The sequence below is a fragment of the Paracoccus sp. S1E-3 genome (genome assembly GCF_013868135.1).
Classification (GTDB): Bacteria; Pseudomonadota; Alphaproteobacteria; order Rhodobacterales; family Rhodobacteraceae; genus Paracoccus.
The window spans coordinates 501,134-553,132 of record NZ_JACEMU010000016.1 but is presented as its reverse complement, the minus strand read 5'-3'; the positions used below and the strand labels follow the sequence as shown (position 1 = coordinate 553,132).

General features: G+C 59.4%; 49 protein-coding genes, 3 tRNA genes, 3 rRNA genes and 5 pseudogenes (1 of these 60 running past the window's edge). 36 read left to right on the top strand and 24 right to left on the bottom strand.

The genetic code is table 11. From position 1 onward, the window contains the following. Nucleotides 1-466: 466 nt before the first annotated feature. From H1S04_RS17300 to H1S04_RS17275, 6 genes are all read left to right on the top strand, one after another. Nucleotides 467-1,927, top strand: a 16S ribosomal RNA gene (locus H1S04_RS17300). 136 nt (nt 1,928-2,063) lie between these two features. Continuing rightward, nucleotides 2,064-2,140 (top strand) — tRNA-Ile (locus H1S04_RS17295). A gap of 107 nt (nt 2,141-2,247) precedes the next feature. Next, nucleotides 2,248-2,323, top strand: a tRNA-Ala gene (locus H1S04_RS17290). A gap of 313 nt (nt 2,324-2,636) precedes the next feature. Beyond that, nucleotides 2,637-5,472: ribosomal RNA gene (locus tag H1S04_RS17285) — 23S ribosomal RNA — on the top strand. A 101-nt stretch (nt 5,473-5,573) separates the two neighbouring features. Then, nucleotides 5,574-5,688: ribosomal RNA gene (gene rrf / locus H1S04_RS17280) — 5S ribosomal RNA — on the top strand. Together the 16S, 23S and 5S rRNA genes with 3 tRNA genes alongside form the textbook arrangement of a ribosomal RNA operon. Before the next feature lie 87 nt (nt 5,689-5,775). Then, nucleotides 5,776-5,852: transfer RNA gene (locus H1S04_RS17275), tRNA-Met, on the top strand. Between the two features lie 137 nt (nt 5,853-5,989). Here the strand turns inward: H1S04_RS17275 and H1S04_RS17270 are convergent. Further along, on the bottom strand, nt 5,990-6,301 hold the full coding sequence (locus H1S04_RS17270) for a type II toxin-antitoxin system RelE/ParE family toxin (protein ID WP_068767783.1): 312 nt from the start codon (nt 6,299-6,301) through the stop codon (nt 5,990-5,992). Nucleotides 6,302-6,305: 4 nt separating this feature from the next. After that, the gene (locus H1S04_RS17265; RefSeq protein WP_068767782.1) at nt 6,306-6,560 is read right to left on the bottom strand and encodes an addiction module antitoxin; all 255 of its coding nucleotides are present in this window, start codon (nt 6,558-6,560) and stop codon (nt 6,306-6,308) included. A 336-nt stretch (nt 6,561-6,896) separates the two neighbouring features. On the opposite strand from H1S04_RS17265, the gene H1S04_RS17260 reads away from it, so the two are divergent. Beyond that, a complete protein-coding gene (locus tag H1S04_RS17260; protein WP_068767781.1) occupies nt 6,897-7,826 on the top strand; it encodes a hypothetical protein in 930 nt (309 codons plus the stop codon). Nucleotides 7,827-7,849: 23 nt separating this feature from the next. Beyond that, nucleotides 7,850-8,332 (top strand): hypothetical protein, encoded by a 483-nt coding sequence (locus H1S04_RS17255; protein ID WP_068767780.1) that lies wholly within the window; start codon nt 7,850-7,852, stop codon nt 8,330-8,332. 29 nt (nt 8,333-8,361) lie between these two features. On the opposite strand, the gene H1S04_RS17250 is transcribed toward H1S04_RS17255, so the two are convergent. Next, nucleotides 8,362-9,177, bottom strand: a complete 816-nt coding sequence (locus tag H1S04_RS17250; RefSeq protein WP_082873066.1) for a hypothetical protein — start codon at nt 9,175-9,177, stop codon at nt 8,362-8,364. A gap of 359 nt (nt 9,178-9,536) precedes the next feature. On the opposite strand from H1S04_RS17250, the gene H1S04_RS19010 reads away from it, so the two are divergent. Continuing rightward, on the top strand, nt 9,537-9,704 hold the full coding sequence (locus H1S04_RS19010) for a hypothetical protein (protein ID WP_156506947.1): 168 nt from the start codon (nt 9,537-9,539) through the stop codon (nt 9,702-9,704). A 77-nt stretch (nt 9,705-9,781) separates the two neighbouring features. On the opposite strand, the pseudogene H1S04_RS17240 reads toward H1S04_RS19010, so the two are convergent. The 10 genes and pseudogenes from H1S04_RS17240 to H1S04_RS17195 all read right to left on the bottom strand — a co-directional run. Beyond that, nucleotides 9,782-10,063 (bottom strand): annotated as a pseudogene (locus H1S04_RS17240) (peptidase M15); the annotation flags it as partial. Between the two features lie 92 nt (nt 10,064-10,155). Beyond that, nucleotides 10,156-10,509 (bottom strand): IS66 family insertion sequence element accessory protein TnpB, encoded by a 354-nt coding sequence (gene tnpB, locus H1S04_RS17235; protein ID WP_068767777.1) that lies wholly within the window; start codon nt 10,507-10,509, stop codon nt 10,156-10,158. Further along, nucleotides 10,506-10,955: a transposase gene (locus H1S04_RS17230; RefSeq protein WP_068767776.1), complete on the bottom strand. Its 450-nt coding sequence runs from the start codon at nt 10,953-10,955 to the stop codon at nt 10,506-10,508. The genes tnpB and H1S04_RS17230 overlap by 4 nt, the downstream gene beginning before the upstream one ends. A gap of 252 nt (nt 10,956-11,207) precedes the next feature. Beyond that, the gene (locus tag H1S04_RS17225; RefSeq protein ID WP_224767369.1) at nt 11,208-11,747 is read right to left on the bottom strand and encodes a hypothetical protein; all 540 of its coding nucleotides are present in this window, start codon (nt 11,745-11,747) and stop codon (nt 11,208-11,210) included. Beyond that, a complete protein-coding gene (locus H1S04_RS17220) occupies nt 11,744-12,316 on the bottom strand; it encodes a hypothetical protein (RefSeq protein ID WP_068767775.1) in 573 nt (190 codons plus the stop codon). Before H1S04_RS17220 ends, H1S04_RS17225 begins: the two co-directional genes overlap by 4 nt. Before the next feature lie 91 nt (nt 12,317-12,407). Further along, the gene (locus H1S04_RS17215; RefSeq protein WP_049246565.1) at nt 12,408-13,376 is read right to left on the bottom strand and encodes a magnesium and cobalt transport protein CorA; all 969 of its coding nucleotides are present in this window, start codon (nt 13,374-13,376) and stop codon (nt 12,408-12,410) included. Further along, nucleotides 13,373-14,077, bottom strand: coding sequence for a glutathione S-transferase N-terminal domain-containing protein (locus tag H1S04_RS17210; protein WP_049246564.1), 705 nt, complete (start codon nt 14,075-14,077; stop codon nt 13,373-13,375). The genes H1S04_RS17215 and H1S04_RS17210 overlap by 4 nt, the downstream gene beginning before the upstream one ends. Before the next feature lie 136 nt (nt 14,078-14,213). Then, a complete protein-coding gene (gene msrA, locus H1S04_RS17205) occupies nt 14,214-14,753 on the bottom strand; it encodes a peptide-methionine (S)-S-oxide reductase MsrA (RefSeq protein ID WP_049246563.1) in 540 nt (179 codons plus the stop codon). A gap of 1 nt (nt 14,754) precedes the next feature. Then, entirely contained in the window at nt 14,755-15,198 is a 444-nt protein-coding gene (msrB, locus tag H1S04_RS17200; protein WP_037520575.1) for a peptide-methionine (R)-S-oxide reductase MsrB, read from the bottom strand. 150 nt (nt 15,199-15,348) lie between these two features. Further along, the gene (locus H1S04_RS17195; RefSeq protein ID WP_049246562.1) at nt 15,349-16,224 is read right to left on the bottom strand and encodes a LysR family transcriptional regulator; all 876 of its coding nucleotides are present in this window, start codon (nt 16,222-16,224) and stop codon (nt 15,349-15,351) included. 194 nt (nt 16,225-16,418) lie between these two features. Between H1S04_RS17195 and H1S04_RS17190 the strand changes: the two genes are divergently transcribed. The 17 genes from H1S04_RS17190 (at nt 16,419) to H1S04_RS17110 (ending at nt 30,246) form a co-directional block, all read left to right on the top strand. Then, complete coding sequence (locus H1S04_RS17190; protein ID WP_068767773.1) at nt 16,419-17,645, top strand: bifunctional alpha/beta hydrolase/OsmC family protein; 1,227 nt, start codon at nt 16,419-16,421, stop codon at nt 17,643-17,645. Between the two features lie 30 nt (nt 17,646-17,675). Further along, nucleotides 17,676-18,209 (top strand): peptide-methionine (S)-S-oxide reductase MsrA, encoded by a 534-nt coding sequence (gene msrA / locus H1S04_RS17185; protein WP_068767785.1) that lies wholly within the window; start codon nt 17,676-17,678, stop codon nt 18,207-18,209. 349 nt (nt 18,210-18,558) lie between these two features. Continuing rightward, nucleotides 18,559-19,326 (top strand): TIM barrel protein, encoded by a 768-nt coding sequence (locus H1S04_RS17180; RefSeq protein ID WP_366521914.1) that lies wholly within the window; start codon nt 18,559-18,561, stop codon nt 19,324-19,326. 9 nt (nt 19,327-19,335) lie between these two features. After that, on the top strand, nt 19,336-20,208 hold the full coding sequence (locus H1S04_RS17175) for a LysR family transcriptional regulator (protein WP_028720600.1): 873 nt from the start codon (nt 19,336-19,338) through the stop codon (nt 20,206-20,208). 101 nt (nt 20,209-20,309) lie between these two features. Next, entirely contained in the window at nt 20,310-20,750 is a 441-nt protein-coding gene (gene msrB / locus H1S04_RS17170) for a peptide-methionine (R)-S-oxide reductase MsrB (RefSeq protein WP_028720601.1), read from the top strand. Next, nucleotides 20,747-21,259: a peptide-methionine (S)-S-oxide reductase MsrA gene (msrA, locus tag H1S04_RS17165; RefSeq protein WP_028720602.1), complete on the top strand. Its 513-nt coding sequence runs from the start codon at nt 20,747-20,749 to the stop codon at nt 21,257-21,259. The genes msrB (H1S04_RS17170) and msrA (H1S04_RS17165) overlap by 4 nt, the downstream gene beginning before the upstream one ends. A 3-nt stretch (nt 21,260-21,262) precedes the next feature. Beyond that, entirely contained in the window at nt 21,263-22,702 is a 1,440-nt protein-coding gene (locus tag H1S04_RS17160) for an FAD/NAD(P)-binding protein (protein ID WP_081791464.1), read from the top strand. Further along, complete coding sequence (locus H1S04_RS17155; protein ID WP_028720604.1) at nt 22,699-23,199, top strand: peroxiredoxin; 501 nt, start codon at nt 22,699-22,701, stop codon at nt 23,197-23,199. Before H1S04_RS17160 ends, H1S04_RS17155 begins: the two co-directional genes overlap by 4 nt. Before the next feature lie 57 nt (nt 23,200-23,256). Continuing rightward, complete coding sequence (locus tag H1S04_RS17150; protein WP_051578301.1) at nt 23,257-23,709, top strand: DUF417 family protein; 453 nt, start codon at nt 23,257-23,259, stop codon at nt 23,707-23,709. 23 nt (nt 23,710-23,732) lie between these two features. Then, on the top strand, nt 23,733-25,211 hold the full coding sequence (locus tag H1S04_RS17145; RefSeq protein WP_199416804.1) for a YdiU family protein: 1,479 nt from the start codon (nt 23,733-23,735) through the stop codon (nt 25,209-25,211). 28 nt (nt 25,212-25,239) lie between these two features. Continuing rightward, complete coding sequence (locus tag H1S04_RS17140; RefSeq protein WP_028720606.1) at nt 25,240-25,809, top strand: hypothetical protein; 570 nt, start codon at nt 25,240-25,242, stop codon at nt 25,807-25,809. Between the two features lie 20 nt (nt 25,810-25,829). Then, a complete protein-coding gene (locus tag H1S04_RS17135; RefSeq protein WP_036763621.1) occupies nt 25,830-27,242 on the top strand; it encodes a mercuric reductase in 1,413 nt (470 codons plus the stop codon). Next, nucleotides 27,235-27,762: an N-acetyltransferase gene (locus tag H1S04_RS17130; protein ID WP_028720608.1), complete on the top strand. Its 528-nt coding sequence runs from the start codon at nt 27,235-27,237 to the stop codon at nt 27,760-27,762. Before H1S04_RS17135 ends, H1S04_RS17130 begins: the two co-directional genes overlap by 8 nt. Before the next feature lie 2 nt (nt 27,763-27,764). Then, nucleotides 27,765-28,223, top strand: coding sequence for a carboxymuconolactone decarboxylase family protein (locus H1S04_RS17125; RefSeq protein ID WP_028720609.1), 459 nt, complete (start codon nt 27,765-27,767; stop codon nt 28,221-28,223). Between the two features lie 4 nt (nt 28,224-28,227). Beyond that, nucleotides 28,228-28,725: a peptide-methionine (S)-S-oxide reductase gene (locus H1S04_RS17120; protein ID WP_028720610.1), complete on the top strand. Its 498-nt coding sequence runs from the start codon at nt 28,228-28,230 to the stop codon at nt 28,723-28,725. Beyond that, complete coding sequence (locus H1S04_RS17115) at nt 28,722-29,912, top strand: sodium:proton antiporter (RefSeq protein ID WP_028720611.1); 1,191 nt, start codon at nt 28,722-28,724, stop codon at nt 29,910-29,912. Before H1S04_RS17120 ends, H1S04_RS17115 begins: the two co-directional genes overlap by 4 nt. A gap of 19 nt (nt 29,913-29,931) precedes the next feature. Beyond that, nucleotides 29,932-30,246, top strand: coding sequence for an antibiotic biosynthesis monooxygenase (locus H1S04_RS17110; protein WP_051578302.1), 315 nt, complete (start codon nt 29,932-29,934; stop codon nt 30,244-30,246). 20 nt (nt 30,247-30,266) lie between these two features. Here the strand turns inward: H1S04_RS17110 and H1S04_RS17105 are convergent, their stop codons facing one another. Both H1S04_RS17105 and H1S04_RS17100 read right to left on the bottom strand, forming a co-directional pair. Continuing rightward, entirely contained in the window at nt 30,267-31,196 is a 930-nt protein-coding gene (locus tag H1S04_RS17105; RefSeq protein WP_028720613.1) for a CorA family divalent cation transporter, read from the bottom strand. A 3-nt stretch (nt 31,197-31,199) separates the two neighbouring features. Continuing rightward, nucleotides 31,200-31,880, bottom strand: coding sequence for a hypothetical protein (locus H1S04_RS17100; protein ID WP_052432431.1), 681 nt, complete (start codon nt 31,878-31,880; stop codon nt 31,200-31,202). Nucleotides 31,881-31,962: 82 nt separating this feature from the next. On the opposite strand from H1S04_RS17100, the gene H1S04_RS17095 reads away from it, so the two are divergent. From H1S04_RS17095 to gnd, 5 genes are read left to right on the top strand one after another with little or no spacing between them, the layout of a single operon-like run. Next, nucleotides 31,963-32,409: a hypothetical protein gene (locus H1S04_RS17095; RefSeq protein WP_036763518.1), complete on the top strand. Its 447-nt coding sequence runs from the start codon at nt 31,963-31,965 to the stop codon at nt 32,407-32,409. Nucleotides 32,410-32,425: 16 nt separating this feature from the next. After that, nucleotides 32,426-33,007 carry a molybdopterin-dependent oxidoreductase gene (locus tag H1S04_RS17090; protein ID WP_081791465.1) on the top strand — a complete coding sequence of 194 codons (582 nt, stop codon included), beginning with the start codon at nt 32,426-32,428 and terminating at the stop codon, nt 33,005-33,007. Beyond that, a complete protein-coding gene (locus H1S04_RS17085) occupies nt 33,004-33,618 on the top strand; it encodes a uracil-DNA glycosylase family protein (protein ID WP_081791466.1) in 615 nt (204 codons plus the stop codon). The genes H1S04_RS17090 and H1S04_RS17085 overlap by 4 nt, the downstream gene beginning before the upstream one ends. A gap of 16 nt (nt 33,619-33,634) precedes the next feature. Next, nucleotides 33,635-33,916, top strand: a complete 282-nt coding sequence (locus tag H1S04_RS17080) for a DUF427 domain-containing protein (protein WP_081791467.1) — start codon at nt 33,635-33,637, stop codon at nt 33,914-33,916. A 47-nt stretch (nt 33,917-33,963) separates the two neighbouring features. Beyond that, complete coding sequence (gene gnd, locus H1S04_RS17075) at nt 33,964-34,953, top strand: phosphogluconate dehydrogenase (NAD(+)-dependent, decarboxylating) (protein WP_028720615.1); 990 nt, start codon at nt 33,964-33,966, stop codon at nt 34,951-34,953. Nucleotides 34,954-35,026: 73 nt separating this feature from the next. On the opposite strand, the pseudogene H1S04_RS18840 reads toward gnd, so the two are convergent. The 4 genes and pseudogenes from H1S04_RS18840 to H1S04_RS17060 all read right to left on the bottom strand — a co-directional run. Then, nucleotides 35,027-35,332: pseudogene (locus tag H1S04_RS18840) on the bottom strand (hypothetical protein); the annotation flags it as partial. 203 nt (nt 35,333-35,535) lie between these two features. Further along, nucleotides 35,536-35,631 (bottom strand): annotated as a pseudogene (locus tag H1S04_RS19005) (hypothetical protein); the annotation flags it as partial. 233 nt (nt 35,632-35,864) lie between these two features. Then, nucleotides 35,865-36,293, bottom strand: coding sequence for a rhomboid family intramembrane serine protease (locus H1S04_RS17065; RefSeq protein WP_255435666.1), 429 nt, complete (start codon nt 36,291-36,293; stop codon nt 35,865-35,867). A gap of 143 nt (nt 36,294-36,436) precedes the next feature. Next, a pseudogene (locus tag H1S04_RS17060) lies at nt 36,437-36,796 on the bottom strand (ParB/Srx family N-terminal domain-containing protein); the annotation flags it as partial. 599 nt (nt 36,797-37,395) lie between these two features. On the opposite strand from H1S04_RS17060, the gene H1S04_RS17055 reads away from it, so the two are divergent. Genes H1S04_RS17055 through H1S04_RS17035 form a run of 5 tightly spaced genes read left to right on the top strand, consistent with a single transcriptional unit; the run spans nt 37,396 to nt 47,957 of the window. Continuing rightward, nucleotides 37,396-40,905, top strand: a complete 3,510-nt coding sequence (locus H1S04_RS17055) for a helicase-related protein (protein WP_181746705.1) — start codon at nt 37,396-37,398, stop codon at nt 40,903-40,905. Continuing rightward, entirely contained in the window at nt 40,902-41,498 is a 597-nt protein-coding gene (locus H1S04_RS17050) for a hypothetical protein (RefSeq protein WP_181746704.1), read from the top strand. The genes H1S04_RS17055 and H1S04_RS17050 overlap by 4 nt, the downstream gene beginning before the upstream one ends. A 10-nt stretch (nt 41,499-41,508) precedes the next feature. Next, nucleotides 41,509-44,250 (top strand): DUF1156 domain-containing protein, encoded by a 2,742-nt coding sequence (locus tag H1S04_RS17045; RefSeq protein ID WP_181746703.1) that lies wholly within the window; start codon nt 41,509-41,511, stop codon nt 44,248-44,250. A gap of 11 nt (nt 44,251-44,261) precedes the next feature. Beyond that, nucleotides 44,262-44,624, top strand: coding sequence for a hypothetical protein (locus H1S04_RS17040; protein ID WP_181746702.1), 363 nt, complete (start codon nt 44,262-44,264; stop codon nt 44,622-44,624). 33 nt (nt 44,625-44,657) lie between these two features. Next, on the top strand, nt 44,658-47,957 hold the full coding sequence (locus H1S04_RS17035) for a DUF499 domain-containing protein (protein WP_181746701.1): 3,300 nt from the start codon (nt 44,658-44,660) through the stop codon (nt 47,955-47,957). Nucleotides 47,958-47,972: 15 nt separating this feature from the next. On the opposite strand, the gene H1S04_RS17030 is transcribed toward H1S04_RS17035, so the two are convergent. The 5 genes and pseudogenes from H1S04_RS17030 to H1S04_RS17015 form a co-directional block, all read right to left on the bottom strand. Beyond that, nucleotides 47,973-48,647 (bottom strand): hypothetical protein, encoded by a 675-nt coding sequence (locus H1S04_RS17030; RefSeq protein ID WP_181746700.1) that lies wholly within the window; start codon nt 48,645-48,647, stop codon nt 47,973-47,975. Further along, complete coding sequence (locus H1S04_RS19000; protein WP_370521542.1) at nt 48,644-49,237, bottom strand: DNA methyltransferase; 594 nt, start codon at nt 49,235-49,237, stop codon at nt 48,644-48,646. The genes H1S04_RS17030 and H1S04_RS19000 overlap by 4 nt, the downstream gene beginning before the upstream one ends. Before the next feature lie 112 nt (nt 49,238-49,349). After that, a pseudogene (locus H1S04_RS17025) lies at nt 49,350-51,320 on the bottom strand (TrlF family AAA-like ATPase); the annotation flags it as partial. A gap of 434 nt (nt 51,321-51,754) precedes the next feature. Further along, entirely contained in the window at nt 51,755-51,964 is a 210-nt protein-coding gene (locus tag H1S04_RS17020; RefSeq protein ID WP_298947599.1) for a hypothetical protein, read from the bottom strand. Continuing rightward, nucleotides 51,918-51,999: the 3' end of a hypothetical protein gene (locus tag H1S04_RS17015; protein ID WP_181746745.1), read on the bottom strand. It continues 170 nt past the right edge of the window; 82 of the gene's 252 nt are visible here — the last part of the coding sequence; its start codon lies beyond the right edge, outside the window; it ends in the stop codon at nt 51,918-51,920. Before H1S04_RS17015 ends, H1S04_RS17020 begins: the two co-directional genes overlap by 47 nt.

Genomic DNA, 51,999 nt, shown 5'->3' with positions numbered 1-51,999 from the left:
CCTCTTGCGGCTTTGTTTTTGTCGTCCTAGATAGCCGCTCACCGAAACGGACTGGCGGGAACGCTGGGAGGGATCGGGGGGCCTTTGGGGGTCACGGAAGAAAAAGTTGAGATTGTGTCTTGACGGATTTGGATGTGGTTCTTAAGTAGGGCTTCTGCTTCGGGAACGGGGCGACAATCTTTGGAGCATCGGCTTTGACGGCGCCGGAAGTAAGGGCGCGGTTGGGGTTGTTTTGCTTCGCTGCTATTTGACATTGTGACGTATACTTGAAGAGATATGCGGGCGGTTTGGTCGATACGACCGGAAGACCTGTATATCGGCCTACTAGGGGCTTGCCCCGATGATGTAGGTGTCAGCTTCACTGTTTGGCGGTTCTACGGAAGTAGGAACGACAAGCAGAAGCATCCTTCCTTCAGGGGAAGGATGATGTGCAAGGTCTTTCTGTCAAGGACATCTTCGGATGTTTCAACTTGAGAGTTTGATCCTGGCTCAGAACGAACGCTGGCGGCAGGCCTAACACATGCAAGTCGAGCGGGACCTTCGGGTCCAGCGGCGGACGGGTGAGTAACGCGTGGGAATATGCCCTTTTCTACGGAATAGCCTCGGGAAACTGAGAGTAATACCGTATACGCCCTTCGGGGGAAAGATTTATCGGAGAAGGATTAGCCCGCGTTGGATTAGGTAGTTGGTGGGGTAATGGCCTACCAAGCCTACGATCCATAGCTGGTTTGAGAGGATGATCAGCCACACTGGGACTGAGACACGGCCCAGACTCCTACGGGAGGCAGCAGTGGGGAATCTTAGACAATGGGGGCAACCCTGATCTAGCCATGCCGCGTGAGTGATGAAGGCCTTAGGGTTGTAAAGCTCTTTCAGCTGGGAAGATAATGACGGTACCAGCAGAAGAAGCCCCGGCTAACTCCGTGCCAGCAGCCGCGGTAATACGGAGGGGGCTAGCGTTGTTCGGAATTACTGGGCGTAAAGCGCACGTAGGCGGACTGGAAAGTTGGAGGTGAAATCCCAGGGCTCAACCTTGGAACTGCCTTCAAAACTATCAGTCTGGAGTTCGAGAGAGGTGAGTGGAATTCCGAGTGTAGAGGTGAAATTCGTAGATATTCGGAGGAACACCAGTGGCGAAGGCGGCTCACTGGCTCGATACTGACGCTGAGGTGCGAAAGTGTGGGGAGCAAACAGGATTAGATACCCTGGTAGTCCACACCGTAAACGATGAATGCCAGTCGTCGGGCAGTATACTGTTCGGTGACACACCTAACGGATTAAGCATTCCGCCTGGGGAGTACGGTCGCAAGATTAAAACTCAAAGGAATTGACGGGGGCCCGCACAAGCGGTGGAGCATGTGGTTTAATTCGAAGCAACGCGCAGAACCTTACCAACCCTTGACATCCCAGGACCGCGCCAGAGATGGCGTTTTCTCGTAAGAGACCTGGAGACAGGTGCTGCATGGCTGTCGTCAGCTCGTGTCGTGAGATGTTCGGTTAAGTCCGGCAACGAGCGCAACCCACGTCCCCAGTTGCCAGCATTCAGTTGGGCACTCTGTGGAAACTGCCGATGATAAGTCGGAGGAAGGTGTGGATGACGTCAAGTCCTCATGGCCCTTACGGGTTGGGCTACACACGTGCTACAATGGTGGTGACAGTGGGTTAATCCCCAAAAGCCATCTCAGTTCGGATTGGGGTCTGCAACTCGACCCCATGAAGTTGGAATCGCTAGTAATCGCGGAACAGCATGCCGCGGTGAATACGTTCCCGGGCCTTGTACACACCGCCCGTCACACCATGGGAGTTGGTTCTACCCGACGGCCGTGCGCTAACCTTTTGGAGGCAGCGGACCACGGTAGGATCAGCGACTGGGGTGAAGTCGTAACAAGGTAGCCGTAGGGGAACCTGCGGCTGGATCACCTCCTTTCTAAGGAAGCTTCTGGCAGGGCTGCTTGCAGCGCTCGTGAAGCGACTTAGCAGATCGGCACTCAGCCGATCCCATACGGCCAGGCCGTCCTCATATCTCTTCAGGTTCATCAATGTCAGGCCTGCCGGTCTGGAATGGGTCGGTAGCTCAGGTGGTTAGAGCGCACGCCTGATAAGCGTGAGGTCGGAGGTTCAAGTCCTCCTCGACCCACCACTCGGCTCCGCCTCGTGGTGGATCTCGTCGGAGTTCTTGATTGTGCGCCCTCGGATCTGGGATCCTGCGGGCGAGACGAGGCTCGACCCACCATCGCCTGCATCAGCGGGGCCTTAGCTCAGTTGGTAGAGCGCCTGCTTTGCAAGCAGGATGTCAACGGTTCGAATCCGTTAGGCTCCACCATCATCTTCCGATTTGACCGGAAAGCGGTTTCTGCTTTCCCGTCCAATCGGACGTCAGCTTCCTTCGGGAAGCGTTTACATCGTTCAGAGAGATAATCAGCGTTGTCGGCTGTACCCGAGTGTGGGTGCGGTGATCTTCGGATCAAACGATGACGTTGTCCAAGTCAAGTACACTAACCAAGTGTTTCTTCATGTAAGGAACACAGCTTCTTCCGGATGGAAGGAGCGGGAAAGTACATGCTTTTGATCGGAAGCGACGCCGCGTTTTACAAAGGGGCGCGGTGACGGACTGCGGTCTGTCTTCTTCCGGATCAAATCAAGCGCGATAAGGGCGTTTGGTGGATGCCTAGGCAGCAAGAGGCGATGAAGGACGTGATACTCTGCGTTAAGCCATGGGGAGCTGAGAATAAGCTTTGATCCATGGATCTCCGAATGGGGCAACCCACCTGACAGTTTGTTATTGTTATCTTCGGGTAATCAATAACGGGCTGAACCAGGTATCTTCAACCTGAATACATAGGGTTTTAGAAGCGAACCCGGGGAACTGAAACATCTAAGTACCCGGAGGAAAGGAAATCAACAGATACTCCCCCAGTAGCGGCGAGCGAACGGGGACCAGCCGAGCCATGAGAATGACCGGAATGTGCTGGAAAGCACAGCCAGAGCGGGTGACAGCCCCGTATGGGAAGTTCGATTGGACGTATTAAGTAGGGCGGGACACGTGAAATCCTGTCTGAAGATCGGGGGACCACCCTCGAAGGCTAAGTACTCCTTGCTGACCGATAGCGAACCAGTACCGTGAGGGAAAGGTGAAAAGCACCCCGACGAGGGGAGTGAAACAGTTTCTGAAACCGGACGCCTACAAGCAGTCGGAGCCGCCTTGAGCGGTGACGGCGTACCTTTTGTATAATGGGTCAACGACTTGGTCTATCTGGCAAGCTTAAGCCGTTAGGTGTAGGCGCAGCGAAAGCGAGTGTTAAATGCGCGACTTCAGTCAGATGGATCAGACCCGAAACCGAGTGATCTAGCCATGTGCAGGATGAAGGTTGGGTAACACCAACTGGAGGTCCGAACCCACACCTGTTGAAAAAGGTCGGGATGACGTGTGGCTAGGGGTGAAAGGCCAATCAAACTCGGAGATAGCTGGTTCTCCGCGAAAGCTATTTAGGTAGCGCCTCGGACGTATCCTCCTGGGGGTAGAGCACTGCATGGATGATGGGGGCCCACAGCCTTACTGAGTCTAAGCAAACTCCGAATACCAGGAAGGACTATCCGGGAGACACACGGCGGGTGCTAACGTCCGTCGTGGAGAGGGAAACAACCCTGACCAACAGCTAAGGCCCCCAATTCGTGGCTAAGTGGGAAAGCATGTGAGACTTCCAAAACAACCAGGAGGTTGGCTTAGAAGCAGCCATCCTTTAAAGATAGCGTAACAGCTCACTGGTCTAATCAAGAGGTCTTGCGGCGAAGATGTAACGGGGCTCAAGCCACGAGCCGAAGCTTTGGGTGTGCACATCTGTGCACGCGGTAGCGGAGCGTTCTGTGATAGAGAACGCTGCCTCTTTTGTTCCTTCGGGATCAACGGAGGCATTGTTCTGACTGTGAAGCCGGGCCGTAAGGCATCCGGTGGAGTGATCAGAAGTGAGAATGTTGACATGAGTAGCGACAAACAGGGTGAGAGACCCTGTCGCCGAAAGTCCAAGGGTTCCTGCTTAAAGCTAATCTGAGCAGGGTAAGCCGGCCCCTAAGGCGAGGCCGAAAGGCGTAGTCGATGGGAACCAGGTTAATATTCCTGGGCCAGGAGATGGTGACGGATCGCAGGTGTAGTGAGGTCTTATCGGATTGACCTTGCTGCTGAGCGGTTCCTGGAAACAGCCCTCCATGAGACCGTACCCTAAACCGACACAGGTGGACTGGTAGAGAATACCAAGGCGCTTGAGAGAACCACATTTAAGGAACTCGGCAAAATACCTCCGTAAGTTCGCGAGAAGGAGGCCCCGTTGGCAGGCAACTGTTGGCGGGGGGCACAAACCAGGGGGTGGCGACTGTTTACTAAAAACACAGGGCTCTGCGAAGTCGCAAGACGACGTATAGGGTCTGACGCCTGCCCGGTGCCGGAAGGTTAAAAGGAGATGTGCAAGCATTGAATTGAAGCCCCGGTAAACGGCGGCCGTAACTATAACGGTCCTAAGGTAGCGAAATTCCTTGTCGGGTAAGTTCCGACCTGCACGAATGGCGTAACGACTTCCCCGCTGTCTCAAATGTGGACTCAGCGAAATTGAATTGTCTGTGAAGATGCAGACTTCCCGCGGTTAGACGGAAAGACCCCATGCACCTTTACTATAGCTTCGCACTGGCATCAGGATTGTGATGTGCAGGATAGGCGGTAGGCTTTGAAACGGGGACGCCAGTTCCCGTGGAGCCATCCTTGAGATACCGCCCTTCGCACTCTTGATGTCTAACCGCGGCCCGTTATCCGGGTCCGGGACCCTGCGTGGTGGGTAGTTTGACTGGGGCGGTCGCCTCCTAAAGAGTAACGGAGGCGCGCGAAGGTTGGCTCAGAGCGGTCGGAAATCGCTCGTTGAGTGCAATGGCAGAAGCCAGCCTGACTGCGAGACTGACAAGTCGAGCAGAGTCGAAAGACGGCCATAGTGATCCGGTGGTCCCGAGTGGAAGGGCCATCGCTCAACGGATAAAAGGTACGCTGGGGATAACAGGCTGATGATGCCCAAGAGTCCATATCGACGGCATCGTTTGGCACCTCGATGTCGGCTCATCTCATCCTGGGGCTGGAGCAGGTCCCAAGGGTACGGCTGTTCGCCGTTTAAAGAGGTACGTGAGCTGGGTTTAGAACGTCGTGAGACAGTTCGGTCCCTATCTGCCGTGGGTGTAGGATACTTGAGAGGAGTTGCCCCTAGTACGAGAGGACCGGGGTGAACGTTCCACTGGTGGACCAGTTGTCGTGCCAACGGCAGTGCTGGGTAGCTATGAACGGACAGGATAAACGCTGAAGGCATCTAAGCGTGAAGCCCCCCTCAAAACCAGGTATCCCTTGAGAGCCGTGGAAGACCACCACGTCGATAGGCCGGAGATGTAAGCGCAGCAATGCGTTCAGTTGACCGGTACTAATGGCTCGACAGGCTTGATTTGATCCGGAAGTGGCCAGATCTGACACAGATCCCCGCTTCCAAAAGCATCCTTGGACAACTTACGGACCGCAAGGTCCGCAACGCTGAGCGTTTCTTATCTGATCTGGTGGACATAGCACGAGCGAAACACCCGATCCCATCCCGAACTCGGCCGTTAAGCGCCGTTGCGCCAATGGTACTGCGTCTCAAGACGTGGGAGAGTAGGTCACCGCCAGATCTGATAAGAAACGCAGCTCTCGAACGATCCAGATCATCGCGCCAACCCAACAATCGGCGCAGCCGCGCAACAGATCGCGCAGAATGGCGCGGGGTAGAGCAGCCCGGTAGCTCGTCAGGCTCATAACCTGAAGGTCACAGGTTCAAATCCTGTCCCCGCAACCAAAAAATCCAACACTATCAAAGACTTCAAAGCCGAGCGCTTCGCTCGGCTTTCGTCGTTCCAAATTCTTGTCAACACCTGGTCAACGTTTTACGAGCCCCCCATCGACGGTGCGGATAATCGTCGCCCGAGCCACCCTTCACTTCGGAAGATCCTCCCGAAACCGGTCCATCTGGTGCATCCGCTCGTGCAGGATCGTCACGATGCCGACGTCCCCGTTCGACAGACGCCGCCAGTACACGAAATGATGGAGATGCCGGAAGTAGAAGCCTTCGACCCCGAACTCAGCCGGAATGGGCCGTGACGCGACGCCATGGCTTTCGATCTGGCCGAACGCCGCGAAGAGCTCGGTGATGTAACGTTCCGCTTGCTCAATGCCCCAGCGGTCGCGGGTGTAGCGGTAGATCTCGTCCAGCCGCAGCGATGCGGCCTCCTGGACGCGGATGGCCACGATGTCAGCCCCGGTTCCGGGCGATGACCTCGGCAGCGGTCAACGGTCGATAGCTTTCTTCTGGTGCTGCGAAGGCGCGCGTCAGTTCCGCCTTCAGACGATCAAACGCCTCCCGCTCCGCCCTCTCCTTGTCGCGCCGGATCAGGTCGCGGACGTATTCGCTGATGTTCTCGTAGGAACCGTTCTCGCCGACGTTCGACGCCACGAACTCGCTCAGCGCACCGCTGATGCGGACAGTCATCGTCGTGGTCTGGGACATAGTGGCCTCCGTCTGGTTGTATTCAAGATAAGCAATAATGAAGACGGGAGCAAGACGCAGTCCGAACCGAAGCAGGGAACCAGCCCGTCCGGGAAAGCCTGGCCGTCAAGATGCTATGACGGTGGAATATTTTCGCCACCCACGCAAAAGTAGTAAGCTCTGCGTGCGAAGTTGCTTCCGTAGAAGTTCCTGGAAGCGCTCGTTTGTGGCGCGATGCGAAAAAACCCGATATCTAGGGGCTATCAGGGCGGACGCAGCGAAGTGCCATCGAAAGTCCGTCCAGGTTGGCGGCAATGCCCTTGTCAGTTCGGCTTCTGCTTCAAAGGTAGGTAAAGCATGGTTCAGGAGCTGAAGCTCTTTTTCACAGATTACCCTCGGCAGATCCTCGAAATGCAGGGGATGAGTCCAGCCGAGTTGCCTGCGGGCCTGATGGATCAGTTATTGGACTATCGGGAGCGCTCTCTCGCCATCCTTGATGACGCCCAGGTCTTCCGGATCGATATCGATGCCTACTGGATGATGAGCGAGCTAGTGAACGAGATGAAGCGGGAAGGGCTGGACGAGCTATTCTCTCAGGTTCAGCTGCCATTTCCGACCATGATTATCATGCCACCTCTCCTGGGGACGGATGGGATCATGCGACAGAATGACGGCTCGGTCTTCGGGCTCGTCGCGCAGGTCGGGGAAGAGATCTACACTCAGCGTTTCGCCATTCGCCAAAACACCGTCGGCCCAAGCGCCTGCTGCATGATCACCAAAGGCATGGGCGCCTCGGCCGTACCGACGCCCACCCAAAAGCTGTTCCAAGCTGTGGGCATGCCGGTTTCGGATGGCATGATCGATGATGAACTCGCCATGAATCGAAGCTTCCTTGGCTCGGCCATAGCGATAGCCACCCTGCTGCGCCATGATGGCATGCTTGATGCGCAGCAGGTGTCGCTCCACCCACGGCATGAGAGACGCCAGGCTGAGCGGTCCGGCAAGGCGCTACCTGACACGCTCATCACGAAAATCAGCCTCGGCAAGGCGGGGCGCGGCCAAGTCGAGGCCATGAAGTACGAAACGTCTACTGTTGGCCGTAAAGGTATGCCTCGAAGGACCCATTGGGTCAGGGGTCACTATATGAAAAGCAGGTCTGGCAAGCTCGTCTGGCGCATGCCCCATCTTCGCGGAGCCGGACCGCTGGTCCCCCAGCTGCGGTATGTGACTAGCCCAGTCTTAGCCGGAAGCTTAACGACAACTCCCCAAGGCAATGATACTGAGTGAGATGTTTGAGAGGCTTCGCACCAATGACATATCTTGTGGAATGTGATCAGGGACTTAACGATTTGGCGACGGGGCTTTTCCGTGTCTTCGCCCAGTTTGAATATTGTCTGAAGGTAACAGGCTACTGCGTGGCTAGCAGTGGCGACGCCGCTAATCCCGACTGGACGCGCTTTGCCCGTGAACTGCCTCCCCTGACAGGATCGGCCGATCCGGGCGTTGCGGAAGCCATTTCCTACGTGCTTGGTAATCCTCCGAAAAAGCAGGTCTACGCGAACAATGTCCTTCAATGGCGCGTTGTTGCACCACAGGCGGAGAACGAAAACGACCTCATACTCCTGTACGTCAGACGCGTCCGAAACAACCTGTTTCACGGGGGCAAGTTCAACGGGCGCTTCTTCGATCCCGAGCGGAGCACCGAATTGCTGAAGCATTCCATCACGGTTCTGATGGCGGCGATTATAATGTCGCCCGTTATGTTGGAAGCCTACGAGAACAGAACCGACTAATGACCTGAGGGCGCTGCAGGCACCTTGCCTTACCAGCCGCCTATTTCGTTATTCAGCATCCGCACCTGTGCTTCGCGGAGTTCTTCCATCGTCTGGATCGTCGGATTGATCTGGAGCTCATACATTGGGAGCTGCCATCGCTCATGCAGGGTGCCCACGTCCCCATCCTCTGCGCTATCGGGGATCAGACCTGCAGCCTCCATCTGCTCCAGCGTTGCCTGAGTCAGTGCTTTGGCTATGCGCGGGGTTTGTTCGTCGGAGAACCGGGTCCCGCTCCATACGGATGCGATAACTCGCAGACCGACGAGGCTAAGCATCCCGAGCCGATGCATGGCATTGACAACGCGCAGCGCATCCGATTCTTCAGGCCCGAACAGCGACGGACGGGTTCGCGGTTCATGCCAAGCGAGTTCGCCATCGTCATGTAACTGAATATCCGCGTACAGTGCGCTTTCGCGTTCGTGCACCGGACCGCCCGGCAGAATATACACCCCGGCGAAGCCCTCCAGGGTGTGCTCCTCACATTCTGTTTGCACATAGCGCTGGAGTTGGCCAACGTTCATAGGCTTCCAACTCGTCGCCTTCGCGTAGACGAGCCGCGCTAGGTGATCATAGAACCATCGCATCAGCTTCCCGATGTGCTGATTTACTTGGGCAGGGGGGCAGCGGACAATGTCCAATAAGATCAGAATCTTTGCTGCTTCTTCATCCGCGAAGCTGACCATCACATCTTCTTCCCGAGGACGGTCGCGGAGGTGGGCGGCAGCATCCTGAAACCCCTGCGAACTGGCCAACAGGATAGGAAGGCCTGCAGCGATGAACGCTAGCCGGTCCTCGTGCCGCATCTGACACAATCTTCGCCCCTGTCTGAGGCCAATTTCGGGTCTTTTTGCCATCCTTCCTGCATAACAGAAAGCTGACTCAACCTGCGAGAAGGAATCGTGCCGAAATTACGCAGGGCTGTCAGACCTCCTCAATAGAGGCGCAGATAGATCTTCTTTCTGCGCATAGCTGTCTTTCATGTTCGCTGCAGCGAACGTCCGTGTCGTGCCCTTAGCTGCACGTTCGCGCCTGGTCGCGTAGCACAGCGTAGTCGCCGAGCATCCTGACGATTACGGCCCCTTCCGGCAGTGCATCGACCTCGTCTGCGGCCCGTGCCTGATCTTCAGCCGTGTAGCCGACTACCGGCGGGCAGGGCGCGCGGGTGTCAGAACCTGCCATCGCGCAACCGGTCAGCCAGAGCGTCACGATCAGCAGGGCGACGGGCGGCGGCTTCGAGCATCTGGCGGTGAACGGCATCGTTTCTCTCTCTTGCATCAAGGAGTTCGGCGGCGCGCCCGGCGCGCTCGCCTGCGCGGCGGAGGTTCAGTAGGAACAACAGGATCGCTGCTGCGGTGAGGATGAGACCCAGCGCTCTTCGCGCCGGGCCATGGGTCAGAAGCCAGCCGATCACCGCTGGCCCCGTTTCCAGTCGTCGAGCCGGGCGTAGATGGTGACGGCGATGCCGATCAGGGCGATGGCGATCAGCGCCCAGCGCAGCGTGTCGAGATAGGGCACCAGCGGCTGGATCGTGGACTGGGTTTCCGCAAGGACGTCCTGCAGCACTTCCACCCCGGCCGCGCCGACGGTGGCCGCCCCAGCCGCGCCGCCCCCGCGCAGGGTGCGGCTTTCCGAGAGGACTTCGCGCGCGGGCGGCAGTTCCGGGGCGAAGGGCACGGGTCGCGCCGGGAAACTGGCTGAGATCGAGGGGCTGCGACATGCCCCTTTCTACCCGATCCGAGACAGAAAGCCCAATAAAACAACGCCAAAACTGACCCGGTGAGTCATCCTGCCGCAGCTGGTGGCAACACCCGTTGCGCCACCACCCGCCGCCAATCCAGACCTTCGAACAGCGCTTCAAATTGCGCCCGCGACAGGCGCATCACCCCGTCTTGCACCTTCGGCCAGGCGAAGCTGCCCTGTTCCAGGACCTTGTAGGTCAGCACCATCCCGCTGCCATCCCACACAAGGATCTTCAGCCTGTCACCGCGCTTCGACCGAAACACCACCGTCACCCCGGAATGGGGATCGAGCTTCAGTTCTGTCTGCACGATCAGCGCCAGCGCCTGATGCCCGCAACGAAAGTCCACCGGCTTCGTAGCAATCAGGATCGGCAGCCTCTGACCCGCGATGATCATGCCGCCCCGCGCAGGGCACGCACCAGCGCAGCCGCCCGTTCCACCGCAACATCGCCAGGAATGCGCAAGCGCAGATCGGACCCGACCTCAATCGTCATCACGCCGATGCGATCCTGCGCGGCCTCAGCGGCAGCGAATACGGGCGGGTCCATGGGCTCAGGCAGAATGGACAGCGGCACAAAGGCAGGTTCTGGCGCATCGGATCTTCCGGCCTCCGGCAAGATTTGCGCAGGCAACCGAAGAAGCCCCTCTCGTGCCTGCCTGCGCCAATCTGAAAGCTGGTGCGGAACAAGATCATGGCGACGGGCGACATCCACAACCCGGGCCCCGGGCTGAAAGCTCTCCGCCACAATCCGCGCCTTCACGTGATCAGGCCACCGGCGGTTCCCGCGCCGGGGCTCAACCACGTCACACCGCCCAACAAAACCATCCCCACCATCCGCCATGAAAAACCTCCGTCCGCCAACGCAAACCTTCTCGCAGGCGCGTCAGGCATCAGGAATACGTCAAATCAATGGGACGGAAACGGCGCTTACGTGTTAGCGGGCCTACGCGGTCGAACTCGCTCCGCAATCGAGGTAAAGGCGACACGTTGTCCGAACACGCCGATGATCACCGCCTCTCTCGATGCGATGATACGAACCAAGGACGAGCCGCAGAGCGTTCGGAACTAGCGCTGCGGCCCCGGCGACCGTTTGCTATGAGACAGCTTCGACCTTCAGCTCTCGGCCGTTGAATTGAACGGTCTCGCCGGCCTGAGCCCCGTCGATTACCTCGAAGATCGGCGCCATCGTCGATATGCCCATAAGCTCGCGCCCATGGCAGACGAACTTGTCGGTTGACACCGCGACGACGAAGTAGCGGCCCGACAACTTGATGACCGCCCCTTCTGTAACCGCCGTCTTCGGTCCGAAGTCGATTGTTCTCAGCTTGTCGAGCTTGTCGGCGTAATCGTCCAGCGTATCGTCGAGCGCCTCGGCGAAGTCGCTCGCGATCTCGGCTTGTGCCTGTTCGTCGTTCTCGATCGGCTCGCTCCGATCCAAGCGAGCGGTGGAAACATAATCGAGATACTTGTCGCGAGCGCTCTGCAGAGCAGCGGTCTCCAACGACAGCATCGTTTCCCGGATGTGGTCCTTATTCCAATCCATCTGCACCTCGTCGCGTTGCAATTTGAAATGATAAGCCGATCGATCGCAGCAAGCCGTTGAAAGGCCGCGTTCCGCAGCCGGCGCCGTCATTCGTCGATGATGACGTGTTCGCCCTGGTAGGGGATCCTGATCAGCCGAGGATCCCGAATGATGCTGGTCACGAGCCAGACATACGTCTGTTCTGCAGTATCGAAGCCGAGAATGCTGAATGCGCCGCCGAACGGGCATGCCGGAAAGTCGGGGAAGCCTTCTCGAAGAACGTAACGCTCGGGTTCGCGATCGAATTCGGCCTTGTAGACCTTCCGCAGCCCATGCTTGCTCGGAACGTCTTCGTCGCCCGCAGGCGCTGTTTCACGATGTTCCAGGAGGCGCTCGGAAAGATCACGTTGGCAGATCTCGTCGAACACGTCGAAGGCATCAATCAGCAAACCTTTTCGCTCGGTCGCGGGATCGGTGATCGCGTAGATGTTCGAAGCATCTTCGGCACCGTCCCCGCTTTCGAGACGCAGCGCTGCGTCGACGCGAATGGAGCATGGATCGAGCATCGATCCCAGTTCGAGATCGACCAGGTTGCCGTCCTTGACGCGGTACTCGCGGTCATAGCCCTTCGCGACGAAGGACTGCACTGCTTCTAGAACGTCGGTCACTTGGGCTGTCATTGATGCACCTCGAGTTCACGTTGGGACGGAAGAGCGGCCGTGGACGGCGCGCGGCAGGCTGCTGGGTCTAGTCGCGGCTCGCGCGTAGCGATCACAGCCACTTGGCCTTCTTGAACCGCACGAACAGTAAGAGGCAGAACATCAGCATGACACCAAGCACGACGAAGTAGCCGTAAGGCGTGTCGAGTTCCGGCATGTTCTTGAAGTTCATGCCGTATATGCCTGCAATCGCTGTCGGCACTGCGAGGATCGCGGCCCATGCCGCAAGTTGGCGGGTGACGACCCCGATTCTCTGCGCTTCGAGAAGGCTGCTGAACTCGAATACAGTGGATAGCACCTGCAGGAGGCCATCGACCATGGACTGGACACGATCAACATGGTCGGCAACGTCGTTGAAGTAGGGCCGCACCTCAGCGCTGATGCAGGGAAAGTGTCCGCGCACGAGCTTGCGCACCAGCTCGGCCATAGCGCCAAGGGTGCGCTGAAAGCGCGTAAGCTCGCATCTCAGGCCGAAGATGCGAGCAACGTCGTCTCGCCCAAGGAAGTCGTCGAGCGATCGCCTTTCCATCGCAAGTACGTCATCCTCGATCATTTCGAAGATGGGCAGATACTGATCCACGATCCGGTGAAGGATCGCGTGGAGGACGTAATCGACGCCTTTTCCAAACTGGGCGGGCGAACGCTCGAGTTGCTCTCGAAGGTTGCCCAATGCACCAGCGTTGCCGTGGCGAACGGTGATAAGATGATTATGGCCAGTAAATATCGCCGTCTTGCCGTAACGTATTCGGTCCCCGACCAGCTCAGCCGTCTGGGCGACGACGTAAAGCTCGCCATTATAAACTTCGAGCTTGGGTGGGCATATCGGGTGCATCGCGTTGTCGATCGCTAAAGGATGCAGATTGTAGGTCGCCTGAAGCGCCCTCAGTTCGTTGACGGAGGGCTCGCTGAGCCCAATCCAGCAAAAGCCCGAACGGTTCTTGTCGAGTTCGACGCGCTCGTCGATAGCTACTTCCCGGATACGCCGACCCTCGTTGTAGTAATATGCGGCGATGACACTCATGCTGACCTCGCCGGAATGAGCAGCCCACGTTGGACTGCTGGGCGCGCGAGGCCGCGATCCAGCCACGCTTGGACATTCGAATGATTGCTAAGCCGCAGTAGGTCGCCGGCGTCGTAGGTGCCAACCAAGGCGTTGACCCAGCCGAGGGTCGCAATGTCAGCGATAGAATAGTCATCGACGATCCAGTCGCGCCCGTCCAGTTGGCGGTCTAAGACTCCCAGGAGGCGTTTGGATTCATCAGCGAAACGCTTCTGAGGACGCTTTTCCTCATAGTCCTTGCCGCCCCCGCGCAGGAAAAAGCCGAGTTGACCGAACATCGGGCCAATCGCCGACATCTGGAAGAATACCCAGCTTAGCGCCTCGTAGCGCTTGGCTGATACTCTCGGGACGAGCTGGTCGGCCTTCTCCGCCAAATAAACGAGGATCGCGCCGGATTCCCAAACGCCGATCGGCTTACCGTCTGGGCCCATTGGGTCGATGATCGCAGGTATGCGGCCATTCGGGTTTAGCGAAACGAAGGCCGGATCTTTGCTTTCGTTCTTAGAGATGTCGATAAAGTGCGGCTCGTACGGCAGGCCGATCTCCTCGAGCATGATCGAGACCTTGACGCCGTTGGGCGTGGGCGCGGCGTAGAGCTGCAGGAGGTCGGGGTTGGATGCCGGCCAGCGTTGTGCGATCGGAAACGACGAAAGGTCTGGCATGATGTGGCGATCCTAACAACTCGATGGCTGAGGAGCGGTATGACCGCTTGATTAGCTGGGTTTCGGACCCGCACCATCAGTGGATGCGGGTCCGATGGTGCGACCCAGGGGGGCTCAGCCGCAATTGTCGCTGCAGCTATTCCGCCGCCGCGCCGGCCTCAGCCTGGGTGTCGCCAGCGTCTTTACGCTTCGGGAGCACCCACTTAGCGCGCGGGAAATGGCAGGTATATCCGCCCGGCCTCTTCTCCAGATAATCCTGGTGCTCCGGCTCTGCTTCCCAGAAGTCACCCACGGGCTCGACTTCGGTGACGACCTTGCCGTCCCACAGTCCGGACGCGTCGACGTCGGCTATCGTATCTTCGGCGATGCGCTTCTGCTCCTCGTCGACGTAATAGATGCCAGATCGATAGGAGAGGCCGCGGTCGTTGCCCTGGCGGTTCTTTGTCGTCGGATCATGGATCTGGAAGAAGTATTCCAGGATATTACGGTAGCTCGTCACTGTTGGGTCGAAGGTGATCTCGATCCCCTCCGCATGAGTGCCATGGTTGCGATAGGTGGCGTTCGGCACGTCGCCGCCGGTGTAGCCGACGCGGGTCGAAACGATGCCGGGCTGCTTGCGGATCAGATCCTGCATTCCCCAAAAGCATCCGCCAGCGAGAACAGCGCGCTGATGCATGTTAAGCCTCCTCTACTTGGTCGAGATACTCGCCATAGCCCGCGGCTTCCATCTCATCGCGCGGGATGAATCGAAGCGATGCCGAGTTGATGCAGTAGCGCAGGCCGCCGCGGTCGGACGGCCCGTCCGGAAACACGTGGCCAAGATGGCTGTCGCCGTGCACCGAGCGAACCTCCGTCCGGACCATGCCATGCGAGCTGTCTCGCACTTCGTTCACGTGAGCCGCGACGATCGGCTTGGTAAAGCTCGGCCAGCCAGTGCCGGACTCGAACTTGTCCGTCGACGCGAACAACGGCTCGCCGGATACGACGTCAACGTAGATGCCCGCCTCCTTGTTGTCGTTATACTCGCCGGTAAAGGGTCTCTCGGTGCCGTCCTGCTGGGTGATCCGGCGTTGTTCCGGGGTCAGGCGTTCGATTGCTGCCTGCGACTTTTCAAACTTCATGGTGAGTCTCCATTACTTAGTTAGAGGGCCAGGCACACTACGTTCAACTTATCACGTCGATACTCACATCAACTATCGCAGTGGCTCCAACATTAATCCAATACGTCGTGCGTATAGTTTCTATACCGCACATGCCTCTTGCTTGGCGGGTCAACTCCAATCGTAACGGGCTGCAAGCTGAGCGACTTTTCGTATCTCGACCGGTGCCGTAGATCCGGACACGGTGGCGATCACGATCTCACGCTCCAACGCGAAGCCCTCGATCGGCCTTGTGATCAGGCCGTGGGTGGTGGCCGCGCGTTCGGGCAAAATGCATATCCCCCGCCCTTCGGCGACGACGCGCTGCACCCAGTCGTCTCGATCTGAGCGGAAGCGAGGGCGCATGCGCACCTCTCGACGCGCGAAGTGCTCGAAGATTTGATCGCGGCACTCGCATTTCAGTCGATCGACGAACGGGAAAGCAAGCAGGTCTTCACCACGAACGACTTCGCACGCCGCCAAGGGGTGATCTGCAGCGCAGCCGAGCACGAAGCGCTCCCGGAAGAGAGGACGCACATCAAGTTTACGATCCGGCCTTGATTCGCGAGGCAGGATGCACGCGTGATATTTGCCTGAGAGCACCTCCGACGTGTCCTCACCCGATTGGAGCGAGTGCAGTTTGATCTCGATGGACGGCACCTCTTCCAGCGCGCTGTCGAAAAAGGCTGTGAAGACCCTCGGGCCGACGCTGGAGGCGACAGCAATGTCGAGAACGCGATGCCGCCCCATTGCCCAGTTTTCCGAGTGGTGTCTTACGCTCTTCATCGCGACCAGCATTCGGCGGAATTCCAACTCGACGTCCTGACCCAGGCTCGTCAGCCGGCTGTTCTTCCCGTCACGATAGATGAGCGGTCCACCGAGTTCCTCCTCCAGGCGGCGGATCGCTCGTGTCAGGCTTGGTTGTGAGACACCACTGAGACGAGCAGCCGCAGTGAAATTCAGCGTCTCGGCCAAGTTGATGAAATAGCTGACCTGGTTGAGTTCCATAGCCCTTTGGCCTGCGACCTGACGAGTGCCACCCCAGAGGACCGATCCGACTACAGCCTCAGAAGTATGCGCGACGCATATAATCACGGTTTAGGGGCTTGTCTATATGCGCCGCGCATATAGAAAGAATGTCTTGGGCTGCTAGTTCGGGTCGATGGTGCTCCTGCTAAGCCGCCGTTGGAGGCTCGACGCATATGGCAGGAACGCGGTTCACGTTTGCCGGGGGAGGGGGGTCTGAACTAACCGGGCACCTGGAGGCGCCAGAAGGCACTCCTCGCGGCTGGGCAATTTTCGCCCATTGTTTCACTTGCGGGAAGGACAGCCGCGCCGCCGTGTACATCGCACGCGCGCTCTCGCGGGCCGGTATCGGCGTCTTGCGGTTCGACTTCGCCGGCACAGGGATCGCGAGTCCCGCGGAAGAAGCGGTAAGCTTCGCTTCTGACGTCGACGATCTGAGGGCAGCCGCGGAGGCCATGGCGGCCGCCGGTATGCCACCCGCCCTCCTTGTCGGGCACAGCCTGGGTGGAACGGCTGCGATCGTAGCCGCTGCCGCGCTGCCGGATGTCGCCGCGGTGGTGACGATCGGTGCGCCGGCCGACCTTCAGCATATCTTGCGCGTTTTCCGGCCTGGCGACCTTGACGCGATAGCGAGCGAGGGCGAGGCCTCTGTGGAGATCGCTGGCAGGCCCTTCCTCATCCGCCGCACCTTCCTGGAAACGGTAGAGCGAGCCGACATCGAGAAGTCCATCGCCGCGCTTCGACGTCCGGTGCTGGTCATGCATTCGCCGGTGGACCAAGTCGTGGGCATTGAGCACGCCTCGCGCATCTTCGTCGCGTCACGCCATCCTAAGAGTTTTGTCTCGCTCGACACGGCGGATCACCTTCTCACCGACGTCGACGATGCGAACTACGCCTCAGCTATGGTCGCCGCGTGGGCCAGCCGCTTTCTTCCGCCGCTAGCGGCGGATCTTCCGCAGGTCGAGGCGGCAAAAGGTGTCGTTGCGTCGGAGACGCTAGCGGGGAAGTTCCAGCTCACGGTCCGCAGTGGCGAGCATACTCTGTTCGCCGACGAGCCGGAATCGGTCGGAGGTCTTGGGAGCGGCCTGTCTCCCTACGAACTGGTGTCAGCCGGGCTAGCTGCCTGCACGGTGATGACGATGCGCCTTTACGCCAACCGCAAGGGCTTCCCGCTCGAAAGAGCGACGACGAGCGTGCGGCACGAGAAGGTGGCGGACATGATGCCTCCCGACCGCTTCACACGCACCATCGTTCTCGATGGGCCGCTCAGTGATGATCAACGCGCGCGCATTCTTGAGATCGCGGATCGGTGTCCCGTCGATCTGACGCTCGTCCGGGGTTCTGATGTGCAGACCGAGCTTTCGAGCGGCGGCCAGCCTGCAGGTGCAAGGCCGTCGAACTGATTGGCACACAGCGTTTAGGGTGATCGGATGATGAGCCTGCCAGCTACAGACCAGACGCCGACGCGAACCGAGCGAGCGATACTCGCGGGTGGCTGTTTCTGGGGCCTGGAGGATTTGCTGCGCCGCGCCAAGGGGGTCGTGGCCACGCGTGTCGGCTATATTGGCGGTGAAATGCCAGATCCGACTTATGCGAGACATTACGGCCACGCGGAAGCCGTCGAGGTGACCTTCGATCCGTCCATTCTGACGTATCGGGCTCTACTGGAACTATTCTTCCAGATTCATGATCCGACGACCTACGAGCAACAGGGCAGCGACGTCGGCCCAAGCTATCGGTCGGCGATATTCTATACGTCTAAAGCGCAGATGGACATCGCCTTAGCGACGATCGCCGAGATCGAAGCCTCGGGTCGCTGGCCTGGGCCAGTCGTGTCCGAGATCAACCCGGAAGAATCCTTCTGGGAGGCTGAGCCCGAGCATCAGAAGTATCTCCTGCGTCAACCCGGTGGCTATAGCTGCCACTTCGCGCGACCGACCTGGCGATTGGACCGAGCGAACCGATGAGCGAGCTTCGACTATCATCGACAATACTGCTGCAAGGGTGCCCTGACGTCAGGAGCCGGTTGTCCCGCTGATGCTTGGAACGCCGCCAGTCTCCCGGGCAGGCTCTTGGTTGAAGACCTCCTTCTTGGGGGATGGATCCTTTGGTGCCCCGCGGCATCGCGGGACGAGGTTCAAATAGTCGGTGAGAGGCCCGCCCATGGGTAGACCCCTCACGCATTTTCAGGGCTTAGGCGGCCAGGTCCGCGCCCCCTGCCCTATTGCCGTCCTCGGCACCGACGATCTCCAGCCGCGCGTTGCGATAGCCTTCGCGTGCGATCCAAAGCTCGGCCGCAGCGATGGACTCCGCCAGATGCAGAAGCTCGGTGTTGCCACCGAAATCCAACAGCACCGCGCGCTGGCAATAGCAGACGACATCAAGTTATCGATCCACGGGTCTTACTACATCGTTCTTGCCAGCCCCGATCCGGCCAAGGTCCTGCGCTCTGTCGACACGCTTCTACGGACCTATGAGCAAGCCGACATTCTGGGCGCGCGCGAAATCGTGCTGCATCCCGGGTCGCTCTACGGCGCGCCCGAAGCCGATGTGTCTTGCCGGTTTGCCGAAAACCTTGAGCGATTCATGGCGCAATTGGGCAAGACTGACATCAGCCTTATGATCGAAACCGCTGGCAAGGTCGGGCAGATGGGGTCTGTCGATATGATTCTTGATGTGGCCTCGACGGTCAAAGGGGTCGGGCCTTGCATTGATTTCGGGCATGTTCATGCGCGCTCGCTCGGCGAGCTTGAGACGCCCGACGCGATGGCGCAAGTGTTTGCAAGGATTGACGAGTTCCAGCGGTCCAACCCAGATACGCCGACACATTTTCACTACACACCGATCCATTTTGGCCCAAGAGGCGAGATCCAGCACCGGGCGCTCAGTGACATCGACGGCGTTTCGAACAAACCGTTCCATCCGCGCCCGGAACCTGTCGCGGCCGGGCTTGCAGGCCTGCCCGGTCGTTTCACGATCATATCCGAAACCCACAACTCACAAGAGATGGGCGCTATCAGGTTGAAAAACTTGATCAATTCAGGCACTTGTGGGCATAAGGAAGTCGGCTACCTTGTGGAGTGACGCAGGCAAATGGATCTTAATCAGGTCAGGTACTTCCTGAATCTCGCCGAATCCCTGAATTTCACGGAAGCGGCCCGGGTGAGTGGGATATCTCAGCCCAGTCTCACCAAGGCGATTCAACGTCTGGAAGATGAGTTTGGCGGTCCGGTGCTGTATCGCGACGGCAAGGACACGCGCCTGACGGCCTTGGGCCGTGATCTGATCGTAGAGTTCATGCGCATTCAATCAGCGCTCGAAAACATCACCGAGCTTGCGGAAAACTCGGTCGCAGGGCGCAGCCGGAAGATCAATATTGGCGTCGCAAGCACCATTGCGCCGCGGGTCTTTGCCAAATTCTGGGCGCTCGTTCTGAAGGAATTGCCCGAGGTCGAGCTTCTTCTTCATCCTCTGAACCCCGGCGAGGCGGAGGCGGAGGTATTGTCGGGCAAGTATGACATGTGTCTGCTGACCAATCCGCCGGAACCGAATTTCAAACTGACGATCCAACCGCTGTTCCAAGAGCGGTTGCGCTTGGCCTTGGCAAGTCATCACCCGCTCGCCGGGACAGATGAAATCACGCCAGAGCAGATGATGGAGCAGCCCTATATCGACAGGATGCACTGCGAATTTCGCACGCAACTGATCAAGCATTTCATGGATCGGAACATTGTCATGCGTCCGCGTTTTCAGTCAGAGCGGGAAGACTGGGTGCAGCAGATGGTGGCGCAAGGTGCGGGTGTGTGTTCCTTGCCGGAACATTCAGCGATTGTTGATGGAATCGTCCTGCGCGCGGTAAAGGGCCTGACCCTGTCACGCAACATCAGCATGGTCGCCGTTTCTGGTTCTGCCAACCCGCGCGAAGTCCGTGTCATCCTTGGATTATCCAAAGATTTCAATTGGTAATAGGCACACGCGCGCGGCTATAAAAACTATTCCCGCCAGGAATTTCACAAACGGATCGAAAGTCTCCATCTTCCTCTCAACGGAAGAAGAAGGAGATACAAATGACCTACGAAAAATCACAGGATGCGCTCTCCAAGCTGACACCCCAACAGTATCACGTTACGCAAGAGAGCGGGACCGAGCGCGCCTTTACGGGTGAGTATGACAAGCATTTCGAACCGGGTATCTACGTCGATATCGTTTCCGGCGAGCCGCTTTTCGCATCCTCAGCCAAGTTCAACTCCGGTTGCGGTTGGCCCGCATTCTCGAAACCCATCGATAACGTGACCGAGCATCGTGATGCCTCGTATGGCATGGTCCGGGTCGAAGTCCGCTCGAAACACGGCGACAGCCATTTGGGGCATGTCTTCAATGATGGCCCGCGCGAAATGGGCGGCCTGCGCTACTGCATCAACTCGGCCAGCCTGCGCTTTGTGCCGAAAGACCAAATGGAAGCCGAGGGGTATGGCGCATACCTCGATCAAGTGGAGGAAAAAGTATGACTGAACGTGCCGTATTGGCCGGAGGCTGCTTCTGGGGGATGCAAGACCTGATCCGCAAGCTGCCCGGCGTCGAAAGCACCCGGGTTGGCTACACCGGCGGTGACGTGAAATTTGCCACATACCGCAACCACGGAACCCATGCCGAAGGGATCGAGATCCTCTTTGACCCCTCGAAAACCAGCTATCGTGCGCTTCTGGAGTTCTTTTTCCAGATCCATGACCCGACAACGAAAGACCGCCAAGGTAACGACCGCGGAAGCAGTTATCGGTCCGCCATTTACTATGTGAATGACGAACAAAAAGCGATTGCCGAAGACACGATCGCGGACGTGAACGCATCTGGGATCTGGCCAGGCAAGGTCGTGACCGAAGTAGAACCGGTGAGCGATTTCTGGGAAGCTGAGCCAGAGCATCAAGACTACCTGGAGCGTATCCCGAATGGCTATACTTGCCACTTCCCGCGGTCCAGTTGGGTTTTGCCCAAGCGTGCGGCGACGGCGGCTGAATAAGCCATGCGTGGGCCTCATCACCATCTGATTATTGGCGATGGGGCCAGCGCAGCGGCGCTTGCGGAAACATTGGTGCTTACGTCTGGTGACCAACTGACCATTCTTGGGGCCAACGCGGGTCAATTCGGCAAAGGGATGGCATATGCGGATCATCCGAGCGCCGCGCCTTGGCGATATGCCTATCTGTTGAATTCGCCGTCAGGTGCCTTTGGTGAGAGTTTCGTCGAATGGTTCGAGGCAAACTGGGGTGATATTCGCTCAAGGATTGCCGCCTACCAACCACGCTGGTTGGACTTCGCGGCGGATCATCTGGATGCAGGCGATTTCGGCGCTGTCTTTGCCCCACGCGCGGTCTTTGGCGACTATCTCGCCGAGATCGGGCAGGGCATTCTGGCCATGCACGCCGAAGCAGGCGTGCGGGTGCAGCAGCGGACGGCTTTGGCCACCGATCTGGCCAAGGATGAACACGGGTTTCGGATCACGCTTGCCACAGGCGAGGTGATCCGGGCGGACCGGGTGGACGTGGCCACCGGGGGACCATCGCCTCAACGATTTGGGGCGGATAGCGGCCCCACGGCGTTCACGACGCTTTATGGCAACGAGCAAACGATTGCCGAGGTCCTGCGTCCTGGACAGGAAGTGACCTGCCTAGGAGGCAACGCCGCGATGCTGGATGTCCTGCGGCTTATGCAGTCCGTCATGGACGAGCAGGACATCCGGCTTCGGGTGATCACCCGTGGGTCCAAGCCGGAGCAGCTGATCTGGGCGCGCCCGCGTAAAGAGCCGGTGACGCCCAAACTGACGGGCCCTTACCGCGATGCAGACGCGCTTCTGGCTGCGGTCGACGCCGAAATTGCCGCGTTCCGTGCCAAGGGGGCAAGCATGGCCGAACTCAGACCAGGCTATCTGGGTTGGGCAGCCGAAAGGGGGCTTGAAACCCTGCTGCCCTCCCTCTCGGAGCGCCGCAAGGTCATGCCACAACTGGAGCGGCGGTTTAGGCGCGCAACGCACAACAGCCTTGCCGACTATGCACGGCTCCAAGCGGCAGGCCAGATCGTGGAGGAGCACGGCGAGATAACTTGGGTCTATGCCGAAACCGAGGGCAAGACCCGCATCCGTCTGAAACGGGCTGGCACAAGAACGAACGAAGAAATCACGACCTCAGTCGTGATCAACACATCCGGTCCGGGAGACCAGCTTGCCATGGACCTGCTAACCAGCGGCCTGATCCGCAACGGCTGGTTGCGGATGAACGAAACGAAGACGGGCCTGATCGTCGGGCCCGGACTTGAAACGGAGGTTGAGGGGCTTCGCTATCTCTCGCCCGCCGTCACCGAAATCGGCGCGGAGGTTCTGGCGTTTCCGCTCGAAGACGTCAGTGCGCTGGCGGCGCGGGCGAAAGCAGCGAACCAAATCGCCATATATGAAAGGTTTCAGTCATGAACTTTGGACAACTTCGCAACACGGCGCCCGAACTGCGCGTCAACGATTGGATCGATGCGGATGGCAAGCCGATGGACAAGCCGCTTCGACTTTCGGATATGAAAGACGGCTACAAGATCATTTATTGCTTCCAGCACTGGTGCCCTGGCTGTCATTCGCGCGGTTTTCCGACGCTGCGCTTTCTGCATGACAAACTGAAGGACAAAGGGTTCGATTTCGCCGTCATTCAGACCGTTTTTGAGGGTGCCGAGACAAACACCCGCGATAAGCTGCGCATCAATCAGGAGCAGTATGGGCTGAAAATGCCCTTTGGTCATGACACCCCGCCCGCAGGTGAACGCTACCCGACCTTCATGGAGGATTACCGTTCTGGCGGCACGCCGTGGTTCACCGTGATCGATCCGGAAGGGAACGTTGTCCACGCGGACTTCCGTCTTGATCCGCAGCGATTTCTTGCCGCGCTCGGGGCCGACGATGTCGAGTTGAAGCGCGCCTGACCATTGGCTCCGGCGGCCAGATCGCCGGAGCCAAACAATCAATAACGAGGGACGAAAATGGAACTGGTCGCAGAAATCACCCACTGGGTGCCAGCAATGAAACTTTTGTCACTGGCGCTTGCGGCAATCTTCGTTGCCTTCGGCATCGCCAAATTTGCCCGCTATGAACAGGACGCTGTCAAGACGCTGGTCGCGGGGCATCCGATCTTGCGGTTTGGCCCGAAACTGATGACGCCGGCGGGCTTCAGCATATTTCTGGGGATTGTTGAGTTGAGCACCGCTTTGCTTCTGGTACTTGGCATCTTCTTTCCCAGTTTTGGCCTTCTGGGCGGTTTGCTTGGCGTGCTGACCTTCTTGGTCACACTCAGCCTGTTTCCTTATGTTCAGTATTTCGAGGAAGAAGCAGGCCGTCTTTTCCTGTCCTCGCGTGGGCAATTCCTGATGAAGGATTTTGGCTTGCTCGTCGCCTGCCTTGCTATCGCACACCATCATGCGCTGGCCCTTGTTTAGCCCATCGTAGAAAGGAAATGACCATGCTTGATGACCTTTCGTTCCCCTTCAACAACAGCTTTGCCGACGAAATGGAGGGCTTCTTTGTCCCTTGGCAAGGCGACAAGGTTCCCGATCCGCAGATCGTCGTTCTGAACATCGCCTTGGCGGCAGAACTGGGGCTCGATCCCACCGTCTTGAACTCGGCCGCAGGCGCCGCCGCCCTGTCCGGCGCGATGGCACCCGCCGGGGCATCGCCTTTGGCCATGGCCTATGCGGGCCATCAGTTCGGCGGTTTCTCGGCGCAACTGGGCGATGGCCGCGCGATCCTGTTGGGTGAGTTGATCGACACCGAAGGCCGCCGCCGCGATCTGCACCTGAAGGGCTCAGGCCGCACGCCGTTTTCACGCGGCGGAGACGGCAAGGCCGTTCTTGGCCCCGTCTTGCGCGAATACCTGATGGGCGAGGCGATGCATGCCCTCGGCGTTCCGACAACGCGCGCTTTGGCTGCGGTCACGACGGGCGAAGAAATCGCGCGCAATGGGCTGGAGAAAGGCGCTGTTCTGGCACGCATCGCGGCCTCGCATCTGCGGGTTGGAACCTTCCAGTTTTTTGCAGCGCGCGGCGAGACCGAAAAGCTTCGCAAGCTGGCCGATTATGCCATCGCCCGCCACTTTCCAGACATCGTGGGCCGCGAAGATCGATATCTGGAATTCTTCCGGCGCGTCAGGGATGCACAGGCGTCGCTGGTCGCGAGATGGGTCAATATCGGCTTTGTCCATGGTGTGATGAACACCGACAACACAACGATTTCGGGCGAGACCATCGATTACGGTCCCTGCGCCTTCATCGACAACTATGACCCTAAAGCGGTGTTCAGTTCGATCGACCAGCACGGCCGTTATGCCTATGGCAACCAACCGGTGATCATGCAATGGAACCTGTCGCGCTTTGCCGAGACGCTGATTGATCTGGTGAACCCCGAGGACAGCGACGACGCGATCCGGCAGTTGACCAATGAGATCAATGCCTTTCCCGCGCACTACCAGCAGGAATGGCTGCGGGGCATGCGGGCCAAATTGGGTCTGCTGAAGGAACTGCCCGAAGATCTGCATTTGGCAAATGATCTGCTCAAGGCCTGTGAAGGGCAGGATGTTGACTTCACCAACCTGTTCCGCGCTTTGGCGGGGTCTGTTCGTGGCAATGACGAACTGGCGCGTGCCAATTTCGATGATCCCGCGGTATTTGACGCTTGGGCGGCCCGCTATCACACGCGGCTTGCGGCGGAAGATATTGCCGCGGAGTTGCGGGCGGAAGCGATGAACAGGATCAACCCGATCTACATCCCGCGCAACCATCTGGTTGAAGAGGCCCTGAAGGCCGCCGTGGGTGGCGATCTTGAGCCGTTTCACAAGCTTTTGGCTGTGCTGGCACATCCGTTCACCGAGCAAGACGGGTCAGAAACCTATGCGCTACCCGCCCCAGTCGACGCGCACCGTCACGTCACGTTTTGCGGCACCTAACCTTACCCAAATCCGAAGGGAACGACCCATGAAAATTGATGCAACTGATGCCGTGGCCGCTTTGTCGGAACTCGTAGACGCCGGGTTCACCCATGACTTCCGCATTCAGAACGGAAAACTCGTGGATGTAAGCGCAGGCCTCGCTGTAAATCCGGCGGAAGTGACGGTCCGGATGAAACTCCGCTTTGAGACCGAGCCGGGTTCGGGCGACGCCTCGAATATCTATGCGCTTGAGATCGCAGATACGGGCGTCAAAGGGTTTCTTGTCGATGCGCTTGATCTTGAGGGGGATGGTGCCCCGCAAGATCTGGTCAAGTCACTGAAAACTGCCGAACCGGATACGCGCAGCGAGATGACCGAGGACGAGGATTACCGATACGGTGTCCGCAAGGTCCGCAAGAGCGAGTTCAACGCCGACCCCGGACGCTATGTTCTCAGGCTTGGGTTCCCTGACTTCCCGGAATGCCCCTTTGGTCAGGGTTTTACGATGCTTGGCTTCGATACGGCCAGGCAGGAATACGTTTGGCTGGTCACCAAGATTATCGGGGATGAGCGCCTCCAACGGGTGCCTTTCCAAGGCGAAAACAGCGAAGCGTGAGAATGGCAGAGGACGAAGACATGAATCATTTTGACGCCGTAATCATCGGTTCTGGCCAAGCGGCACCTTCGCTCGCGGTTGGGTTGGCCAATCGCGGGCAATCCGTTGCCCTGATCGAGGGCGACAAGCTGGGCGGGACATGCGTCAATAGCGGCTGCACACCCACCAAGACGTTGCGCAAGTCGGCGCGCGTTGCGCATATGGTGCGGCGCGCGGCGGATTTTGGCGTCTCCACGGGCGCGGTTACTGTGGATTTTCCCGCCGCAATGGCGCGGATGCGCGAGCGTGTCGATACCGCCCGCCGGGGACTGACAGCATGGTTAAAGCGCACCAAAGGTGTCGAGGTGATCCACGGTTGGGGCAGTCTTGCCGGGTTCGATGAAAACGGCCGGTTCATCGTCTCTGTAGGCGAAAGCAAGTTCTCGGCTGACAAGGTCTTTCTGAATACCGGGACTCGTTCGTTTACCCCGCCAGTTCCCGGCCTTGAAAACATCGATGCGCTCGATAATGCATCACTTCTGGCGCTCGATGAATTGCCTGATCACCTCATCATTGTGGGAGGTTCTTACATCGGCCTTGAGATGGGTCAGATTTTCCGCCGCCTCGGCAGCAAGGTCACGGTGGTACACCGTTCCGACCGTTTGGCCGAACGCGAGGATGAGGATGTCTCGGAAATCATCGCGAAGTTTTTTCAGGATGAGGGCGTGACGCTGCACCTGAACGCCAAGATCGCAGGTGTCGGGCGCAGCATGCGCGGCGTTCTGATGACGCTCGAGGATGGTACCGAGATCGCGGGAAGTCATGTCCTGTTTGCCACGGGGCGTGCCCCGAACACCGACAAGCTGAACCTTGCGGCGGTCGGGCTGGAGACCGATTCACGCGGTTACGTTCCGACCGATGCCAAGCTGCGCACCAAGGTGCCCAACCTCTGGGCGCTTGGCGATGTGAACCGGCGTGGTGCCTTTACCCATACCAGCTATCACGACCACGAAATCGTGCTGGCCGATCTCGATAAGATTAAAGACCGCTATCAATGGAAGGACGCCGATCAGCGGCCAACGACCTATGCCATGTTCACCGACCCACCGCTGGGACGCGTCGGCCTGTCCCGCACCGAGGCGCGAAAACTTGCTGCCGAAGGGCGCAATATCCTAATCGCCGACATGAAGATGGCCGACATCAGCCGCGCCAAGGAAGAAAGCGAGACAACCGGCCTGATTCGCATCATCGTGGACGGCGACAGCGAGGCTATTCTGGGTGCCACAGTGTTCGGCATCGCGGGCGATGAGATCATCGCGATCTTTTCGAACTTCATGGCCACGGGTGCCAGCTACAAGATCATGCAACAGGCGCTGCCCGTTCACCCGACCGTCGCCGAGTTGATCCCGACGATCCTTGCAGGCTTGAAACCGCTGGCGGCCGCCAATGCATGACATCACCCTGTTTGGCGAGGTCCGCTGCCACAAGACGCGGTTCTATCAGTCCGCCCTGGAAGAACGCGGGCTGGCCTATGAATTGGCCGAAGTTGATAAGGACCCGCGCGCGGCCGTGCGCCTGACCAAGTTGGCGGGCAGCGCAGATAAGTTCCCGACCTTCCAGATCAAGGGCCGCAAACTGCGCAACCCAAAGCTGCCTGAACTTGAAAAGGAACTAGCCCGCGCGGGTCTTTACGACCCCGGCCTTATTCACGAAGAACGGGCGCAACGTTTTGTCCGGCACATGGCCCCATCTGACGCGTTCGTCAGCTATGTCTGGCAAGGCGACCGGATGATCCTGACGCATATCGAGGTCGATCCATCCTTTCGTGGCAGCGGCCTTGGCGCACGTTTTGCGGCCGAGGTCTTTGAAGAAATTGAAACCCGCTCCCATGAAATCCGTCTGACTTGCCCATTCCTGCGCAAGGTCGGTGGGACACGCGCAAACTGGCGCAAGAAATTCAATCTGGGAGATTGAAAATGCCTGTCACATTCGAGAATACCCGATTTGATCCCGATTTGATCGAGTTTCACGGGATCGCTAAGCAAATGGCGGCCTCGGTTGGGTATACTGCCGATCTGTCGGTAGATGGACGTTTGGCCCAGCTTTTGCGTCTACGCGTCGCCCAGATGAACCCCTGTTCCTATTGCCTGATCCTGCACACCAAAGCGGCCCATGATCAGGGAATCGCGGTTGAAAAGGTCGCGCATCTGGCAAGCTGGCGCGAAAGCACGATGTTCACCCCGGCAGAACGCTGCGCGCTGGCTTATTGCGAGGCGCTCACGGCCTATGATCCGGCGGCCTTTGCAGCGCGGCATGAAAGCCTGACGTCACATTTCGACGAAAAAGCCATCGCCGAAATCGCGGCCATCGTCATCAACATGAACCTCTGGACCCGCCTGAAACTGGCCCAAGGTCAGGTTCCAGTGGCGGAGTGATCTTGTGGTAACCATCGGCTTTGGAGGCGGGTGCCATTGGTGCACCGAGGCAGTTTTCCAACCGCTTGAGGGCGTGTCAGAGGTGCGGCAAGGCTTTATCCGCTCCGACGGCCCTGACGAGGCGTGGTCCGAGGCGGTGGAAATCTCCTTTGATCCTGATCGCGTGAGCTTGCGAGACCTGATCGCGGTCCACCTGAGCACCCATGCCAGCGAGGCCGATCACAAGATGCGTGGCAAGTATCGAAGCGCGGTCTACAGTATGACCGCGGAGCAGCAAAACGCGTGCGCGACGCATATACGGGACCTTGCCGCAGAGGCGGAGGTGCATTTTGTTACGCGCAGCCTTATGCACCGGGGCTTCAAGCCTTCGGACAGCCGATTTCACGATTACTACAAATCCAACCCCGAACGGCCCTTTTGCCGCACCTATATCGCGCCGAAACTTGCCAAGCTTCGGGCCCGGCACAGTGCATTGCTCAAGAAGGAATACACAACGTCATGACCCCCGCAGTCCTTCTCGTGCTTGTGGCCTTTGCCATTTACTCGTTGCTCAGCAAAGCAATCTCGCGCAGCTTGCTTACCCTGCCAATCATCTTCACAGCGCTTGGCTTTGCATTGTCCGTGCCATTGAGCGCCAGCTTGTCGCCGGATGTGATCCACGAAGGTAAAAAAATTCTGGCCGAGATCACGCTGATCCTGATCCTGTTCTCAGACGCTAGCCATGTGCGCTTTAAGAAACTGGTGATGGATTGGCAGATCCCGACACGGATGCTGGTGATCGGGCTGCCGCTGACGATCGCGCTTGGGACACTTGTCGCGCTTTGGCTCAACCCTACGTCTGGGTTTGCCGTTGCATTGCTGACCGCCGCAGTATTGACGCCGACGGATGCCGCGCTGGGGCAATCTGTCGTTTCGAACCCAGAGGTGCCAGACCACCTCAGCCAGACAATCAATGTGGAAAGCGGGCTGAACGATGGGCTGGTGCTACCCTTCGTTCTTTTGGGTGCAGTCCTTGCGTCGTCGGTTGGCGGCGCGCAGACCGATGGTTTGGCGCTGGAGGCCGCCACCGAGATTGTGCTCGGTCCGCTCGCTGGTATTGCCGTCGGTTGGGTGGCGGCCAAGGCGATGGACTGGGCGCAAAACCGCGACTTGATGCAAGAGGCGGCGGGGGCGGTGGTCTTTCTCGTGACCGCCTTCGCAGCTTACGGGTTTGCTGTTGCCATCCACGGAAACGGGTTCATTGCGGCCTTTGTTGCGGGCATGGTCTTTGGCAACACCTACCGTCATGACATCCACTTTATCAGCGAGTTCATGGAGGGGGCTGGCCAACTTTTGACGATGGCGGCGTTTCTGGTGTTCGGTGCGTTTCTGCTGCCCGACGGATTGGCGCACGCAGGGCCAAATACGATCATTCTTGCGTTGGTCTTCCTCACGCTGGTCCGTGTCTTGCCAATCTTCGTTTCTCTGACAAGAAGCGGGCTACCCGCGCGTGAGAAGCTCTTCCTTGGTTGGTTCGGTCCACGCGGTCTGGCCTCGATCCTCTTCACATTGCTGATGATGGATCAATTCGATTTCCCGAATGAAGAGGAACTGCTGGCTTGTGTCTCGCTGACTGTTGGCCTGTCCATCCTGTTGCACGGCCTCAGTTCAACCCCCTTGGCGACCCGCATCGGGCGCATGAAATCTTGAACCAGAAAAGGAGACTATAATGGCAATGCATGTAGAGGTTTTTCGCCACCGGGTTGATCCCGACTTCCAAGGCGAGTTTGACGAGCTTTACGCCCGCATGGTGACCGTGGTGAAGGGGCTAAAGGGGTATATGAGCCACAAGGTCTTTACCGCAGAGGACGGAGAAAAGGTGCTTATCGGTTACTTCGAAGATTTCGAGGCGATCGAGGAATGGGATGTCCACCCCGAGCACAAATACGCCAAAGACCGCGGCAAGAACGGTGTCTTTTTGGAGTATGATGTGGTTGTTGCCGAGGTCGTTGAGCATCACGCGATGAACTTCACCGGCGCATGAAAATGCAGCCGCCACCTCCGTCAGAACCACTTTCGCCAGCGGAACAAGACCAGCATCCCTGCGACCAGAGCCAAACAGATCACCATCAGTATGGTGAAACCATTTGCATGCCCTTCGAAGGGAACCCCCATGAGGTTCACACCGAACGCGCTGACAATAAACCCAAGCGGAAGGAACAGCGTCGCCACGACCGAGAAGACAAAGGAGCTGCGCGTCAGTTGCCTGTCTTGAATGCGGGCAACCTGATCGTTGAGGATATCAACGCGGTCCCGCAGGTTTTGCAGGGTTTCAAGATACCGCAAAAGCTGATCGAGCCCGTCATCGATCCGCGTGCGCTCTCTTTCGCTCAAAAGGGAGTGCTTGCAGCGCGACAAGTGTTCCAGCACAGGTTTTTGTGGCCCGAGGTGGCGCAAGAAGCCGCTGATACGCGATTGGGTTTGTGCCATATTGGGGCAGGCAGCCTCGGTCTGATGAGTGCCCACAAGCCCTTCGATCCTGTTGACCGCGTCTTCCAGTTCCTCGATGTGGTCATCGACCTCATCGAGGTGTTCTTCGATAAGATCAGCCAGAAACTCACCCGGTGTGGTTGGGCCTGCACCTGCGGACAACTTTTGATGAAGGGCCAGGATCGGGTCAACATCGGCCTCGCGTGTAGTAATGACGCGCGTCTTGTCGATCCAGATCCTGATCGACACCATGTCTTCAGGGCGTGCCATGTCCTGACCGACATGCATGGCCTTCAAAAGCACCATGATCCCGTCATCAAGAACGCGCACGCGCGAACGTGTGTCCTCTTCGATCATCGCATCGACAACCAGGTCGTCGAGCATGGCCACCTCCATGAGATAGGCGCTGGTCTCTCGATGCTTGATACACATATGGAGCCATTCCCCGCCCCCGTTCAGTGCGTGCAGGTGAAGAAACCCCGGCGATGTTTTGACGTCTGTCATGCCTCAGTGCGCTCCTGTATCTGGGGTCAATCCATGGGCGGCGGCAAACTTATGATGGGACGCCCTTGGCCCCGCCAAGACCATGGCCGATCCTTCAGGCAACGGCGTTCCGTCCCACGGGTTTATCTCGGCGTTGAAGGCGCTGCGCACACCGATGAGGGTCAGGTCGCCGGGCCACTCCACATTGTTCGAAGGAGGTGCCTTCGCCAAACTATGTTGGGCAATCACCCTGTCCGCATCCAACTGGTACAAAACCGTGAACGGAACATGCGCCATGTGTTTGACAAGCCACGCATGTGCCATGCCGCAAATGAACTCATCGACGACAGAGGAAAAGAGCACGTAGCGCACAAAGGCGATTGCCGTGATGATCGCCGTAAGCTGAAGCAACAACCCGCTGGCCGTTTCCTTGATCCCGAAGGCCCCAACCACAACAGTGGCAACCACCGAGGCCAGACCAACGGAACCGGTAATCATCAAGATCACAAGGATACGTCTGCGCTCCGGTGTTTGGAGGATCAGTTCGGATTCAGACGTGGTGAACCCCGTGCCGCTAAGTGCCGACATGGCCTGAACTCTGGCAACGTCGCGTGAAATGCCCGTGTGTTCTAGAAACACAGCCGCGACCCGCACGATCGTGGACGAGATCGTGAACAGGATAACGATGGAAAGTGCTGCGCCCAAATCTTTTTCCCACGCTTGAGCGGGATCAGAAGCCCCGCAAAATCACCAACTTAACAACTCCAACTATCGTAAAGGAAAACCCATGATCGACAAGAACCACTTGCGCAACACGATGCTGGCCCTGACAGAGGCCGAACTTGAGCAAGCCCATAAAACCTATGAGCGATTTCTCAGCGCCGCGCGGCTGGATCGCACGGAGCCGATTGAAAATGACGAACAGGGCCAAGCAGAAACCGCCGCCGATCTTGCTGAGGCGTTCGATGACCGCGAGCATCAAGTGGAAGCCAAAATCTCAGCGTTGAACGTGCTTGATTTCGGACCGAAAACCGAAGTGGCGCCGGGCGCAGCAGTGCGGATCGGGGATCGCTATCTGGTCATTGGCGTCTCGACAGGAGAGTTTTCATGTCAGGGGCAGAAATTTATCGGTGTCTCACAAGCGGCGCCAATCTACGAGGCCCTGGAAGGCAAGAGAGCCGGTGAATTCTGTGAGTTCCGCGGCCGCAAGCTGAAGGTCACTGAGGTCTACTGACAATCGGGAGCTGACGATGAGTACTCTTCGCCCAGATGGACGCCCGCGCATTCCGCCCAATCAGGTGGTAACTCAGAAATTCCCGGTAATGACGGCGGGTACGCCCAAGACGGCCGACAAGGAAACATGGTCACTAACCCTCGACGGTGACGTCGAACAGGCGATCACACTGGATTGGGCGGGCTTTCAGGCCCTCCCACAGCGCGAATTCAGCGCCGATCTGCACTGCGTGACCAGATGGTCCAAACTGGGCACACTTTGGCGCGGGGTGGCAGTTTCTGTACTGGCCGATCTTGTTCGCCCAGTAGCTGATCCGGTTTATGTTCAGGCGCGTGCGGACGGCAATTACACCGCGAACCTGCGTTTGGTCGATATGTTAAGTGACAAAGCCTTTGTGGCCACAGAATTCGACGGTAAACCGCTGAGCGTAGAACATGGTGGCCCGGCACGACTGGTGGTGCCGGACCTATATCTGTGGAAAAGCGCCAAGTGGCTTCGTGGCCTCCATTTCAGTCCCTATGACTACAAGGGCTTTTGGGAAAAGCTGGGGTATCATAACTACGGTGATCCCTGGAAAGAACAAAGGTACAGAGGATGAGTGCTGGCGAGCCGGCGATAGCACAGGAAATACGGCCCTGCCGTATGTGCGCAGCAGATTTCGCAGCCACTGCCACAAGGCACGAACCCCGGCCAGTCGTCTGGCTGCGGCAACGCGCACGGATTCTGATTGTTGGGCAGGCGCCTGGCTTGCGCGTGCACGAATCCGGCATCCCCTTCGATGACCGCTCGGGCGACCGGTTGCGTGAGTGGTTGGGGGTTACGCGCGATGAATTCTATGATCGCGACCGGATCAGTATCCTACCCATGGCATTTTGCTTTCCCGGCTATCATGTGAATGGCAGCGACCTGCCGCCACCACCACGCTGCGCGGCAACGTGGCGAAGCCGGGCGCTGGACGCGCTCAATCAGGTAAGGCTCACTATCTTGATCGGGGGTTACGCCCATGGTTGGCACCTGGGCGCAGACGCACGCAAGGCGGGCGTAACAGCCACTGTTGCTGACTGGCGCCATTGGGCGCCGGTAGTCGTGCCGCTGCCGCACCCTTCCTGGCGCAACAACGCGTTTCTGCGCCGCAATCCCTGGTTCGGGACAGAACTCCTTCCGGCACTCCGTCTGCGTGTCCGCGAGGTCATGGATCAGACAGACTGACAAAAGGGGGCGCCAAATGGTCAAGGCAATCTGGAACGGCAAAGTCATCGCAGAAAGCGACGCTACCGTTGTTGTCGAAGGCAATCACTACTTTCCGATCGAAAGTGTGCGGGCAGTGTACCTATCGCAAAGCACGCGCGAAACGGTTTGCCCCTGGAAGGGAACTGCATCGTACTACTCACTAGAGGTGGACGGAAAGACCAACCCTGATGCGGCTTGGTATTACCCATCTCCCAGGTCGGCGGCAGCGCAAATAAGGGGCATGGTCGCCTTTTGGCGCCGCGTACAGGTGAGCTGAGCCGGACCGGCCCAAATACGCATTGGAAATCAAGAAAGGACTTAACGATGGAACTGGGATTTATCGGTCTCGGACGAATGGGCGGCAACATGGTCCGGCGGCTGTCGAAGGCCGGGCATCAATGTCACGTTCACAGTGCAAACCAGACGACGAGGGAGGCGTTGGCAAAAGAAGTCGGCACAGTCAGCTATGCCGACATCGGGTCTTTGGTCGCAGCTTTGGCAGCGCCTCGTGTAGTCTGGCTGATGGTTCCCGCCGGTGAAGTAACCGAGCAGGTGTTGACCGAGCTGGGCCAACTTTGCACATCAGGCGACGTCATCATCGATGGAGGCAATAGCCATTTCAAAGAGAGCGTTGCGCGCGCCCAGATGCTGGCCGCTAAAGGCATCCTGATGGTTGATTGCGGAACCAGCGGAGGTGTTTTTGGGTTGGCTCGTGGATACTCACTGATGCTAGGCGGGGCAAATGAGGCAATCGGGCGGATCGTGCCTATTCTTGACACGCTCGCACCGGGGATAGATGCGGCCGCAAGAACACCTGCCCGCGATGGTGGACCTCAAGCTCCGGGTGAGGCTGGATGGCTCCATTGTGGCAAGCCCGGCTCCGGCCACTATGTGAAAATGATCCATAATGGGATCGAGTACGGTATGATGCAGGCCATGGCCGAAGGTTTCGCGCTGTTCGCCTCGGCAGGTCATGCAGTGGTGGAAGAAGATTACCGCTATGACCTTGACCTCGCCGCTATCGCAGAAGTCTGGCGGCGTGGCAGCGTAGTCAGTTCATGGCTGCTGGATCTTGGGGCCGACGCTCTGGCCAGCAATCCGACGCTGGATCAGTATTCTACCGAAGTCGCTGATAGTGGTGAAGGTCGGTGGACGATTGAAGCGGCCATCGACCAGCGCACCTCGGCGCAAGTGCTCGCCGCAGCGCTGTTTGCCCGTTTTTCGTCGCGCGAAAAAAATGAACTGGGCAATCGTTTCCTGTCGGCCCTGCGCAATAAATTCGGCGGCCACCCAAGCCTTTCTTCCAAGGGCTGAAGAGGGAATGGCGGTGAGGTAACCCCGCCGCCTCCCAGGTCTTACAGGCCGCGTCCAGCATAGCGCTCTTCCCCGTCCCGGCATGGCCGATGATGATCCCGAGACTACAGCCGTCGGTGACATGGGCAAGCGCCTCGGCCTGCTCGGCGGACAGGATCAGATCCTGCGCCTCGGCGCGGGCAAGGGCTGTATCGCGGTCGCGGACGTCATCGTCATCGCCGCGCGGTGTAGCCGCTGTTCGACCTCGAGCAAGTCGCGCGTGGTGAAGCGCTCGCCGCCGCGCACATCCTACCCCTGCGCCACCGGGTCGGGTGCCCTGCGCATGGCGCCCAGCACCGCGTTGAACTGGCGCGGACCTTCGCCGTAACGGTATACGCAAGCGGCCATGTCGCGGCGGGTGAAGGCCGCTTACTGCCGGGCGAGCACGTCGAGCGCTAGGCTCGGGTCCGCGATGATCCGGGGGCCGTTCTCGCGCGCGATGGCGCGGTTCAACTCGGCGCGGTCGGCCTTTTCACCTGCTCGCACGATCCGCTGCGCGGGCGCGCCGATCTTGTCCTGCGGCTTCAGTAAGATGCTCTGCGCGTTGAGGCTGCAGTGATCGATCCATGCGTCGATGTCGAGTCCGGCGAGCCGTGCATTGGCGAACTCCGCCCAGCCTTCCCACCAGTGTCCGAGCAGGTCCGTCCGTTTCTACGCGCGCCGCCTCGAAACAACTCTTGTGCCGCAACTGCGAGCAAATGCTTCGTCGGCAGCGTGGCTAAACAGGAATGTCGGCAAAATCCCGCGATCCAGTCATCTGCTTAGGTTTAGATTAAGCTTGTGCAGCGAATATCTCCTTCGATGGGCCGCATTGCAGCGATATCAGCTCTCGCCCAAAGGCAGCTTTGGGCCGGGCAGGTCAGTTGTGGCGCTTAGTCCAGATCCACGTCCCCCAAGCGCGGGGCATGGACATGCGTTCGGACCAGTAACGCAGCGGCCGCGCCGGCGATGGCACCGAAGAGGTGCGCTTCCCAAGACACGCCGGGTTGGCCCGGAAGAACGCCCCAGAGAATGGAACCATATAGGACCCCGACCACCAATGCCGCGCCTAGCGTGATCAGCGAGCGATCCACGAGGCCGCGCACGACGAGGAAACCGAACCAGCCGAAGACGAGCCCCGACGCACCGATATGGATGGCCGAGGTGCCGAACAGCCAGACGAGGCCTCCCCCGAGGCCGATCACCACGGCGTTCACCGGCAGCAAGGCCCGCGTGGTTGTTGCCACCAGCAGTCCACCCATCACCAGAAGTGGCGGCGTATTGGCCATCAGGTGCCCGAAACTTCCATGCAGGAGGGGCATTGCGATGATACCATCCAACCCACCGAGGTACCGTGGGATCAGTCCGAACGCCGGGTTCAGGCCGTAGCCGGTGATCCAGTTGACGACCTGGATCGCCCAGAGCAGGGCGATAAAGGCGACAAGCGCCGCGGCGCTGCGCAGGAATCCTCGGCCAGCAGCCCGGCGATCTCGTCGCGCAGCAGGGCTTCGTCCCATTCGCCCATTTCCGTCAGCTTGTTGTCGGCGATCCGGTAGGCGCGGCGTTCCGCCTCGTCGAGATGGCTGAGCCGGATCACCGGCACCTCGGTCAGCCCGAGCATCGTGGCCGCAAGCACCCGGCCATGGCCCGCGATCAGCTCGCCGTCGTCGGCAACCATGCAGGGCACGGTCCAGCCGAACTTGGCCATGCTGGCAGCAATTTTGGCCACCTGGTCGTCGCCATGAATCTTGGCATTGCGGGCATAGGGGCGCAGCCGGGCAATCGGCCAGGACTCTACCTGGCTCGGCGCGAAGACGAGGTCCATGGGATGGGGCTCAGGATGAGGGGGAGGAAAATGAAAAGCGCCCGCGAGGGGGTTCCTCCGGGCGCAATTCTTCGATGATCAAGGGGTAGGTCAATGGGGGCAGGTCTGTCAACCCGAAAAGTGAAGCGGATTCAACAGCTTCTGACGAATTGGCTTTCCGGGGTGGCTTCCGGCCCCCTGGCTTCCCCGGAGGTGGCTTCCCTGGCTTCCCGCCGGGAATCCACCCCGGCCAGATCGTGATTCCGCAAGCCGCTGATCTGATTCACGAATTCCGGCGTCAGCGCGCAAGGTGGCTTCCGCCTGGCTTCCCCGGTGATACTAACTCACGCTAGCGAACCGCCGCGCTGCGCCCCCCCGCATACGTTTGGCGCCGGGGAGGAACCAGAGGAGGGGGGAGGGTGCACGATCGGTGGATTGAGAGGCGTGGTCAGCCTCCAGATCGTCGGCTTTCAGCGGCGGTCGCCGCTTGTTCCCGGATGCATCGGCGTCTAACGTCCATCTGATAGAAATTGCTGGGCTTTCAGGCTGTTTGGCCATGCGTTTCGAGTAGACTGGAGTGCTGCGCCGATTCGATCCCGGTGCAAGTGGGCGGAGGGAAGATGACGGTTCTGGAAGATATCAAGAATGGCGCTCAATTGCGCGGCGTCGTTCCGGGCCAGCCCGTCGAAGTTGTTTCTGTCGAGTGGATTGGGGATCAGGCAATAAACCTTGTATATCGCGTGCCCGGTGGCGGTGTAGCTGAAACAACTCTGTATCGTGATGATCAGGCCCGAATTGAACTGGATGCCCGCGGCCGGGCATGGTCCTTCGATGCCGATGGTGATCTCTTGCGCCTTGTCACTGAGGCCAATCGGATCAAGCTGGCGCATTACTTTGACCCCTATCTGGCCATTCACACCAGCCTCGTCGATCCGCTTCCGCACCAGATTTCCGCGGTCTATGGCGAAATGCTGCCGCGCCAGCCTTTGCGTTTTCTTCTCGCCGACGATCCGGGTGCTGGAAAAACCATCATGGCGGGGCTGCTGATCAAGGAATTGATCGCCCGCAGCGATCTCGAGCGCTGCCTTGTCGTCGCACCTGGCAGTCTGGTCGAACAGTGGCAGGACGAACTTGGTGAGAAGTTCGGGTTGGAATTCGACATCCTCACCCGCGACATGATCGAAAATTCCAGATCAGGAAATCCGTTCAGCGACCGCAACCGCTTGATTGCTCGACTGGACGTTCTCGCCCGAAATGAAGAGCTCCAAGACAAGCTGGCGCAAGCGGCAGAGTGGGATCTGATCATCTGTGACGAAGCCCACCGCATGTCCGCGACCTATTTCGGTGGTGAAGCGAAGTACACCAAGCGATACCGCGTCGGTCAGAAGCTCGGCGAGGCATGTCGTCACCTGCTCCTGATGTCGGCAACCCCGCACAATGGGCACGAGCAGGACTTCCAGCTGTTCATGGCGCTGCTTGATGGTGACCGGTTCGAGGGCCGTTTCCGCGACGGCGTGCATTATGCGGATACTGCCGACATGATGCGGCGCCTGACGAAAGAGGAACTGCTGCGCTTCGATGGCCGCCCGCTCTTCCCCGAGCGTCGCGCCTACACGGTCAAATACGAGTTGTCGCCCGAAGAGGCCGAGCTTTACGCTGCAGTGACCGAGTACGTCCGCAACGAGATGAATCGGGTCCAGCGCTTTGCGGCCGAGGACGGCAAGAAACGGAACAACGTAGGCTTTGCCCTTCAGATCCTACAGCGCCGCCTCGCGTCCTCACCGGCCGCGATCTACCAGTCCCTGAAAAGGCGGCGCGAACGGCTGGAGGCAGAATTGGCCGAGGCGCGCCTGATGGTCCGCGGCAAGAGGTCCGGTTTCGATACCCCTGACGTGCCGGATGACGCCCTGCAGAACCTTGAGGAACTCGGCCAGGACGAGATCGACGATATCGAGGATCGGATTTCCACGACCGCGACCACGGCCGAAACCGTCGATCAGCTCGCCCTTGAGGTCGAAACGCTGCAAGTCCTCGAACGGATGGCGCTGGGCGTTCTCAGCTCTGGCCAGGACACCAAGTGGTCGCAGCTGAACCGTATCCTCGATGATGAGCTGATGGTCGACTCGCACGGCAACCGCCGCAAGCTGATCATCTTCACCGAGCCGAAGGACACCCTCTACTACCTGCATGATCGCGTAAGGTCGCGTCTTGGCCGCGCTGATGCGGTCGAGGTGATCCATGGCGGCGTATCCCGCGAGGATCGGAGGAAGATTGTCGAGCGGTTTATGCAGGACCGCGACATGCTGGTGTTGATCGCGAACGACGCGGCTGGTGAAGGTGTTAACCTCCAGCGTGGCCACCTGATGGTGAACTACGACCTCCCCTGGAACCCGAACAAGATTGAGCAGCGGTTCGGCCGTATCCACCGGATCGGTCAGACCGAGGTCTGCCATCTCTGGAACCTCGTTGCGGCCGACACGCGCGAGGGCGAGGTCTACGCCCGGCTTCTGGAAAAGCTGGAGGCGGCACGCGAGGCGCTGGGCGGGCGGGTCTACGACGTCCTTGGCGAATTGTTCGATGGCACGGCGCTGAAGGATCTGTTGTTCGAGGCGATCCAGTATGGCGAGCAACCCGATGTGAAAGCCCGGCTGTTCCAGGCCGTCGACGGGGCCGTGGATCAGCAACATCTGCTGGACCTTCTGGCGCGTCGGGCCCTGACCAATGATACGATGCCAGCCGCCAAGGTGCAGGAAATCCGCATCGACATGGAACGCGCCGAGGCCCAGCGCCTTCAGCCGCATCACATCCAGAGCTTCTTTGTCGAGGCGTTCAAGCGCCTTGGTGGCCAGATCAAGCCTCGGGAAGAGGGTCGGTGGGAGATCACCCATGTCCCGGTCAGCATCCGCGAACGCGACCGGCAGATCGGCACGGGCTCGCCAGTTCAGAAGAAGTACGAACGCATCTGCTTCGAGAAGGGCAAGGTGAACCAGCAGCCCGTGGCGACCTTTGTCTGTCCCGGTCACCCACTGCTCGAAGCCGTCATCAGCATTGTGCGCGAACAGCACGACCACCTGATGAAGCAGGGCGCGGTCATGGTCGATGAAACCGACCTCGGCCAAGACCTGTCGGCCATCTTCTTGCTGGAACACAGCGTCCAGGATGGCCGCCCAACCAGCACCGGCAAAGCCCACATCATCTCGGAGAAGCTGCAGTTCGCCTCGATCGACAAGACTGGACAAGCCTCGAATGCGGGGATCGCCCCCCACCTGAACCTGCGTCCAGCTACGGCTGAGGAAATCGCGCTGGTTTCCGACAAGCTGCACGAGGACTGGCTGCGCAACGATCTGGAAAAGGCGGCGATCCGCTTTGCCACGGTCGATCTGGCCCAAAGCCACGTGGCCGAGGTCAAGGCGCGGCGCCTGCCGGAGGTGGCGAAGGTCGAGCAGGAGGTAAAGGCCCGCCTCAAGAAGGAGATCAACTTCTGGGACAACCGCGCCGCCGAACTGCGTGAGGACGAAAAGGCAGGAAAGAAGACCCGCCTGAACTGGCAGAACGCAGAGCGCCGGGCTGAAGACCTCGCCGACCGACTGAAACGCCGGATGGAGTTGCTGGAGAAGGAACGCTTCATCTCCGCCCAGCCGCCGCGGGTGCGGGGCGGCATGGTCGTCGTGCCGAAGGGGTTGCTGTTGGCGAAGGCTGCCGCCGCAAGCGGGGCCAAGGCCAGCGCTTTTGCCGAAGACCCGGAGGCCCGGCGGATTAGCGAGTTGAAGGCCATGGAAGCGGTGATCAAGGCCGAGCGGGCGCTGGGCAACGAGCCGTCTGATGTGTCGGCGCAGAAGGTGGGCTACGACATCGCTTCCTACGATCCTCGCTCTGGCCATCTACGCTTTATCGAGGTCAAGGGTCGGATCGACGGCGCCGATACAGTCATGCTGACCCGGCAAGAAATCATCACTTCCCTACACGAACCGGGCAAATACATCCTGGCCATCGTGCAGATCGAAAGTGGTTACGCACAAGAGCCGCGGTATGTCCGTGGTGCGCTGTCGGACCACGAGCCTGCGTTCGAACACACTGCCATCCAGTTTAACTTAAAGCGCCTGCTGGAGCGGGCAGAGGTGCCAAGTTGAGAAAGAAGAGCATTAGGCTTGCCGCCCGGACGTTCAATTCGAACATCGACGAAATCATTTCTTTCACCAATCGGGCCACCGGTGCCGGAGGTCCATTGACCGATCAAGATCAGTCTTGGTGCTTTGATCTCGCCATCATCAGGGTCTATCGCGAGTTCGAGGACTTGATTCTCAGTTGTTTGGTTGCCTTGATTAACAGCGATGCGACGACGTTCTCACAAGTTAAAGGAAGGAAATTCCCAGCCCATATGAACGTCGAGGTCTGCGAATATCTCATTTGTGGTGATGGCTATTTCGATTTTGCTGGTCGCGACGGTCTCATCAAGACCATCAAGAAGGTAGTTCCGGCAGCTCATTGGCTGCCGACAATCGTTTCTGATGCTGCCTACACGGACGCACTCAAGAAACTCAGCGCGTTGCGAAACTTTGCCGCGCACGATAGTGCGGTATCGAAAAAGCGCGCTCTAGATGCCATCGGTGGGCAGGGAATGTCATCGAGCGGTGCATGGCTGAAGCGCCAAGGGCGCTTCGCGGCAATGTGCACAAGTCTAAAGGCGATGTCGACACGGATCGAAGCTGCCGCGCCCTATTGAAAGCAAGACGATGACCCAACCCTACAAAAAGAAACTGATCGAAGTCGCCATCCCGCTGGAGGCCATCAACGCCGCCTCGGCGCGGGAGAAGTCGATCCGGCATGGGCATCCCTCCACCCTGCATCTGTGGTGGGCGCGGCGGCCGTTGGCGGCGTGTCGGGCGGTGCTGTTTGCGCAGCTGGTGGACGATCCCTCCAGCCATCCCGACCAGTTCCCCACCCATGAGGATCAGGAGCGGGAGCGGCAGCGGCTGTTTGCCATCATCGAAGACCTGGTGAAGTGGGAGAACTCGACAAACGAAGAGGTGCTGGAACGCGCGCGGGCGGAAATCCGGCGGTCGTGCGGTGGTGTGCTGCCGCCGGTCTATGACCCGTTCTCGGGCGGCGGGTCGATCCCGCTCGAGGCGCAGCGGTTGGGCCTGCCTGCCTATGGGTCCGACCTGAACCCGGTGGCGGTGATGATCGGCAAGGCGATGATCGAGATCCCGCCGAAATTCAAGGACATGCCCCCCATTCACCCCGGCATCAAGGATCGGTCGTTTTACCGAAACGCGGAAGGGCTGGCCGAGGATGTGAAATACTATGGCGAATGGATGCGTGAGAAGGCGTGGGCGCGCATCGGGCATCTCTACCCGCAGGTAGACCTGCCGAAAGAGTATGGCGGCGGCAAAGGGACTGTTGTCGCTTGGATCTGGGCCAGGACCGTGCCAAGCCCTGATCCAGCATTTGCAGACGTTGATGTTCCGCTTGTTCGTTCTTTCCAACTTAGTGACACCGCTTGGGTCGAGCCAATTGTCGACGGTAAGAACTACTCATTTCGCGTGCGAACGGGCGGATTGCCAAATGCTGGCAAACTTGATGGGACCGTCAGTAGGCAAGGTGGTCGTTGCCTTGTCTCAAACAGTGCGATGCCGCTCAACTACATCCGTGAGACGGCGCGCAAGAGGGGCCTAGGCCAAAAGCTGATGGCGGTGGTGGTTGAAGGCACACGAGGACGTGTCTTCATTTCTCCGACTCCAGAGATGGAGAAAGCTGCCTTCCTATCGAAACCAAAATGGCTTCCAGAAGAGCTTGTGACAACTCCATCCCATGAAGTCGATCGCCTCCCGATGTACGGCATGACAACTTGGGGAGCAGCTTTTACGGACCGTCAGGCAACTGCTCTGACAACGTTTGTCGATGTTGCGAAGGAACTAAAAGCCCAGATTGCCAATGACCTGAGGAGCCACGGAGATCTCGGCGCAGTCGATCCTACTGAGTACTCGAATGCCATTCGAGTTTACCTGTCGTGTGCGATTGACAGGTGCGCTGATGCTTGGAGCACCATTGCGACGTGGGCGACGAGTGGGTTCATCCGATTTACCTTTGCTCGGCAAGCTATCGCCATGACTTGGGATTTTGCGGAGTGCAATGTATTCAGTACGTCCACGGGAAATTTTGGCGGTGCCGTTGATTGGGTTGTAAAGGCGCTATCAGAGCTTCCGGCTCTCGGTATGGGCAGTCTCAAGCAAGCAGATGCCAGATTTGCTGTGTTGCCGAAGGCTAGCTGCCTTTCCACTGATCCACCCTATTACGACAATATCGGCTATGCTGACCTCTCGGACTACTTTTATGTGTGGCTCAAGAGATCTGTTGGAGACATTTATCCAGAGGTATTCTCGACGATTGCGGTGCCCAAATCGGACGAGTTGGTGGCAATGCCGCACAGGCATAAGAACCGCCGAGCGGCAGAAGATTATTTTCTGAATGGTATGTCAGAGGCGTTCGCCAATATCGCCGGCCAGCTAGATCATAGTCTACCAGCTACAGTGTATTACGCGTTTAAGCAAAGTGAGGTTTCTGAAGAGGGACTGACATCGTCGGGATGGGCAACATTCCTTGAAGCAATCATCTCGTCTGGACTGTCAGTAGTCGGGACTTGGCCCGTGCGAACTGAGAGGGCAGGACGGACAATTAGCGTAGGGACGAACGCGCTCGCTACTTCGGTCGTCCTCGTCTGCCGCAAGAAGGAAGCCTCGGCCGAGGTCATTACCAGGGCCGAGTTCATCCGTGCCCTGAAACGCGAACTGCCCCCGGCCATCGGGGAGCTTCAAGCCGCGAACATCGCCCCGGCCGACATGCCGCAATCGGCCATCGGCCCCGGCATGGGCGTCTTCTCGCGCTACAAGGCGGTGCTGGAATCCGACGACAGCCCGATGACGGTGAAGGCCGCGCTGCAGTTGATCAACCGCGAGCTCGACGAATACCTCGGTGGCATCCAGGGCGAGTTCGACGCCGACACCCGATTTGCCATCACCTGGTTCGAACAGAACGGGTTGAAGGCAGGTGACTACGGCACGGCGAACAACATCGCCAACGCGCGCGGCATCTCGGTCGAAAGCGTGAAGCATGCCGGGATCGTGGAAAGTGCGGCCGGAAAGGTGCGCATCCTGAAGCGCGACGAATTGGATGCGGAGTGGGAGCCGGATGCCGATGGCCACCTGACCGTCTGGGAATGCTGCCAGCATCTGGTGCGCCTGCACGAGAAATACGGGATCGGCTATGAGGCGGCGGTGATGCTGAAGAAGTTCGGTTCCAAGGCGGATGACGTGCGCGACCTTGCCTATGTGCTTTACAACATCTGCGAAAAGCGGGGCGACGCGAAGGAGGCGACCGCCTACAACGCGTTGATCGCGGACTGGACCGACCTGACCCGCGAAGCCGCCACCGCGCCGCTGACGAACCGCAGCGGTCAGATGAGATTTGAGGTTTAACCGGGGGAGCCATGAAGATCGACGATCCATCATACGCCCTTGGCCAGTTCTTCGGCGGGGTGGAGCTGGAAACCTGCACCGATCCCGGAGTTTCGCGCCCGCGGGTGAAGGCAGTGACCGTGTTTCCCCCCGCCATGCGGGTCGAGTTCCCGCGGAACCTGCGCGAGATGTTCCCCCTGGGCACAAGGTTCAAGGCGACCGTCAAGGTGTGTCAGAAGACCGTGGATGGCGAGCCCAACGGCCCGCCGTATCTGAAGGCTTACGACATTTCGGTGATCGCGGCGACCGTGCCTGACGAGGGATTGATGGCCAAGGTTCGCAAGGGCAGCATCAGTGGGCTGTCTTACGAATACCATTGGGTTACAAAGAGATAATCCGGGCTTTGTGCCGGAAGAAGGATTGAGTGCATGGCAAAGTCGACCCGCCAATATGTGTTTGAAGGCATGGAGCTTCTTCCCGAGGCTCTGATTCCCTTTGTCGAACGGCGGCTCGAGGCCTCGTTGCAGGGGCATTGGCAGATCGATGTTGCCCAGAAGGTTGGATTGCGCCCGAACGCCAACGGCCAAGTCGGGTGGGACCAGCAAGGCCTGCTCAAGGCGATGATCTCGTATTGGGGCGATGCCTTTCGCTCGGTACTCGGTCATGCTGAGCGGTCCTATGTCGGCGAATTGCTCGAGATCCGGAACAAGCTGTCGCACAACGAGACCTTCACCTATGACGATGCCGAACGCGCGCTGGACAGCATGCGGCGGCTGATGGAGGCGATCAGCGCCTCGGACGTGGCCGATCAGCTTGGGAAAATGCGCGACACGATCCTGCGCACCAAGTTCACCGAATTGCAGCGCAACGAGGAGCGTAAGAAGAGCCAGCGGTCTGACATCTCGGTCGAGACGGTGGCGGGGCTGCTGCCGTGGCGCGAGGTGGTGGAGCCGCACCGCGATGTGGCGACGGGAGAGTTTCAGCAGGCCGAGTTTGCGGCCGATCTGGCCAAGGTGCATAACGGCAGCGCGCCGTCGGAATACCGCAACCCGACCGAGTTCTTCTCGCGCACCTATCTGACCTCGGGCCTGTCGACCCTGCTGATCGGCGCGGCCAAGCGGCTGTCGGGCACCGGTGGTGATCCGGTGGTGGAGTTGCAGACCAACTTCGGCGGCGGCAAGACCCACTCGATGCTGGCGCTTTACCACATGGCGGGCGGCACGCCGGTCGAGGATTTGCCGGGACTCGACCAGCTTCTTTCACGCGAAGGGCTGACCGTGCCCGGCAAGGTAAACCGTGCCGTGCTGGTGGGCACGTCCTACGGGCCCTCGGACGCAGCTAAGCGGCAGAGAGATTATGGGCGGCCGATCCGCACAACATGGGGCGAACTGGCGTACCAACTTGGGGGCGAGGCGGGCTATGCGCTGGTGGCCGAGAACGACGTCAATGGAATCGCGCCGGGGTCAAACCTGCTGGAGGAGCTGTTCCGGCAATGCGCCCCGTCGCTGATCCTGATCGACGAGTGGGTCGCCTACCTGCGCCAGATCTACAAGGTTGAGGGGCTGCCGTCGGGGTCTTTCGACTCAAACCTGTCCTTCGTGCAGTCGCTGACCGAGGCGGTGAAAGCCAGCCCGGGCACGCTTCTGGTGGCATCGCTGCCCGCTTCGCAGATCGAGGTCGGAGGGGAAGGGGGCCAGGAGGCGCTGTCGCGCCTGAAGCAGACCTTCAGTCGGGTCGAAACCGGCTGGCGCCCGGCTGACCAGGAGGAAAGCTACGAGATCGTCCGTCGGCGGCTTTTCAAGGAGATTCCGGGCGACAAGTTCCACCACCGCGATAACACCTTGAAGCAGTTCGCGAAGATGTATCGCGATAGCCCGAACGAGTTCCCGCAGAACTGCGAGGGCGAGGATTATCGCCGGAAGCTGGAGAAGGCCTATCCGATCCACCCGGAGCTGTTCGATCAGCTCTACACCAGCTGGGGTTCGTTGGAGAAATTCCAGCGCACCCGTGGCGTGCTGCGGTTGATGGCTCAGGTGATCCACGAACTGTGGATGAACAATGACCCCTCGGTGATGATCATGCCGGGAAGCGTGTCCATCAGTTCGGCGCGCGTCGAACCGGAGTTGCTGCATTACCTTGATGTGTCGTGGCAGTCGATCATCGCAGGCGATGTCGATGGACCGAACTCGACGCCCTACCGGATCGACCAGTCAGCCCCAAACCTTAACCGCTACTCGGCCACCCGCCGTGTGGCTCGGGCGATCTTCATGGGAACCGCGCCGACCCATGGGCAAGACAATAAGGGCCTCGATGATCGCCAGATCAATCTTGGCGTGGTTCAGCCCGGTGAACGTCCTGCCATCTTCGGCGATGCCCTCCGTCGCCTCGCGAACAACGCCAGGTTCATGCATGGTGATCTCGGCCGATATTGGTATTCGATGTCCGCTAGTCTCAATCGGTTGGCGGCCGACCGGGCCGGGCAGATTGAAGAGCCGCTGGTCCTGCTGGAAATCGACAAGGCGCTGGCGACCTACATCAACGGTTTGGGCGACCGCGGGCATTTCGACACCGTGCAAGTCGCGCCCAGCACTTCTGCCGACGTTCCAGACGAAGCCGGTGGCGTTCGTGCCGTTGTGCTTGGCGTGGCCCACCCGCACACCGGTCGCGAGAATTCCGATGCCATGGCAGAGGCCAAGGATATCCTCCTTCAGCGCGGCTCCACGCCGCGGGTCTATCGGAACATGCTGGTGTTCCTTGCGGCGGAGTCACGCCAGCTCGATGGGCTGAAGGAGGCCATGCGGTCGTCCCTAGCTTGGGCAGGGATCGTCAAGGACACGGACAGGCTGAACCTTACCCAGCGCGACAGTGCGCTTGCCAAGGCTAAGGTCGCCGAGGCGGCCGAGACTGTGAAGACGCGGCTGAAAGAGACCTGGTGCTACCTCCTCTATCCAATGCAGGATAGCGCTCAGGCTGATGTCGAGTGGATTGCATCGAAGGTTCCGGCTCAGGATGGGCTTCTGTCCCGTGCCAGTAAGAAACTGGCCAGCGACGAAGGCCTGCTGCCGGAGCTTGGTCCTGCCCGCCTAGACCGCGAATTGCAAAAATACATCTGGAATGGAAAAGGCCACCTGTCGCTCAGGGATCTCTGGGAATATCTGAACCGCTACATCTACCTGCCACGGGTCAAGGATCGGAACGTTTTGATCAAGGCGGTGCGGGCAGCGGTCGGCGCGATGGTGCCTGGTCCTTTCGCCTATGCGGAACGTTGGGACGAGAAGAGCGGTCGCTATATCGGACTCGTCCTTCAGAACGCTGCGAACGCCCCGGTGGTCATCGACTCCGACAGCGTCATCGTGAAGCCAGAGGTGGCAGAAAAGCAGGCGCTCGAAACCGCAGCGGCCGCTGCCGCGCCAGCGGAACCGGCGCAGACACCGACGAAAGCTGCAGCAGAACAGACCGGCCTGAAGCCAACCGCGGCTGTTGTGCAGCCCGACCGTGACCCGACGCGGTTCATCGGGACGGTCATGATCTCCGCAGATCGGCCAGCACACGAGATGCGTCAGATAGTAGAGGCGATTATCGAGCAGCTGACTGTGCTGCCAGGCAGTGAGGTCACATTGAAGCTCGAGATCGATGCCGAAGTCCCGAATGGCCTTGACCGAAGCAAGGTGCGCACGTTGCTCGAGAACGCGAACACGCTGGGATTCATCGACAAAGTGATCAAGTGAATGGAAGCGTGACGGTCATCGACCGTCACGCGATTTCCACGGCCGCGCCTTCGGCATTGCCGCCGTCACCTCGACCTCCCGAAGCATCCCGCCTGCGATCAGCCCCTCGCGGACCCAGACCAGCGCCTGCCACCAGTCGTCATAGCCGCGCCGGGCTGCCTCGATCTGCTGCGGGTGGGGAGAGAAGGTGACCGGACATGCCAAGATGTCGACGGTTTTCCAAGTGGCGCGCGCGCCCGCTCCACGCACCCGGATGCGTTCGGTGCCCACGACGATGGCGCCTGCATGCGTGCCGTGCTGGTTCTGCTTCACGATGCTCGGCAAGCAGCGCGGGACGGCGCCTGGCATCCAGTCCGGGGTCAGCCCGGCGCGGGCCAGCTCGGCAACGCGGATCGCCATGCGCTTGCCGCCGAGGCTGTCGGGGATCCCGGTGACGGTGGCGGCGATCACCTCGGCGTCCTCGTGGGTGAAGCCGCCGATCTTGTGCTGGCCGCCGTCGATCCTGCAGCCCAGGACAGCGCGCTGGAGCAGGACGTATTCCAGCCCGAAGCCGAAGCCTTCGTCGATGACGTCCGGGGGCAGCGGCAGTTCCAGCTGCGCCTGTTCGATCCGGAATGCCCATTCCAGCGCCGCCTGCACGCCCAGCGCACGCTTGATCCTGGTACCGCTGACGCGGCCGTGGAAACTCATGGCTGCAATCCTTCAAGGAAATCCATCTGCGCCGGGCGCTGGGCCGCATCGGTCGGCCGCCAGATCCACGGGCCCGAGGCCATGGGCAGCTGCGAGAGTGCGCCACGCATGCGATGCTGCCAGAGGGTGAACTCCGTTACCGAGCAGGCGCAAAGCGCGTGCCCGATGGGCCAGCCCATCAACCATCCGACGAAGAGCGGGTTCAGCCGCCTCCGCGATCGGCCCTTCAGGATCCGCCGCGAGACGACGCGCCCATGCGAGGCAATCATCGAAGCCCAAAGTGGGCGCGAGATCGGGGCGTGCGGCAAGGACCGTCGCCCATCCTGCGAGATCGGTGGGGCAGGGCGGGTGAAGCCCTGTTCCGCCCGATAGTGCAGCAGGTCCATTCGGGACTTGCCGTCGGTGCGGGTGATGCTGGCCTCCGAACTGCCCTTCCAGTTCTGGGCCGCCGGGGTCGGCCAGTGGTTGGGCAGGGCCTTCGCAATGCCCAGCGCCAGCGCCTCGGCCTTCCGGGTGAACCGAAGGTCCGCGACAGCGAATTCGCTGTTCCCGGCCGGGTTGTAGTGGCCGGTGCCGGGGTGCAGGCTCATCGGTGTGGGCCAGGATGAAGATGCGCAGTCGTTCGTGCGGCGCGCTGACCTCTGCCGCCGAGAACAGACCCGCCGCAGGCGTGTAGCGTCGCTGAATGTCCTTGTCGGCGCTGACGAGCTTCTCTAGGCGCGACATTTCCGCGTCGAGCACGGCCTGGCACAGTTTGCTGAGGTCGGTATCGTCAGGGAAATAGGGCATGTTGGGATCGCCGGGAGCGGGTGGCACCCCCTTCAATTCGGCGATCTTGCCATCAGCCCAGTTGACATAGGAGGCAAGGTTTTCGTCGACGGAGCCCTTGTAGTCGAGGAGGAACGCCGCCCACTGTTCCTCGGACATGCCGCTGTTGGAATGTCGTGCCTGGGCCTGCCTAAGCGTTTCCGGCGCCTGGTTGCGGCGCTGATCCTTTACCTCATCCTGCAAAGCCAAGAAAGTCTGGCGCTGCGCCGTATAGCGTCGCAGCGTCGCGCGAAGCGTGTTCGCCGCGCTCGCCAATTCGGTGTGCCGCTCAGCACGCTTCTCGCTCCCGGCTGATACCAGCTTAGCGCGATCAGTCGTATATGCATCGACCAATTTCTTCTTCTGGGCGGCTTGCGATTCGTATGTCGCTGCCATCTTCTCTTTTTCTAGCTCGGTGCTGATGCGGTCGGATATCTGGGTGACGGCATCGGCCTCTCGCTCGCGCGCCAGCCGATGCCGAGTGGCACGGTGATCCAGCAACTCGTCGAAATCGAGTGCGCCGTCGCGTTCGTGATCGGGGTGGGCCTCGAAGATTACTCGTTCGATCTCGCGCAGAAGACCGTCCGTCAGCCCGCTGGAAGAACAAAGCTCCTCGACGAATTGCTGAGACAGATAGCGGACCCGCTCATATGCGAATGGGCCGTTGGCGTCGAAGCCATCAAGCGAGCGCTCGACGGGCTCGCCTGCCGCCCAAGATACCTTGACCTTGCTGTTGCTGAGCAGCGGCCGCGCCCGCACCAAGAATGATGGGTTTGCCCATTCGTTCGCGTTCCACGCCTCCTCCGTGATCGAGTCGCACCCGGCGGCGATCATATCTGCCAGAGCAGTTTTGCCCGAACCGCGAGCGCCGATGATGGCGACCAATCCGGGATTAAGTGGAATAATCGGTGTTTCGGCCCATTCCGCATTCAGGATTTCCACCTGCGAAATGACTTGCGAGGGCGTGGCGGCAGCCGGCGGCTCGGCACCGACATGAGCGCGTCCCTGCGGATCGATACATGCTTGGCGAAGCGCATCGAATTCAAGCGCGCCTTTGATCCAAGAGAAACGGTTGCCGAACGGACTGGCGACGTCCTCAAGCTTATGGGCGTCACTTCCATGCAGACATGGCTTCAGCCCACCGTAGTGGGAGCGGATCTCGGCGGGGCTTAGTTGGCGTTGGCCCAGCCAGAACTCGCGCTGAGCGGCGCTGCTCGCGAAGATGACGTGGGCAAAGGTCTCGATTTCGCGGCGGATAGTCTGGTCCGCAGCCTCACGGACGCCGGACGTGCCGTCGTTCGCACCACCAGCCACCGCAATTAAGATGTTCTTTTTCGCCCAAGCGCTCTCACTAAATACCTCACGCAGTTTTTGAAAATTCACCTTGAACTGATTGGCACCATAGGCGAGCGCCGCGCCATCGTCGGTAATTTTTGGGTCTGCTGCCTTGCCGAGCCTGATGAGGTCGGCTCGCGTGCAGTCGAACCGATCCTGCATGACGTTGAACTGAAGGCGCGAAAGCAGGCGCTGTAATTCTTCAACGTGTCCCGGATCTTCAGGACTGACAAACAGGTGCAGGTTCACGAAGCCGCCTCTGGCGGTCGCAACATCTAGTCTCAACTCTACGTTGAGGAAGATCAGCTTTACGTCTGGCAGCCGCCCTGCGGCCTTGTGGCGCAGCACTTCCTCGTAAGTGTCCGTGACATAGTAGTCGGTCACGGCAATTGCCTCGATGGTCGGCGTCGCCTTCTCCAGCGCGCCGAGATAGTCTTCCCACGCTGTTGGTCCGGTGAACTGGTCGTTCATCGTGGTGCCGGGCGCATGAATATGCGGCTCCCAGCGCCGCCATTCCGAGCCCCGGTTCATTTTCACATCAACAGTCAAACACAATCCCTTGGCGCACCCTGCAAACCATTCCAAGTGCATTCGGCACCCGTTCTAGGATAATGCCTCGACTGCCCGCCTATTACCATATCTGACATTTAAGGCACTCCAACTCAGATGCGATGAGATTTCGAGCCTCACCCCAGTTTCGGTATAGATTAATCCCCTGGTTCAGGTTGCGATTTGAGCGGAGCAGAGTTTGTCGAATGATCGAGGCCTTGCGTGCCCGAGGCATGTGAGAATGGGCATGATCTATGCTATGGTTGCATGCTTCTAGGTGCACAATTGTGCCCATTTCCGGGCGTGACAGCCTGCACCTCCCTATGCGACCATCCTCGTGCAGCGAAATTCTACCGCTTTTTGACATCGTTAATCCCGTGCCGCGCCGGGCGGAACAGAGCCCACCCGGCCGATGTTCACACCGCTTCACACATCCGCGCCTGCGCCCGCATCACCGCGTAATCCGCCATCATCCCGACCAGCGCGGAATCGTCGGGCAGCGCCTCCAGGTCCACCGCCGCCCGGACCCGCATCGCCTGATCGTAAGCGATCACCGGCGGGCAGACCGCGCCACCCGGATCAGTATCGCCCGTCGCGCAGGCGCTCAGCGAGATCGTCGCGATCACGAGGGCGGGTGCTGGCTGCTTCCAGCATGCGGCGT

Bases quoted from the DNA above. Each gene is read 5' to 3' on its own strand.
- msrA (WP_049246563.1), bottom strand. From the start codon at position 14,753: ATGCATCAGCGCGCTGTTCTCGCTGGCGGATGCTTTTGGGGAATGCAG.
- H1S04_RS17130 (WP_028720608.1), top strand. From the start codon at position 27,235: ATGCATGACATCACCCTGTTTGGCGAGGTCCGCTGCCACAAGACGCGG.
- H1S04_RS17190 (WP_068767773.1), top strand. From the start codon at position 16,419: ATGGCAGGAACGCGGTTCACGTTTGCCGGGGGAGGGGGGTCTGAACTA.
- H1S04_RS17255 (WP_068767780.1), top strand. From the start codon at position 7,850: ATGACATATCTTGTGGAATGTGATCAGGGACTTAACGATTTGGCGACG.
- H1S04_RS17085 (WP_081791466.1), top strand. From the start codon at position 33,004: ATGAGTGCTGGCGAGCCGGCGATAGCACAGGAAATACGGCCCTGCCGT.
- msrA (WP_028720602.1), top strand. From the start codon at position 20,747: ATGACTGAACGTGCCGTATTGGCCGGAGGCTGCTTCTGGGGGATGCAA.
- H1S04_RS17090 (WP_081791465.1), top strand. From the start codon at position 32,426: ATGAGTACTCTTCGCCCAGATGGACGCCCGCGCATTCCGCCCAATCAG.
- H1S04_RS17105 (WP_028720613.1), bottom strand. From the start codon at position 31,196: ATGACAGACGTCAAAACATCGCCGGGGTTTCTTCACCTGCACGCACTG.
- H1S04_RS17230 (WP_068767776.1), bottom strand. From the start codon at position 10,955: ATGGCGGATGGTGGGGATGGTTTTGTTGGGCGGTGTGACGTGGTTGAG.
- H1S04_RS17145 (WP_199416804.1), top strand. From the start codon at position 23,733: ATGCTTGATGACCTTTCGTTCCCCTTCAACAACAGCTTTGCCGACGAA.
- H1S04_RS19000 (WP_370521542.1), bottom strand. From the start codon at position 49,237: ATGAGCCTGCACCCCGGCACCGGCCACTACAACCCGGCCGGGAACAGC.
- H1S04_RS17035 (WP_181746701.1), top strand. From the start codon at position 44,658: ATGGCAAAGTCGACCCGCCAATATGTGTTTGAAGGCATGGAGCTTCTT.
- H1S04_RS17150 (WP_051578301.1), top strand. From the start codon at position 23,257: ATGGAACTGGTCGCAGAAATCACCCACTGGGTGCCAGCAATGAAACTT.
- msrB (WP_037520575.1), bottom strand. From the start codon at position 15,198: ATGAAGTTTGAAAAGTCGCAGGCAGCAATCGAACGCCTGACCCCGGAA.
- H1S04_RS17095 (WP_036763518.1), top strand. From the start codon at position 31,963: ATGATCGACAAGAACCACTTGCGCAACACGATGCTGGCCCTGACAGAG.
- H1S04_RS17175 (WP_028720600.1), top strand. From the start codon at position 19,336: ATGGATCTTAATCAGGTCAGGTACTTCCTGAATCTCGCCGAATCCCTG.
- H1S04_RS17155 (WP_028720604.1), top strand. From the start codon at position 22,699: ATGAACTTTGGACAACTTCGCAACACGGCGCCCGAACTGCGCGTCAAC.
- H1S04_RS17220 (WP_068767775.1), bottom strand. From the start codon at position 12,316: ATGACAGCCCAAGTGACCGACGTTCTAGAAGCAGTGCAGTCCTTCGTC.
- H1S04_RS17115 (WP_028720611.1), top strand. From the start codon at position 28,722: ATGACCCCCGCAGTCCTTCTCGTGCTTGTGGCCTTTGCCATTTACTCG.
- H1S04_RS17080 (WP_081791467.1), top strand. From the start codon at position 33,635: ATGGTCAAGGCAATCTGGAACGGCAAAGTCATCGCAGAAAGCGACGCT.
- gnd (WP_028720615.1), top strand. From the start codon at position 33,964: ATGGAACTGGGATTTATCGGTCTCGGACGAATGGGCGGCAACATGGTC.
- H1S04_RS17265 (WP_068767782.1), bottom strand. From the start codon at position 6,560: ATGTCCCAGACCACGACGATGACTGTCCGCATCAGCGGTGCGCTGAGC.
- H1S04_RS17210 (WP_049246564.1), bottom strand. From the start codon at position 14,077: ATGCCAGACCTTTCGTCGTTTCCGATCGCACAACGCTGGCCGGCATCC.
- msrA (WP_068767785.1), top strand. From the start codon at position 17,676: ATGAGCCTGCCAGCTACAGACCAGACGCCGACGCGAACCGAGCGAGCG.
- H1S04_RS17040 (WP_181746702.1), top strand. From the start codon at position 44,262: ATGAAGATCGACGATCCATCATACGCCCTTGGCCAGTTCTTCGGCGGG.
- H1S04_RS17260 (WP_068767781.1), top strand. From the start codon at position 6,897: ATGGTTCAGGAGCTGAAGCTCTTTTTCACAGATTACCCTCGGCAGATC.
- H1S04_RS17160 (WP_081791464.1), top strand. From the start codon at position 21,263: ATGCGTGGGCCTCATCACCATCTGATTATTGGCGATGGGGCCAGCGCA.
- H1S04_RS17065 (WP_255435666.1), bottom strand. From the start codon at position 36,293: ATGCCCCTCCTGCATGGAAGTTTCGGGCACCTGATGGCCAATACGCCG.
- H1S04_RS17250 (WP_082873066.1), bottom strand. From the start codon at position 9,177: ATGCGGCACGAGGACCGGCTAGCGTTCATCGCTGCAGGCCTTCCTATC.
- msrB (WP_028720601.1), top strand. From the start codon at position 20,310: ATGACCTACGAAAAATCACAGGATGCGCTCTCCAAGCTGACACCCCAA.
- tnpB (WP_068767777.1), bottom strand. From the start codon at position 10,509: ATGATCATCGCGGGTCAGAGGCTGCCGATCCTGATTGCTACGAAGCCG.
- H1S04_RS17045 (WP_181746703.1), top strand. From the start codon at position 41,509: ATGACCCAACCCTACAAAAAGAAACTGATCGAAGTCGCCATCCCGCTG.
- H1S04_RS17215 (WP_049246565.1), bottom strand. From the start codon at position 13,376: ATGAGTGTCATCGCCGCATATTACTACAACGAGGGTCGGCGTATCCGG.
- H1S04_RS17195 (WP_049246562.1), bottom strand. From the start codon at position 16,224: ATGGAACTCAACCAGGTCAGCTATTTCATCAACTTGGCCGAGACGCTG.
- H1S04_RS17055 (WP_181746705.1), top strand. From the start codon at position 37,396: ATGACGGTTCTGGAAGATATCAAGAATGGCGCTCAATTGCGCGGCGTC.
- H1S04_RS17140 (WP_028720606.1), top strand. From the start codon at position 25,240: ATGAAAATTGATGCAACTGATGCCGTGGCCGCTTTGTCGGAACTCGTA.
- H1S04_RS17225 (WP_224767369.1), bottom strand. From the start codon at position 11,747: ATGACGGCGCCGGCTGCGGAACGCGGCCTTTCAACGGCTTGCTGCGAT.
- H1S04_RS17030 (WP_181746700.1), bottom strand. From the start codon at position 48,647: ATGAGTTTCCACGGCCGCGTCAGCGGTACCAGGATCAAGCGTGCGCTG.
- H1S04_RS17135 (WP_036763621.1), top strand. From the start codon at position 25,830: ATGAATCATTTTGACGCCGTAATCATCGGTTCTGGCCAAGCGGCACCT.
- H1S04_RS17110 (WP_051578302.1), top strand. From the start codon at position 29,932: ATGGCAATGCATGTAGAGGTTTTTCGCCACCGGGTTGATCCCGACTTC.
- H1S04_RS17125 (WP_028720609.1), top strand. From the start codon at position 27,765: ATGCCTGTCACATTCGAGAATACCCGATTTGATCCCGATTTGATCGAG.
- H1S04_RS17180 (WP_366521914.1), top strand. From the start codon at position 18,559: ATGCAGAAGCTCGGTGTTGCCACCGAAATCCAACAGCACCGCGCGCTG.